General features: G+C 44.3%; 61 protein-coding genes and 2 riboswitches. Of the genes, 18 read left to right on the forward strand and 43 right to left on the reverse strand.

What is annotated here, in order from left to right:
- Positions 1–19 precede the first annotated feature (19 nt).
- Complete coding sequence (locus tag BBA02S_RS11530; RefSeq protein WP_041099612.1) at positions 20–859, reverse strand: TetR/AcrR family transcriptional regulator; 840 nt, start codon at positions 857–859, stop codon at positions 20–22.
- A 186-nt stretch (positions 860–1045) separates the two neighbouring features.
- Here BBA02S_RS11530 and BBA02S_RS11535 point away from each other — a divergent pair, with 186 nt between their 5' ends.
- Positions 1046–2551, forward strand: coding sequence for a DHA2 family efflux MFS transporter permease subunit (locus BBA02S_RS11535; RefSeq protein WP_041099610.1), 1506 nt, complete (start codon positions 1046–1048; stop codon positions 2549–2551).
- A 48-nt stretch (positions 2552–2599) separates the two neighbouring features.
- Here the strand turns inward: BBA02S_RS11535 and BBA02S_RS11540 are convergent, their stop codons facing one another.
- From BBA02S_RS11540 to BBA02S_RS11550, 3 genes are all read right to left on the reverse strand, one after another.
- Positions 2600–3367 carry an IclR family transcriptional regulator gene (locus BBA02S_RS11540; protein ID WP_041099608.1) on the reverse strand — a complete coding sequence of 256 codons (768 nt, stop codon included), beginning with the start codon at positions 3365–3367 and terminating at the stop codon, positions 2600–2602.
- A gap of 143 nt (positions 3368–3510) precedes the next feature.
- Positions 3511–5682: a malate synthase G gene (locus tag BBA02S_RS11545; RefSeq protein WP_041113069.1), complete on the reverse strand. Its 2172-nt coding sequence runs from the start codon at positions 5680–5682 to the stop codon at positions 3511–3513.
- Positions 5683–5983: 301 nt separating this feature from the next.
- The gene (locus BBA02S_RS11550) at positions 5984–7222 is read right to left on the reverse strand and encodes a helix-turn-helix domain-containing protein (RefSeq protein ID WP_052477221.1); all 1239 of its coding nucleotides are present in this window, start codon (positions 7220–7222) and stop codon (positions 5984–5986) included.
- Positions 7223–7357: 135 nt separating this feature from the next.
- Here BBA02S_RS11550 and BBA02S_RS11555 point away from each other — a divergent pair, with 135 nt between their 5' ends.
- On the forward strand, positions 7358–7732 hold the full coding sequence (locus tag BBA02S_RS11555) for a hypothetical protein (RefSeq protein WP_052477220.1): 375 nt from the start codon (positions 7358–7360) through the stop codon (positions 7730–7732).
- Positions 7729–9297 (forward strand): sodium/solute symporter, encoded by a 1569-nt coding sequence (locus BBA02S_RS11560; protein ID WP_041113068.1) that lies wholly within the window; start codon positions 7729–7731, stop codon positions 9295–9297. The genes BBA02S_RS11555 and BBA02S_RS11560 overlap by 4 nt, the downstream gene beginning before the upstream one ends.
- 90 nt (positions 9298–9387) lie before the next feature.
- On the opposite strand, the gene BBA02S_RS20685 is transcribed toward BBA02S_RS11560, so the two are convergent.
- Together BBA02S_RS20685 and BBA02S_RS11565 are read right to left on the reverse strand one after the other, a co-directional pair.
- Positions 9388–9555, reverse strand: a complete 168-nt coding sequence (locus BBA02S_RS20685; RefSeq protein WP_156136637.1) for a hypothetical protein — start codon at positions 9553–9555, stop codon at positions 9388–9390.
- A complete protein-coding gene (locus BBA02S_RS11565; RefSeq protein WP_041099602.1) occupies positions 9555–10322 on the reverse strand; it encodes a TraR/DksA C4-type zinc finger protein in 768 nt (255 codons plus the stop codon). Before BBA02S_RS11565 ends, BBA02S_RS20685 begins: the two co-directional genes overlap by 1 nt.
- A 151-nt stretch (positions 10323–10473) precedes the next feature.
- Here BBA02S_RS11565 and BBA02S_RS11570 point away from each other — a divergent pair, with 151 nt between their 5' ends.
- The gene (locus tag BBA02S_RS11570) at positions 10474–11208 is read left to right on the forward strand and encodes a YqjF family protein (protein WP_041099600.1); all 735 of its coding nucleotides are present in this window, start codon (positions 10474–10476) and stop codon (positions 11206–11208) included.
- A 40-nt stretch (positions 11209–11248) separates the two neighbouring features.
- Here BBA02S_RS11570 and BBA02S_RS11575 read toward each other — a convergent pair whose 3' ends face one another.
- The 10 genes from BBA02S_RS11575 to BBA02S_RS11620 all read right to left on the reverse strand — a co-directional run bounded on the left by BBA02S_RS11575 (position 11249) and on the right by BBA02S_RS11620 (position 21161).
- Complete coding sequence (locus BBA02S_RS11575; protein WP_041099598.1) at positions 11249–13066, reverse strand: PAS domain-containing sensor histidine kinase; 1818 nt, start codon at positions 13064–13066, stop codon at positions 11249–11251.
- Between the two features lie 234 nt (positions 13067–13300).
- On the reverse strand, positions 13301–13957 hold the full coding sequence (gene thiE, locus BBA02S_RS11580) for a thiamine phosphate synthase (protein ID WP_041113067.1): 657 nt from the start codon (positions 13955–13957) through the stop codon (positions 13301–13303).
- Positions 13941–14765, reverse strand: coding sequence for a bifunctional hydroxymethylpyrimidine kinase/phosphomethylpyrimidine kinase (gene thiD, locus BBA02S_RS11585; RefSeq protein WP_041099594.1), 825 nt, complete (start codon positions 14763–14765; stop codon positions 13941–13943). The genes thiE and thiD overlap by 17 nt, the downstream gene beginning before the upstream one ends.
- A 14-nt stretch (positions 14766–14779) precedes the next feature.
- Entirely contained in the window at positions 14780–15589 is an 810-nt protein-coding gene (thiM, locus tag BBA02S_RS11590; RefSeq protein ID WP_041099592.1) for a hydroxyethylthiazole kinase, read from the reverse strand.
- Between the two features lie 108 nt (positions 15590–15697).
- A complete protein-coding gene (locus tag BBA02S_RS11595; protein WP_041099589.1) occupies positions 15698–16504 on the reverse strand; it encodes a uroporphyrinogen-III synthase in 807 nt (268 codons plus the stop codon).
- Between the two features lie 93 nt (positions 16505–16597).
- Positions 16598–17596 (reverse strand): ABC transporter substrate-binding protein, encoded by a 999-nt coding sequence (locus BBA02S_RS11600; RefSeq protein WP_041113066.1) that lies wholly within the window; start codon positions 17594–17596, stop codon positions 16598–16600.
- A complete protein-coding gene (locus BBA02S_RS11605; RefSeq protein ID WP_041113065.1) occupies positions 17593–18345 on the reverse strand; it encodes an ABC transporter permease in 753 nt (250 codons plus the stop codon). Before BBA02S_RS11605 ends, BBA02S_RS11600 begins: the two co-directional genes overlap by 4 nt.
- Entirely contained in the window at positions 18342–19139 is a 798-nt protein-coding gene (locus tag BBA02S_RS11610; RefSeq protein ID WP_041113064.1) for an ABC transporter ATP-binding protein, read from the reverse strand. The genes BBA02S_RS11605 and BBA02S_RS11610 overlap by 4 nt, the downstream gene beginning before the upstream one ends.
- Entirely contained in the window at positions 19111–19785 is a 675-nt protein-coding gene (tenA, locus tag BBA02S_RS11615; RefSeq protein ID WP_041100293.1) for a thiaminase II, read from the reverse strand. The genes BBA02S_RS11610 and tenA overlap by 29 nt, the downstream gene beginning before the upstream one ends.
- 89 nt (positions 19786–19874) lie before the next feature.
- A complete protein-coding gene (locus BBA02S_RS11620; RefSeq protein ID WP_041113063.1) occupies positions 19875–21161 on the reverse strand; it encodes an acetylornithine deacetylase in 1287 nt (428 codons plus the stop codon).
- 143 nt (positions 21162–21304) lie between these two features.
- A riboswitch (TPP riboswitch) is annotated at positions 21305–21409 on the reverse strand.
- Between the two features lie 149 nt (positions 21410–21558).
- Between BBA02S_RS11620 and BBA02S_RS11625 the strand changes: the two genes are divergently transcribed.
- Positions 21559–21966, forward strand: coding sequence for a YuzC family spore coat inner layer protein (locus BBA02S_RS11625; RefSeq protein ID WP_052475257.1), 408 nt, complete (start codon positions 21559–21561; stop codon positions 21964–21966).
- Here the strand turns inward: BBA02S_RS11625 and thiW are convergent.
- The 6 genes from thiW to BBA02S_RS11655 form a co-directional block, all read right to left on the reverse strand.
- Positions 21960–22457: an energy coupling factor transporter S component ThiW gene (gene thiW / locus BBA02S_RS11630; RefSeq protein ID WP_041099579.1), complete on the reverse strand. Its 498-nt coding sequence runs from the start codon at positions 22455–22457 to the stop codon at positions 21960–21962. The two genes, BBA02S_RS11625 and thiW, sit on opposite strands and share 7 nt — an antisense overlap.
- A gap of 63 nt (positions 22458–22520) precedes the next feature.
- A riboswitch (TPP riboswitch) is annotated at positions 22521–22630 on the reverse strand.
- A gap of 160 nt (positions 22631–22790) precedes the next feature.
- On the reverse strand, positions 22791–23849 hold the full coding sequence (locus BBA02S_RS11635) for a superoxide dismutase (protein WP_082040156.1): 1059 nt from the start codon (positions 23847–23849) through the stop codon (positions 22791–22793).
- Positions 23827–24900 carry a YkvI family membrane protein gene (locus BBA02S_RS11640; protein ID WP_041113062.1) on the reverse strand — a complete coding sequence of 358 codons (1074 nt, stop codon included), beginning with the start codon at positions 24898–24900 and terminating at the stop codon, positions 23827–23829. Before BBA02S_RS11640 ends, BBA02S_RS11635 begins: the two co-directional genes overlap by 23 nt.
- A gap of 104 nt (positions 24901–25004) precedes the next feature.
- Positions 25005–26114, reverse strand: a complete 1110-nt coding sequence (gene menC, locus BBA02S_RS11645; protein ID WP_041113061.1) for an o-succinylbenzoate synthase — start codon at positions 26112–26114, stop codon at positions 25005–25007.
- Positions 26111–26941, reverse strand: a complete 831-nt coding sequence (locus BBA02S_RS11650) for a GNAT family N-acetyltransferase (RefSeq protein ID WP_231557131.1) — start codon at positions 26939–26941, stop codon at positions 26111–26113. The genes menC and BBA02S_RS11650 overlap by 4 nt, the downstream gene beginning before the upstream one ends.
- A gap of 140 nt (positions 26942–27081) precedes the next feature.
- Positions 27082–27927, reverse strand: coding sequence for a MurR/RpiR family transcriptional regulator (locus BBA02S_RS11655; RefSeq protein ID WP_041099573.1), 846 nt, complete (start codon positions 27925–27927; stop codon positions 27082–27084).
- 218 nt (positions 27928–28145) lie between these two features.
- On the opposite strand from BBA02S_RS11655, the gene BBA02S_RS11660 reads away from it, so the two are divergent.
- Positions 28146–28403 (forward strand): hypothetical protein, encoded by a 258-nt coding sequence (locus tag BBA02S_RS11660; RefSeq protein WP_041099571.1) that lies wholly within the window; start codon positions 28146–28148, stop codon positions 28401–28403.
- A gap of 52 nt (positions 28404–28455) precedes the next feature.
- Here the strand turns inward: BBA02S_RS11660 and BBA02S_RS11665 are convergent, their stop codons facing one another.
- Entirely contained in the window at positions 28456–29601 is a 1146-nt protein-coding gene (locus tag BBA02S_RS11665; RefSeq protein ID WP_041113060.1) for a saccharopine dehydrogenase family protein, read from the reverse strand.
- Between the two features lie 227 nt (positions 29602–29828).
- Positions 29829–30551 carry a DsbA family oxidoreductase gene (locus tag BBA02S_RS11670; RefSeq protein WP_041099567.1) on the reverse strand — a complete coding sequence of 241 codons (723 nt, stop codon included), beginning with the start codon at positions 30549–30551 and terminating at the stop codon, positions 29829–29831.
- Positions 30552–30730: 179 nt separating this feature from the next.
- Between BBA02S_RS11670 and BBA02S_RS11675 the strand changes: the two genes are divergently transcribed.
- A complete protein-coding gene (locus BBA02S_RS11675) occupies positions 30731–30868 on the forward strand; it encodes a zinc ribbon-containing protein (protein WP_041113059.1) in 138 nt (45 codons plus the stop codon).
- A gap of 127 nt (positions 30869–30995) precedes the next feature.
- Here the strand turns inward: BBA02S_RS11675 and megL are convergent, their stop codons facing one another.
- The 4 genes from megL to BBA02S_RS11695 all read right to left on the reverse strand — a co-directional run bounded on the left by megL (position 30996) and on the right by BBA02S_RS11695 (position 35314).
- Positions 30996–32216, reverse strand: coding sequence for a methionine gamma-lyase (megL, locus tag BBA02S_RS11680; RefSeq protein WP_041113058.1), 1221 nt, complete (start codon positions 32214–32216; stop codon positions 30996–30998).
- 230 nt (positions 32217–32446) lie between these two features.
- Positions 32447–33922 carry a nicotinate phosphoribosyltransferase gene (locus BBA02S_RS11685; protein WP_041099561.1) on the reverse strand — a complete coding sequence of 492 codons (1476 nt, stop codon included), beginning with the start codon at positions 33920–33922 and terminating at the stop codon, positions 32447–32449.
- Positions 33923–33943: 21 nt separating this feature from the next.
- Complete coding sequence (locus BBA02S_RS11690; protein ID WP_041099559.1) at positions 33944–34489, reverse strand: cysteine hydrolase family protein; 546 nt, start codon at positions 34487–34489, stop codon at positions 33944–33946.
- Positions 34490–34519: 30 nt separating this feature from the next.
- The gene (locus BBA02S_RS11695; RefSeq protein WP_223663035.1) at positions 34520–35314 is read right to left on the reverse strand and encodes an NUDIX domain-containing protein; all 795 of its coding nucleotides are present in this window, start codon (positions 35312–35314) and stop codon (positions 34520–34522) included.
- Between the two features lie 1186 nt (positions 35315–36500).
- On the opposite strand from BBA02S_RS11695, the gene BBA02S_RS11705 reads away from it, so the two are divergent.
- From BBA02S_RS11705 to speD, 6 genes are all read left to right on the forward strand, one after another.
- Positions 36501–36743, forward strand: a complete 243-nt coding sequence (locus BBA02S_RS11705) for a spore germination protein (protein WP_041099555.1) — start codon at positions 36501–36503, stop codon at positions 36741–36743.
- A gap of 193 nt (positions 36744–36936) precedes the next feature.
- A complete protein-coding gene (locus BBA02S_RS11710) occupies positions 36937–37179 on the forward strand; it encodes a spore germination protein (protein WP_041099553.1) in 243 nt (80 codons plus the stop codon).
- A gap of 21 nt (positions 37180–37200) precedes the next feature.
- Complete coding sequence (locus BBA02S_RS11715; RefSeq protein WP_041113057.1) at positions 37201–37686, forward strand: Hsp20/alpha crystallin family protein; 486 nt, start codon at positions 37201–37203, stop codon at positions 37684–37686.
- A gap of 55 nt (positions 37687–37741) precedes the next feature.
- Positions 37742–38179: an Hsp20/alpha crystallin family protein gene (locus BBA02S_RS11720; protein WP_041099550.1), complete on the forward strand. Its 438-nt coding sequence runs from the start codon at positions 37742–37744 to the stop codon at positions 38177–38179.
- A gap of 153 nt (positions 38180–38332) precedes the next feature.
- A complete protein-coding gene (locus BBA02S_RS11725; RefSeq protein WP_041099548.1) occupies positions 38333–38875 on the forward strand; it encodes a hypothetical protein in 543 nt (180 codons plus the stop codon).
- A 138-nt stretch (positions 38876–39013) separates the two neighbouring features.
- On the forward strand, positions 39014–39835 hold the full coding sequence (gene speD, locus BBA02S_RS11730) for an adenosylmethionine decarboxylase (RefSeq protein WP_041113056.1): 822 nt from the start codon (positions 39014–39016) through the stop codon (positions 39833–39835).
- Between the two features lie 83 nt (positions 39836–39918).
- Here speD and BBA02S_RS11735 read toward each other — a convergent pair whose 3' ends face one another.
- The 12 genes from BBA02S_RS11735 to BBA02S_RS11790 form a co-directional block, all read right to left on the reverse strand.
- On the reverse strand, positions 39919–40347 hold the full coding sequence (locus BBA02S_RS11735; RefSeq protein WP_041113055.1) for a MaoC/PaaZ C-terminal domain-containing protein: 429 nt from the start codon (positions 40345–40347) through the stop codon (positions 39919–39921).
- Positions 40335–40811: a MaoC family dehydratase N-terminal domain-containing protein gene (locus BBA02S_RS11740; RefSeq protein WP_231557130.1), complete on the reverse strand. Its 477-nt coding sequence runs from the start codon at positions 40809–40811 to the stop codon at positions 40335–40337. Before BBA02S_RS11740 ends, BBA02S_RS11735 begins: the two co-directional genes overlap by 13 nt.
- The gene (gene fabG, locus BBA02S_RS11745) at positions 40808–41572 is read right to left on the reverse strand and encodes a 3-oxoacyl-ACP reductase FabG (protein WP_041113054.1); all 765 of its coding nucleotides are present in this window, start codon (positions 41570–41572) and stop codon (positions 40808–40810) included. Before fabG ends, BBA02S_RS11740 begins: the two co-directional genes overlap by 4 nt.
- Entirely contained in the window at positions 41569–41985 is a 417-nt protein-coding gene (locus BBA02S_RS11750; RefSeq protein WP_052475256.1) for a PaaI family thioesterase, read from the reverse strand. The genes fabG and BBA02S_RS11750 overlap by 4 nt, the downstream gene beginning before the upstream one ends.
- A gap of 155 nt (positions 41986–42140) precedes the next feature.
- Positions 42141–42863, reverse strand: a complete 723-nt coding sequence (locus tag BBA02S_RS11755) for an amino acid ABC transporter ATP-binding protein (RefSeq protein WP_041099534.1) — start codon at positions 42861–42863, stop codon at positions 42141–42143.
- Positions 42860–43516: an amino acid ABC transporter permease gene (locus BBA02S_RS11760; protein WP_041100283.1), complete on the reverse strand. Its 657-nt coding sequence runs from the start codon at positions 43514–43516 to the stop codon at positions 42860–42862. The genes BBA02S_RS11755 and BBA02S_RS11760 overlap by 4 nt, the downstream gene beginning before the upstream one ends.
- 75 nt (positions 43517–43591) lie before the next feature.
- On the reverse strand, positions 43592–44419 hold the full coding sequence (locus BBA02S_RS11765; protein WP_041099532.1) for a basic amino acid ABC transporter substrate-binding protein: 828 nt from the start codon (positions 44417–44419) through the stop codon (positions 43592–43594).
- A gap of 448 nt (positions 44420–44867) precedes the next feature.
- Positions 44868–46595, reverse strand: coding sequence for a phosphoenolpyruvate--protein phosphotransferase (ptsP, locus tag BBA02S_RS11770; protein ID WP_041113053.1), 1728 nt, complete (start codon positions 46593–46595; stop codon positions 44868–44870).
- A complete protein-coding gene (locus BBA02S_RS11775) occupies positions 46592–46858 on the reverse strand; it encodes a phosphocarrier protein HPr (RefSeq protein WP_041099528.1) in 267 nt (88 codons plus the stop codon). The genes ptsP and BBA02S_RS11775 overlap by 4 nt, the downstream gene beginning before the upstream one ends.
- A 127-nt stretch (positions 46859–46985) precedes the next feature.
- On the reverse strand, positions 46986–47528 hold the full coding sequence (locus tag BBA02S_RS11780) for a helix-turn-helix domain-containing protein (RefSeq protein WP_041113052.1): 543 nt from the start codon (positions 47526–47528) through the stop codon (positions 46986–46988).
- 241 nt (positions 47529–47769) lie between these two features.
- On the reverse strand, positions 47770–48291 hold the full coding sequence (locus BBA02S_RS11785; protein ID WP_052475255.1) for a YhfC family glutamic-type intramembrane protease: 522 nt from the start codon (positions 48289–48291) through the stop codon (positions 47770–47772).
- 147 nt (positions 48292–48438) lie between these two features.
- On the reverse strand, positions 48439–49353 hold the full coding sequence (locus BBA02S_RS11790) for a cation diffusion facilitator family transporter (protein ID WP_041099524.1): 915 nt from the start codon (positions 49351–49353) through the stop codon (positions 48439–48441).
- Positions 49354–49552: 199 nt separating this feature from the next.
- Here BBA02S_RS11790 and BBA02S_RS11795 point away from each other — a divergent pair, with 199 nt between their 5' ends.
- Positions 49553–49753: a hypothetical protein gene (locus tag BBA02S_RS11795; protein ID WP_041113051.1), complete on the forward strand. Its 201-nt coding sequence runs from the start codon at positions 49553–49555 to the stop codon at positions 49751–49753.
- A gap of 39 nt (positions 49754–49792) precedes the next feature.
- On the opposite strand, the gene uvsE is transcribed toward BBA02S_RS11795, so the two are convergent.
- Positions 49793–50764, reverse strand: a complete 972-nt coding sequence (gene uvsE, locus BBA02S_RS11800) for a UV DNA damage repair endonuclease UvsE (RefSeq protein WP_041113050.1) — start codon at positions 50762–50764, stop codon at positions 49793–49795.
- Between the two features lie 121 nt (positions 50765–50885).
- On the opposite strand from uvsE, the gene BBA02S_RS11805 reads away from it, so the two are divergent.
- Together BBA02S_RS11805 and BBA02S_RS11810 are read left to right on the forward strand one after the other, a co-directional pair.
- Positions 50886–52067, forward strand: coding sequence for a DHH family phosphoesterase (locus BBA02S_RS11805; RefSeq protein ID WP_041113049.1), 1182 nt, complete (start codon positions 50886–50888; stop codon positions 52065–52067).
- Positions 52068–52163: 96 nt separating this feature from the next.
- On the forward strand, positions 52164–52538 hold the full coding sequence (locus tag BBA02S_RS11810) for a nucleotide excision repair endonuclease (protein ID WP_041099516.1): 375 nt from the start codon (positions 52164–52166) through the stop codon (positions 52536–52538).
- Between the two features lie 103 nt (positions 52539–52641).
- On the opposite strand, the gene BBA02S_RS11815 is transcribed toward BBA02S_RS11810, so the two are convergent.
- Positions 52642–53778, reverse strand: coding sequence for a M14 family zinc carboxypeptidase (locus BBA02S_RS11815; protein ID WP_052475253.1), 1137 nt, complete (start codon positions 53776–53778; stop codon positions 52642–52644).
- Positions 53779–54137: 359 nt separating this feature from the next.
- Here BBA02S_RS11815 and BBA02S_RS11820 point away from each other — a divergent pair, with 359 nt between their 5' ends.
- Entirely contained in the window at positions 54138–54338 is a 201-nt protein-coding gene (locus BBA02S_RS11820; protein ID WP_041099512.1) for a cold-shock protein, read from the forward strand.
- Positions 54339–54492: 154 nt separating this feature from the next.
- Here the strand turns inward: BBA02S_RS11820 and BBA02S_RS11825 are convergent, their stop codons facing one another.
- Complete coding sequence (locus BBA02S_RS11825; RefSeq protein WP_041113048.1) at positions 54493–55167, reverse strand: superoxide dismutase family protein; 675 nt, start codon at positions 55165–55167, stop codon at positions 54493–54495.
- Positions 55168–55641: 474 nt separating this feature from the next.
- Here BBA02S_RS11825 and BBA02S_RS11830 point away from each other — a divergent pair, with 474 nt between their 5' ends.
- Positions 55642–56031, forward strand: a complete 390-nt coding sequence (locus BBA02S_RS11830; protein ID WP_041113047.1) for a thiol-disulfide oxidoreductase DCC family protein — start codon at positions 55642–55644, stop codon at positions 56029–56031.
- The last annotated feature ends 36 nt before the right edge of the window (positions 56032–56067 follow it).

A 56067-nucleotide genomic window follows, 5' to 3' on the forward strand; every position in this document is an offset into this window, starting at 1 on the left:
AAAAAATCGCAGACAGAACTTATTCATGCAAGTAGTCGATCACTAGGTCGGCAAGATCCTCCCTGCCGTCTATTACTCCAAGCACCGCCTCAATAACAGCTGCACGCGGTTTAGTAACCTTTATTTCATTCTGCAAAAACCCCAGCAGCTCCTTTTGTTTCGGAGAAGCTCCTTGTTGCATGACATTGATTCTCTCCAATATGTTCTTTCTTTTATGCTCCTTCGAAAGGGCAATTTCAGGGAAACATTTGTCAAAGAACCATTCTCCTACGAGAATATCCTCGCTGCTTTGCACATCAGCTATCGTCCCATCCATTCGGCGCAGCCCATAAGCGATAATTTCCTTCAGTTCTATGGACTCACTTTTCGTCACCATAAATAAGTGGATCATTTGCTGAACACTCCCTAAAAAAATAAGGGAAAGATCCAAAGAATACGGTTTAACCTTCTTTCCATACAATTCAATGATCCGGCTTTGAATCCACTTTAATTCCTCCAAGTAGTGCCGCTTGACAAGCTGCTTCAGCTCCTCTTCTTCAGACGCAAACACCCCTTGAAATAAAATAAACAAGTTATTCCTTTTGTTCACTTCCATTGTAATAACAAGCTGATCGCTGAACCCTATGAGATCTGATGCCTGCCGGCCAGATAACACGGAAAGTCTCTGTTTTTTTGTTTCTGTTTTAATATCTTCAAGAATATTAATGAGCAATTCACTTTTAGAAGAGAAATAATTATAGAACGTTCCTTTAGATATATGGCTAGCATCTAAAATATCTTGAATGGAAGTAGCAGCATACCCTTTTTCTACAAAAAGAGCATGGGCAGCGACCATTACTTGGCGCTTGCGACTATTCATTTCATCACCTGAGCTTTACTATTTGTACTGCATGTACAATTTCATCGTAGCCTAGATTCTTTTAACAATCAACATTCCCGCTTTATTTTAAAATTTTTATTGATTTTTCTGTACCAGCGGTATATGATTAAAACCTATTATAACCGAAGTCCAAAAAATATACACACGGTATGAGGAGGTTTATTTATGAATACACAAGGCGCGATGGAAAAGCCGCCTTATGGCATGATTGCCCTTTTATTTGTCGGCGCCTTCGTCTCCATTTTAAACGAAACGCTGCTGAACGTAGCGCTTCCTTCTATTATGAAAGATTTTGATGCATCAGCCTCTGCTGTTCAATGGCTGACAACCGGTTATATGCTGGTAAATGGTATTCTTATTCCTGCCAGTGCTTTTTTTATCCAGAAGTTCACAAACCGGAAGTTGTTCATTTTAGCCATGAGTCTCTTCACTGCCGGCACATTATTGGCAGCTTTTTCTCCGTCCCTGGGAGTACTGCTCACGGCCCGGATGATTCAAGCATCAGGTTCTGCGATTATGATGCCGCTTTTAATGAATGTCATGCTTTTCAGTTTTCCGGTTGAACGCCGCGGGGCTGCTATGGGACTGTTTGGACTGGTGATGATTACCGCTCCGGCGATCGGTCCTACTTTATCCGGTTGGCTGATTGAACATTATTCTTGGCGCACATTATTTGATGTGGTTCTTCCCATCGCCGCCATTACACTAGTAGTGGCCATTTTGAAACTGAAGAATATTACGCCTCAAAGAAATATTAAACTCGATGTTTTGTCACTGATTTTATCCAGTGTCGGCTTTGGGGGACTATTGTATGGGTTCAGTTCGGCAGGAGAGAAAGGCTGGGACTCTGTCCATGTATACCTGCCTATCATTGCAGGTGTCATTGGGCTGTTGCTGTTCATCATCCGGCAGCTCCGCCTAGATGAGCCGCTTCTTGAGTTCCGAATTTACCGCTATCCAATGTTTGCCCTTTCTTCGGCTATTTCTGTTGTATTAGCTATGGCAATGTTTTCTGCTATGCTGTTAATGCCCATTTATGTACAGACACTCCGCGGCATCTCCCCGCTTCACTCCGGACTGCTTATGCTGCCGGGAGCGCTTGCGATGGGAGTCATGTCCCCAATTACCGGCAAGCTGTTTGATAAATTCGGCGCCCGGGTTTTAGCCGTCATTGGGCTTGCTATTACTATTTATACAACGCATCTGTTCAGTAACCTTACACTTGACACTTCCTACAGCTATTTAATGCTGCTTTATACCTTGCGGATGTTTGGAATGTCTATGGTCATGATGCCGGTTATGACTAACGGTTTAAATGAACTGCCGCAAAGCATGAATCCGCATGGAACTGCTATGAACAACACGTTGCAGCAGGTTTCTGGTGCAGTTGGATCTGCCTTTCTCGTGACCTTGATGCAAAACCGTACAGAATCAGAGGCTGAGAGATTGGCTGATGCAGCGATGAAAAGCATGCCGGCATCTACTCAGCCGGACCCTTCCCAAATAGCCGATATGAAAGCAGCTATTATGAATGAAGCTATGCTTCACGGGATTAATTTCTCTTTCTCTGTTTCTGTTTATATTGCCATCATCGCGCTCATTCTCTCGTTCTTTATGAAACGCACAAGTCCAGCCAAAGATTTAACGAAAGAACAGCCGCTTGATGTTTAAAAACGCAAAAAAAGCATTTGGGAAGCTTCCCAAATGCTTTTTTGCTGATCAGCCGCTATAACCAAGCCGTTTGGAAATAGCTTGTCCTGCCTGGATCATCCGCCCGCTTAATGAACGCAATCGTTCATCCGTCATTCGCAGCGTCGGGCCTGAAATGCTGACAGCTGCAGCTACCTTTCCTGTATGATCAAAAACCGGAGCAGCAATGCAGCGGATACCAGCCTCATTCTCCTCCAGGTCGAGAGCGTACCCATTTGCTTTTACTCTTGACAGCTCCTGTAAAAACACTTCTTTTTCTGCGATCGTATAGGGAGTATGGGCCGGCAATCCCTTTCTTTCAATAATCGTCAGCACGTCTGCCGCCGGTAAGTGAGAAAGGATCGCTTTGCCGACAGAAGTACAATGAACCGGCGCCCGCTTGCCGACCTTGGAGTGCATGCGCAATGCTTCATTGCCATCAAGCTTTTCAATATAAACAACTTCCCCCTGATCATACACAACGAGATGAACGACTTCATTTGTCTCTTCTTCAAGTTCCTGCAGTATCGGCTGCGCCTCTGCCCGGACGTCCAAAGAGTCAAGCAATTTAGAACTGATATCAAGAAACATATAGCCTAGCTTGTATTTCCCGGTGGTTTCATGCTGTTCAATATAGCCATATTGACTAAGAGTTGCTAGTATGCGAAAAACAGAGCTTTTATTAATATCCATTTGCTTTGAAATTTCTGTTACACCGAGTCCTTGCTTCGACTGGCCGACAAGTTCGATGATATCAAGCGCCCGTGCAACCGATTTTACGACATTATTTCTTTCCAATTGACAGGCCCCTTTCCATGCAGCTGTATTTTCTTATTCATTTTGTTTGCTCTAAAGCCCTCTTTCGCTAAAAAGGCTGGCCTGCAGTTGGCCAGCCTTTTTCTATTATCCTTTAAGATGCAAAAAGAAGAAATGAAAAAATCTTATTGAGTGACTCTATATTTTGCCTTTGCTTCAAGGCGTCGTTTGTGCAAAATAGGTTCTGTATATCCGTTTGGCTGCTCGTGTCCTTTAAATACAAGATCACAAGCAGCTTGGAAGGCTACGGATTCCTCATAATTTGCTGACATAGACCGATATCCCTCATCCCCGGCATTTTGTTCATCCACTACCTTCGCCATTCGCTTCATCGTCTCCATTACTTGCTCTTCTGTGCAAATGCCGTGGCGAAGCCAATTGGCAATGTGCTGGCTGGAGATGCGGAGAGTCGCCCGGTCTTCCATTAAACCAACGTCATGAATGTCCGGAACTTTAGAGCAGCCGACTCCTTGTTCCACCCAGCGGACTACATAACCGAGGATGCCTTGCGCATTATTATCAAGTTCCCGCTGGATTTCCTCCCGGCTCCACCTTGAATCCTTTGCCAGCGGAATTTGTAAAATATCATCTGTATAATCTTGCAAGCTTTGCTTTAATTCATCTTGAACTTGCTTCACATGAACTTGATGATAATGAAGGGCGTGAAGGACAGCTGCGGTCGGCGAAGGCACCCATGCCGTGTTTGCACCTGCTTTGACATGGCCAACTTTTTGTTCCAGCATAGCAGCCATCATATCTGGCATCGCCCACATGCCTTTCCCGATTTGGGCACGGCCCTGCAAGCCGGTTGCAAGCCCCGCAGCGACATTTGCTTTCTCATAAGCTGATAACCACACGGAAGATTTAATATCCCCCTTTGGAATCACCGCTCCCGCTTCCATGGATGTATGTATCTCATCTCCTGTTCGATCAAGAAAGCCCGTATTAATAAAGGCGATTCTTCCCTTTGATTCACGAATGCAATTTTTCAAGTTCAGCGAGGTGCGCCGTTCTTCATCCATCACGCCAATTTTCAATGTGTTCCGTTTTAGTTCCAGCAAATCCTCGATCCGGTCAAACAGCTCGCAGGCAAATGCCACTTCCTCTGACCCGTGCATTTTCGGCTTAACAATGTAAATAGAACCTTTACGAGAATTGGCCAGCTCGGAACTTCCATCAAGAGAGTGCTTAGCAATCGCACTTGTGACTACCCCGTCAAGAATGCCTTCAAATATCTCTTGGCCGTTTTCGTCAAACACGGCATTAATCGTCATTAAATGGCCGACATTGCGAACAAACATTAATGAGCGGCCCGGAAGCTTTAACGTGCGGCCATCTATTGACGTATACAGGCGATCCTCATTCATTCGGCGTGTGAGCGTTTTGCCATTCTTCACAAATGAACAGCTCAAGCTTCCCTTGATTAACCCTAGCCAATTACGGTACACAAGCACTTTGTCTTCCGCGTCAACAGCCGCCACGGAATCTTCGCAGTCCATAATGGTTGACAGAGCCGCTTCCATCAATATATCCTTGATCCCCGCTGCATCTGTTTGGCCGATTGGATCATTTTTATCTATTTGAATTTCAAAATGAAGACCGTTATTTTTTAATAATATAGCTGATGGCGCAGCGGCTTCGCCTTGGACGCCTTGCAGCTGCTGTTTATTTTTCAGCCTCGTTTGGCTGCCATCCATTAATGTAACGACTAATTCCCCATCTTGAACGACATAGCTGGCGCTTTCTGCATGAGAGCCCTGTGCCAGAGGAGCTGCTTCATCAAGAAAACGCCTTGCAAAAGCGATAACCTTTTCTCCCCTTACTGGGTTATAGCTGCCCTTCTTCTCGGCACCTTTTGTTTCCGGAATCGCATCTGTTCCATAAAGGGCATCATACAAGCTTCCCCACCGGGCATTGGCTGCATTGATCGCATACCTGGCATTGTTTACCGGGACAACGAGCTGAGGACCCGCTTGCAAAGCAATTTCTTCATCCACATTTTCAGTGGCTACTTTAAAGTCGTCAGATTCAGATTCAATATAGCCAATTTCCTTTAAAAAAGCTTTATATTGATCAAAGTCAAATGAATGCTCTTTATGCCAATCGTCGATTTTCTGCTGCATTTCGTCTCGCTTTTTTAATAAGTGGCGATTTTTCGGCGTTAATTCGGACACAATCGCACTAAACCCATTCCAGAATGCCTGATCATTGATTCCCGTTCCTGGAAGCACCTCGTTATTAATAAATTGAAACAATTGCTCATCCACTTGCAAAGACCCTGCTTTTACATAATTCATCCTTTCCCCGCCCCTTCGTTTCTTATTACGCAACAGTGTTTCTTAAATGTTCTAAAAAAAGATTAGCACAAAATTTAGAACATTTCAATTAATATCAGCGAATTGTTATATAACAATTTTAATCTGTTGTATTACAATTGCCTTTACATGTTCATTCAAAAGAAGCGGGCATAGTCTTATTTGTCATTCAAACGCCAAAAAGCCATCCATATTCCCCTATGGACGGCTTCCAACCAAATCTTATCGTGTTTATATTGTACCCTTTTCCCCATCTCTTTAAACTAAACGGACTAGTCGGTTTTCAAACGAAAACTATTTCCCTTGTCAGCCTAAACTCCCGCGGGGTAGTTCCAACGAATTTTTTGAACGTAGAACTGAAGTAATTTGGGGTATTAAAACCAGTAACTTCAGCAACTTCTTCTATTGTATAGTTGGTTTGTCTCAGAAGCCGAACACCATTTCTTAACCGGACGAATGTTACGTACTCTGAAAAATTATTTCCTGTTTCTTTTTTAAATAGCCGGATAAAGTGTGAGTAGCTTAAGTTCACATGCTTAGCTACATCCTTCGCAGTCATTTCTTCTCCAAAATGTGTATGAATAAATTCCGTGCTTTTTCTGATATTTGGCTCTTTAGAAATTTCTTCATAATAACGCAAGGAAACTTCATGAAAGGGCGGCAAGCTTCTGGCCAGCTCTGCTTCTTTAAACGAATAATGAAGCAGATGAGGATCGTTATAAAGAGAGCCGACTCCAATATAAATTTGAATACGGTGCTTCTTTAACAAATTATGGATAATACTTTCAAATATCCGTCTCCCTTCCTCCCAATCTTTTAAAGAGCAGACACTTTCCGGCTGCCTGAATAAAACGAGCATTGATTTTCGAAAAGGTACAAAATACAGACGGGGCACCTTGCCTTCGAAAGCGGTTTTGAAATAAGAGCTGATCAGCGGAGCAGAACGGTTTTCATCAGCGGGGTCACAATCTAAATGAGCAAATCCTTCCACATAGCAAACGGCGTTAGGAAAAGTATTTTCCTTAAAAACAGACAGAGCATCCATCATAATGTTTTCCGATTGAATCGTTTGATGGAGAAGCTGCCTTAAGACGTAATTTTCCAGCGGTTCATTCTTTGCTGTCTGATAGGAAGCAATTACTTTTTTTCCTTCTAATTGCAAGAGGACGGCCGGATTTTTTTGCATCATTCCTAACACATCGTCCACACTGCGAATAAAAGCTGATTTTTTTAAAGGGTTCAGCACAAGCGAATGAGCTTGCAGCTTCAGAGCCAACGGTGAGGTATGATGCCACTTTCGATCCAGAATTAATATATAAAAACACCTTTGGCGCTTCATTGAGCGGTAAACTCTCAGCCAATCGCTTAATTCGCTGATCTGGAAAACTTTAATATGAGCCTCTTCGTAATTACCGAAGCGGCTTCGAATGGCACACTGCTGTTCATATTTTTCTTGAAGCCATTTTTCCAGCAAAGGATAAGCTGCCGCATTCACATTTTCCAGGCAAACAATGTATTTCATTCATTCTCTCCTTTCCCCTTCCACATTCTAACATCCAGATATCACAAAAACAAGCAATTTTTTATAATATTCTGATAATATTTTGTAAGGGATTACATTCTTTTCCTTAGTATACTAAAGGCAAGGAGGGGATGCATGTTGAGCCAAGAATATGAAATGACCGACCAATCGAGGGGAACGGTGGATGCCGGAAGCCTGCCGCCGCTTGATAAGGAAACGCGCTATATCATGAAATCGGAATTACGGACAGGGCTTGGGCTTTCAAGTATTTACTACGCTTTTATTTTGTTTATTCCAATCATTAACTGGTATATGAAGGATTTCGCTTTTAGCCAGTTCTGGGGCGGCATGTCTGTCACATGGTTCCTAACCACTGTCGTGGGAATGGCGATGGCCTTTTTGATCGCTTATATTCATACAAAGCGCTATGAAAAAAGACTTGCCCGTTATGATGCTTTCTCGAGTCCCTCGGAAGAACAAGGAAATAGCAGAGGAGGAAATAGTGCATGATGGAAACGCTTTTGGAACCAAAATATATTTTCACGTTCCTCCTCATGGGAACGATCGTCTACATTACGTACTTATCAAAGAAAAATTCAAGTGCCAGCGATTTTTTTGTCGGCGGACGCTCATTTGGCTGGTTCACGAACGGTTCGGCCATAGCCGGTGATTATTTAAGCGCCGCTACCTTTCTCGGTCTTGCCGGTCTGACTTTTTCAATCGGCTATGACGGCGCCTTTTATACCTTCAGTTTTTCCATTGGTTTAACCTTGCTGGCCATTTTTGTTGCTGGACCGCTGAGACGGTTTGGCGCTTATACAGTTGCCGATTTTGTTGCTTATCGGTTCCACAGCAAACGGGCCCGGTTAGTAGCCGTTCTAGTTGTTCTGTCCATTTCCGGATTTTATGCCGCTCCCCAATTGCTCGGTGCTGCTCAAATTTTAAGCATGTTTTTCGGCACGTCCTATGAGTTTGGCATCATCTTCACTTGTGCGGTGATGATTTTGTATGTCGGCGTCGGCGGCATGAAAGGAACAACATTAAATCAGGCGCTTGAGCTGTGGATTCGCCTCGGCGCTTTTATTTTAATGGTTGGCGCAGCCATCTACGGCGGACTGCATTATGAAAAAATCCTTTCCGCTATTACAAGCTTTAGCGGTTCGGTGGCTAACACAGCCGCTTTTACTGAAGACGGAAAAGATATAGTAGCCAACGGGGAAAGCTGGGCTACTTCAGGCGTATTAACACCTAACTTTCTTCATACCGTTTCTCTGATTATTGGCTTATCACTCGGAACGATCGGGCTGCCTCATATTTTGCTTCGCTTTTATACTAATCCAAGCGCCAAAGCTGCCCGCAAGTCCGCCTTAATGGCTATTGGAATCGCGAGTGTGTTTTTCTTATTTGCTGTCTATTTGGGAGTTGTGGGCCGGGCTCTCTTTCTGGAAGGAAACTTAAATGCCGAAGTAATGAAAAATTTGGTAACTGGCGGGGACAATATGGTCGTTCCATCCATTGCTGAAGTGCTCGGCGGCAAATGGCTGCTCGGCCTTGTCATTGCAGGAGCATTCGCTGCGATTTTCTCCAATCTTTCGGGATTATTTATTGCCAGTTCAGGGGCACTGGCACACGACTTGTATGCTTCTTTCTCTAAAAAAGAGTTGTCGCAAAAACAGCGTGTTGCTGCCGGCAAAGTCGCTATTTTAATTCTTGGTATCCTGTACGGGCTGCTTGGCCTGTTGGTCAAAGAGGCTTCGATCGGCCATCTCGTTGCACTGGCCTTTACCGTAGCAGCCAGCACATTCACACCGATCTTTTTATTTGGCATTTGGTGGCGGGGGATGACAGAAAAAGGAGCCATTGCCGGACTTCTCGTCGGCTTGATTGTCTCCATGGTTATGATTTTCTTATCCCCCTTCCTTCCTGCAGCCCTACAGTTTAAGGTGCCGGGTATTGTCACCGTGCCGATTGGATTTTTGACTGTATACATTGTTTCCAAGCTTGACCGAAAAGTGCCGGCAGATGTGAATGATTTCATGAGAAAAGTTCATTCCAAGGAAAGCGAAGTCGCTTAATCCTTCGCCTTCTTGCTGCCAGCAGCAAAAAAACAACAGGACTGTCCATAAGCGTTGCCTTCCGCGCTTTTGGAACAGTCCCGTTGTTTTTTATTTTTTTCCGATTGTTCTTCCTGATGCCCCCGGTGATAGATCTGTATTTCCCTGTCCATTGGCATCCTGGTCATTCACTCCAGGGCTTTCCTTTGTACTTCCTACATACACCGGTTTATGCTTGGCCTGTTGCTTTCGGAATGCATCAAAGTTTAAATTAACCATTATTTGCGCTCCTCTCTTCTCTCTACGTAAGGATCGTGTTCAAATGCCGGCAAATCGCCAAAAGTAGTCATTATTTCTTCTTCGTCTAGTTCTTCCTCATATCTTTCATGCTGATCATTCGGGTAAACAGTGATGTTTCTTCCCTCTATATCCACGCCTACAAAGTTTTCATAATCTTCCACATAACCAATATTCTCTTCCGGCTCAGTATACATGTCATTGTAATGACCCGGTGGATTTATAAAATCAGATGGCGACTCAGACGTTCCCCATTGGGCAACCTCCTGCCATGCATCCTCTGCATCAAAAACCATTGACTCATCTGCGCTGTCATCAAAATCAAACTTTCCAAACGGCGGCATGAGCACCCCCTCTTCGATTGGGCGGTCATGTGAAATGATTTGGTTTTGCGAATGATCAATACAATAAGCGGTCGCAGGAATGGCTTCAAGGCGCTCAAACGGGATTTCTTTTCCGCAAATTTCACAATGGCCATATTCTCCCCGATCCATTGCCTCGAGTGCCCGCACAATTTCTTTTAATTGATTTTCTTCATGTTCATTGAGCGCGATGTCTTTTTCTCGTTCATATAATTCCGTGCCCTCATCAGCAGGATGGTTATCATAAGAGGACAGCTCTCCCATTGATTCATGGGAATGCGCCCTTTCCAATCCGAAATGATCGTTACTTTTGAGCCTTCCCTCCAGCTCTCCTTTTTCTCTTTCAAGCTGAAAACGCAGCTTAGATACCTGTTCAGCTGTCAGCATACTGCACCCCCTTCTCTAAACAATCGACTCATTATGTAGTATGAGTAAAAATGAATCACTTAATTCTCAAGCTGAAGAGAGACTGTGTTTAAATAAATCAAGCTCGGAAATAATAAACCAAATGACTGGTCCGATAAAGGAGGCGCCTTTTATGCATAGAGCCTTTTTACATTTGCAACATCGGCCGATTCCATTGCCTTCATCTTCCTGGTTAATGACACAGGTCTGGTCTAATGTATTGTTTATGCATTGGCCTATCCAGCCGGAAGCTTTAAAAGGGGTTTTTCCGCCTTCCTTGCAAATTGACTTATACGACCATACGGCATGGGTCGGGCTTGTCCCTTTTCAAGTTTCTAATATGCGCTTTCATGGATTGCCATCTATTCCGCTCTTTCGTTCCTTTCTTCAGCTCAATGTAAGGACTTATGTAACCCATCAAGGAATTCCAGGCGTTTACTTTTTCAGCTTGGATGTGAATCACCTGCCTTCTGTAGTCGGTGCCCGCCTTTTCTATTTACTGCCTTTTCGCCAATCAAAAATGGCAGCCACCCTAAATGATAGCTGCCGCTTTCAAAGTTCTTATTCTTTTGGGCAAGAAGAGGAGGAATTAGATGTTTGTTATACTCCTCTGTCCTCTCCATATTCAGCGGACAAAGGAACGTTTGATTACTGGGCAACTGAGCGCTACTGTATCTTTACCTCAAGGGGAAATAAATTATATCGGGGAGATATTCATCATACAAGGTGGTCCCTTCAAAAAGCGGACGCCACTTTTTTTCGCAATACAATGGCTCCTTTTCTTCCGGCCAACCATTGGAACGAACAGCCTATTGTTCATTTTTCAAAAGAAAAAAAAGCATTTTTTTGGCCTTTGCAAAAAATATAGCCCACAAAAACAGAAGCAACCCTTTCCTGTTTACCTTTCGCTATGAACAGGGCAAGAGAATTCGAACAGTCGTTCCTCCTCCTTCGCGGCTTGTAAAGTGAATCGTTCCTTGATGATTTTCAATAATTTTATAACACATCATCAGCCCGAGGCCCGTTCCTTTTTCTTTATTTGAATAAAACGGCTCTCCTAATCGCTCTAACCGTTCAGCTGACATACCGATTCCTTCATCTCTGACTTTAATCATCGCCAGGTTATCATCTGTTAATTTTGTCGTCAGGTAAATGTTCCCTCCCGAAGGCATCGCATCAATGGCATTTTTTATTAAGTTAATGATCACTTGCTTAATTTGCTTAGGCTCACAGCAAACAGCAGGGAGCGTCTCATCAAAATCGAGATGAAGAGCGGCTCCGTATAAAAGCGCTTCCGGTTTCATAAATTCTATTACATCCTGCAGCACTTCATTTATATTGCTGAGGGTTCTCTGAATCGCTTGATGAGGTTTAGCCAATATTAAAAACTCATTCATAATAAATTCAATTCGTTCCAACTCAGACAAAATAATATCTGTGTACTTATTGTTCGTTTCTTGAGCAAGCAGCTGCATGAATCCTTTGACAGATGTCAAAGGATTTCTGACCTCATGGGCAATCCCGGCCGCCAGCTGGCCGACCGCACTCAGCTTATCCCATTTTCGGATCATTAGTTCTTTTTTCTTCAACTCGGTAATATCACGGCTAATATTGATCCAGCGGTTCATAGTTCCTTCTTCATCCGCGATCGGCGTAATTTTCATATGTATCCAGCCTAGTTCCCGGCCGTTATCCTTTAATACCCGGTACTCAATCTCTTTTGCTTGAGCAGCAGGTTCAGAGAGAAACTTCACAAGCTTTGGCAAATCCTCCGGGTGGCAATTTTTAAGCACAAATTCAGGATCATGGTATAAATCTTCTATTTTTCTGTTAAAGAATTGCACGTAAGAGGGGCTAATGTAAAGAAATTTATTTAACTGTACATCAAACAAACTGATCATTTCCGTAATATTCTCCGTGATATCAAGGAGAAGGCGTTCTCGTTCAGCAATCAATTTGTTTTGCTTTTCAAGCAGATTTTTCGTTTCCAAACACTCCGTTAAATCCTTTATAAACACGGCACATAGATAAACATCGCCATCCTGCTCATAAGCAGGACAAATGGTCACCGCTACCGGGAAAGCGCCTCCATCTTTCTTTTTGCTGACCGACTGAAAAGTCACTTGCCTTCTCTGATCACATACTTCGTCCATTCGGCTCTGCCATTCACGGTGATTCTCTTCGGGTATCAGCAAAGCTGTTCGGCCAATGACCTCCTGTTTCTTCCAGCCAAACACTTGTTCAAATGCTGCATTTACTAAAAGCACTTTTCCGCGCAAGTCGACAATATACCCAGGGTCCTCTGTATGATGAGCGACAAAGTGCAGCCAGCCGTCTTCCTTCTGCTCCTCTTCCCCTTTTTCTTCAATCAGCTCAGCGATTACTTGTATTCTCCCATTCGCCGTTCTCTCTGCGTCTTGCCAAAGCAGTTGTCCCTCTCTTCCTTTGCCATTAGAAAAACCGCTTAAAAAAGGCGTAAACGAAGCGCTATCCTCGAAATATAGAAGCCGGTTTACTGCCTCCTCGCGATCTTCTTTATGAATGAAATGAAAAAGAGATGGTTTCGGACAATTTTCAAAGGAAAACGGCATAAGCCGTTTAAAAGCTTGATTAGCATACTGAATATTTCCCTGTTCATCTAACAACAGCAAAATATTTTTAGCCTTATCGGCAAACCATTTTGCCGTTTCATTCGCAGCCATTTGTTCTGTACACATTTCATCCATCACCGCTCCCCTTTTTCCTTTATTATGTAGGAGTTATTACTTAATATCAGCAAAAATTATTCGACAAAATCATACATTTTCCTTTTTGCTTCCTTATAAAAAATGCTTTGAACAAGAAGGAAAATTCTTTGTCCAAAGCATAAAGCAAACTTTTATTCAAGCGATCGGCCAGCATATTCTACATTGCCGCCGCGTCCGCTTCTAGAAGATCAATTAGGATCTCTATCTCTTTATTTAATTTTCTAAAATAGCTTTTTTCAACTGAGCAGCTGCTTCTCTCGGGGAAGCGGCCTGGCTGATGGCTGTAATAACAGATACGCCGTCTGCACCGCTTGATACAACCTGCGCAGCATTCTCCGCTTGAATGCCGCCAATTCCTACAATCGGGATAGATAGACCGGCAGACCGAATCTCTTCAATCAGCTTGGTTCCTTGTACCGGCTGGGCATCAGCTTTGGTGGCTGTCGGAAAAACCGGACCGATCCCTAAATAATCTGCCCCCTCGTCTATAGCCTTTATAGCTTCTTCCATCGTATGAACAGAAACACCAATGATCCTTCCTGGCAGCCGTTTACGGACATCTGACAGAGCGGCATCCTCTTGTCCAATATGGACGCCGTCAGCCTCCAGCTTGACCGCTAGTTCGATATCATCGTTTACAAGAAATGGAATGGCCTGACGGCGGCAAACGTCCTGCAATTCGGCAGCAAGCATCCATTTTTTCTCGCCCGTCAAAGCATTTGCTCCCTTTTCCCGGAATTGAAAAAGGGTTGCCCCGCCCTCAATAGCCTCTTCAAGAGTTTCCTTGGGATCCTTCCGGCAATTAGGGCTGCCCATGATAAAATAAACAGAAAGCCAGTCTTTTACTTGTTCCTTATTTATTAGCTGCATCAGTCAACTCCTCTTTTCTTTTAAATGCCCAGTGATTCGTTGGACCATGTCCCTTGCCGATGCTTAAATCCATCTCGATTGCTGCATGAACATATTCTACCGCTACTCCAACTGCCTGCTTCACAGGTCGGTCTTTTGCCAGCTCGGCCGTTATGGCCGCAGCAAAGGTACAGCCGGTGCCATGTGTATTTTTCGTAGAAAGACGGACGCTCTCAAAAAGAGAAAACTCTTCGCCATCATAAAGTAAATCAATCAGCTTTTCTCCATCATTGGCATGTCCGCCTTTAATTACTACATGCTGCGCTCCTAATTCATACAGCTTCTTTGCCGCCCGCTTACGGTCGTCGAGTGATTGAATCGTCATGTCTGCCAATACCTCGGCTTCAGGAATATTAGGTGTAATGACCATAGCCAGCGGCATCAACGATCGTTTCATTGCTCTGACCGCCTCCTCTTGAAGCAAGGAAGCTCCTCCTTTGGCAATCATTACAGGATCAATGACGACTTTCTTCCAGCCGAAGGTCTGAATGGTGTCTGCTACTGACTGAATAATCTCCCCGCTAAATAACATGCCGGTCTTCAAAGCGTCTGTTCCCATGTCCTCGCCGATCGCTGTTATCTGCTCCTTTACCGCGGCAGCTGTCATTGGATAAACGCCATGCACACCGAGCGTGTTTTGAACTGTTACCGCTGTTAACGCAGACATGCCGTACACGCCAAGCTCCTGGAATGTTTTTAAATCTGCTTGAATTCCAGCTCCGCCGCCGCTGTCAGAGCCTGCGATGGTTAACGCTTTTCTTACTGTCATGTTCTCCACCCCCGTTAATTGAACGTTTCTATGTTAGCAAAGGCTGAGATGCTCTCTGCCCCTACTTTAGCCAGCTGATTTAAAAATTCTACTTGAAAACTTCCCGGGCCTTCTTCTCCGCTGATTGTCATTGCGGCTTCTGCTGCGACCCCATAAACAGCTGCTGCGCTGGCAGCTGCCTTTCCCGCCTGTTGCTCCACCGCACAAAAAGCACCGATGACAGCACTGAATAAACAGCCGGTGCCCGTCACTTTCGTGAGCATCGGATGGCCGTTTCGAACGAGGAATAAGGAATCGGAACTGGCAATAACATCTGTTTCTCCGGTAATCACTGCTGTCGTTTTCCATTTTGCCGCTGCTTCCTTTGCAAGTTCGATTGGGCTTTCCATGCTTTCTCCGGCATCTACTCCTTTAATGTTCCCATGCTTTCCAGCCACGTTGGCTACTTCTGCTGCGTTTCCCCTTAATACGTCTACCTGAACCTCGCTCATGATCCGGGAGGCAGCCTCGGTCCGATAAGCAGTAGCTCCGGCTCCCACCGGGTCAAAAATAACCGGTACTCCGGCATCATTAGCTGCCTTTCCTGCTATGATCATCGCTGTCACCTTTTCTGCATCAAGCGTGCCGATATTGAGCACAAGCGCTCCGGCCATTCGCGCCATCTCGGCTACCTCTTCTTGCGCGTAAGCCATAACAGGAGAAGCACCGAGGGCTAACAGGCCGTTGGCTGTAAAATTAGTCACAACGTTGTTGGTAATATTATGAACGAGCGGACTCTGTTGTCTCACACGTGCAAGTAGTTGGCTAACTGTTTGATGATCCATCTTTCCACCTCTTCCTAGATCACTGAAGAAAGGGAGAAAAGCACGACATGTTAAAACGTGCGCTTTTTGTCCCTTCTTGACTCATTGCTGCTTTCCTTATTCCTGGCCTCAGCCCCGATCATAGCGCGACATCTCCATGATCAGCGCACCCATTCTTTCAAGCTCCGGAACAACCATCCGGCGGACTCCTTCTTCCGTAAGCGCTTCAGCGGTTACTTTTCCGACCGCTCCAGCTAGTGTTCCCTTGGAAAAAGCATCAAGAAGCTCTTTCACTTGCTCTTTCTGCCTGGCATATTGAAAGAGAGAACGCACCTGTATTGCGGTTGTAAAGCACACACCGTCCACTGCTTGGCCAATGATCTCATTCATTAATGTTTCTACAGCCTTCTCATCAGGCGCATGATGGCGATAAGGGAGTAAACATTGGACTTCTGCTTCGTTCTCGGTTAAAAACTTTATCAATGAAGGAGCATTTTCGCCGTGAAGCTGCACAGCTATCCGCTTTTTAGCAAAGCTTTCTTTTTCGAGCGCTCGGATCAAGCCGGCGATTGTCCCGTCATCGTCCACTGCAGCAGGAGTAATGCCTAATTTTTTTAAGGCAGCTACCGTCTTATATCCACGTGCCGCTACTTTCACCTGGTGAATGATTTGCTGAAATTCCTGCTTTGCCCCGAGCTGGTCAGCAGCAGCTGTTAATGCTTCCGTGCCAATCCCTGTCGTAAAAACCATCCAATCCGGCGGGGCAGCAATTAACTTCTTTAATTCAGATCCGACTTCCTCTGCAGCTAAAAAAACCGTTCCTTGCAATGGCCGAATAAGCGGCAGTCCGCCTTGTTTTTTTATAAGCACACTCATTTCTTCGGTTTTCCTTGAACCTGCAATTACAATTTTCTTTCCCTCAAGCCCTTTTCCCATGCTGTTTCCCCTTTCAAACCAATCTTTTTTCTTTATGCTACCAAAAAACCAATTAAACTTCTAGGTTTTATTCGATTTGAAAGGTTCGTTCATTCAATCGGCAATATTTATGAACATATCATCGATCTTAGGCTCTTTCTTAATCAGACCGGCTTTCTTCATCCATTGAGCCGTTTCTTCCCAAGGCTCTTTGGCTTGGCTGCCAAAGCCTTTTTCAGACTTCATCTTCGGCAGCAAAATATCAAGGCTTTGTTTTTCCACCTCTTCAATCAGCGGAAAATTCGCCTCGTCCTGTTTGCTCAATAAAATCTGCAGGGCTTCATCAGGATGCTTCTCGGTAAATTCAAAGCCCTTCTCTGCTGCCCGCCAAAATGCTTTGATATCCTTCTCCTGCTCTTCCCATGTTTGATCACTTGTAACGGCTACAAGCTCATAAAAATTGGGAACACCATATTTTGTCGGATCCAAGTTGCGGGTTTCGTGGCCTTCGTGCTTTAACAGCGGCACTTCATGATTAATATAGGCTCCGACCACCGCATCCGCTTTTTTCGTAACGACTGCAGAGTTCAACTCAAACCCTACATCCACCATTTTTACTTTTTCTGGATTCCCTTTGTCCTTTTCCATCATCGTTCGGACGATTGCCTCGTTAAGAGGGATGCCTGTAAAACCGACCGTTTTGCCTTCTAAATCTTTTGGTGTCCGGATCGGGCTATCTTTTAAAAACATGACACGATTCAATGGAGATCGGACAAGCGCGCCAACAGCTTTGACACTGACCCCTTGATCGGTGCGCGCCATAATTACATCAGGCTGATAAGAAATTCCCAGTGTCACTTTCCCTGCAGCAGCCAGTTTAATTGGATCAGTCGGGTCTGCCGGGAACTGGATATCAACATCAACCCCTTCTTCATCGAAATAGCCTTTTTCTTCAGCCACATATAAAAAGCTATGAACCGCGTTTGGATACCAGTCGAGCATGACGGTTACTTTTTCTTTGTTTTGTCCTTCATCCGGCTTTTCCTCGCCCGCCCCGTTAGAATTACAGCCGGCGAGCAGAAGAACTAGCATGAGCATGAACCATTTTTTCATGATGTTTTCCTCCACTTTAATGACTTATTTTCCATTAACTTTACCAATATAAATAGCACAATGCCGATAGCCGCTAGAAGAATGATAGGGGCAAAAACAGCAGCACCGTCAAATTGCGTCATCATTCTTCTGCTGAAGTAGCCGAGCCCTGCCTGCGCTCCCAGCCACTCTCCGATCGCAGCGCCAATCACACTTAGCGTAACGGCTACCTTCAAACCCGAATAAAAATGCGGCAAGGCGGCGGGAAGAAGCAGCTTGAAGAAAATCTCTTTCTTCCCGGCTCCCATCGTCATCATCAGCTCCCTCAAATCTTTGCTTGCGGACTGCAGGCCGTCATATGTATTCACTGTAATAGGAAAGAATGTAATTAACACCGTCACGACTACCTTGCTCCAAATTGAATATCCAAACCAAAGAACAAAAATCGGCGCTAACGCAATAATTGGGATCATTTGGGAAGAAATGATTAACGGATACAGTGCTTTTTCTGCAGCTGAACTGATGCTCATCCAAACGGCGATCCCTGCCCCCACAACCACCGAAATCGCCAACCCAATCATAATGACTGCCAATGTACTCGGCAGATGTTCGGCAAACAAAGGCTCTCTCAATTCCCACAGCTTGCTGAGAATGCCAGTCGGCGGCGGCAGGATAAACACCATATTGACTGCGCGCGCTGCCATTTCCCAAATCAGAAAGAACAGGAAGACTAATAAGACTGCCGGTCCAAGCCCCTCAGTTTTTTTCATGTGATCACCTTTCCTCTCAGTTGTTCGATTAGATCGTTTTTTAAACTGATGATGGCAGGCTCGTTCAAGTCGTTTAATCTCCTAGGACGCCCGAGCGGCACATTGACTTCTTGAAGGGAACGGACGGGCCGTTCTGTGAATATAAAAATACGGTCAGCCAAGAAAAGCGCCTCGCTGACATCATGCGTCACTAATACAATAGTTGCTTTTCGTTTTTCCCACTGGTTCATTAACCATTCCTGCATGGAAAGCCGTGTAATGGCATCCAGTGCACTAAAAGGCTCATCAAGCAAAAGAACATTGGACCCGCTTAACGATGTCCGCAAAAAAGAAACCCGCTGTTTCATTCCTCCTGACAGCTCATGCGGAAAGCGATGTTCCATTCCCCGAAGCCCAAATTCCTCAAGCAAAGGCAGAATCTGCTTATGCGCTTCCTCTTTCCGAACCCCTTTCAATTCAAGAGGAAGCGCTGCATTTTCGATAACGGTCCGCCACGGCATCAGCAAATCCTGCTGCGGCATATAACCGACCTTGCCCAGCCGGCACTTCTGCACCTCTCCATTGATAAAAATCCGCCCCTCATCCGGATTTTCAAGCCCGCTTATTAAACGGAACAAGGTGCTTTTTCCTGAGCCGCTCGGACCAATAATAGCGATAAACTCGCGATCATACATATCGATATTAATGTTCTGCAATACCGGGACAGAGCGCCCTTGTTTTTTATCATGATAGGAAAAAGCAACATTTTCGAATTGGAGAACTTTTTTATTTCTCTCCCGGCCACATTTGCTCATGATATGCCATCTCCCAGAACATGTATTCATAACGGGTTGTATTCAGAAAAATTTCCTCCAGCCTCGCCAGCTCTTTTTCACTTTTTCCAGCGGCCTGCTCATCTAAAAGATCGATGCACCAAGTTGCCAGCTCGCCAAATTCTTTAGAAGAATACATTTTAATCCAGTCGCCGTACAGTTCATGTGCACTCGCTCCCGGAATTTCATTTAGCTCCTTGCCAATTTCCCAATAGCTCCAAGCACAAGGAAGAAGGGCCGCCAGGAGTTCAGCAAGCGTTCCGTTCTGGCTGGCGTGAAGCATATAATGCGTGTAAGCAAGTGTGATCGGGGACGGTTTTGCCTGTTCAAGTTCTTCCTCTGAAATCCCAAAACGGGCTGCATATTGACGATGAAGAGACATTTCAAAGTTGAGCGTCTCATTTAATAACGCAGCAAATTTCCCCATCGTTTCCACATCAGTGGCTTTCACCGCCCCAAGAGCAAATACTTTCGAGTAATCAATTAAATACAAATAATCCTGCACCATGTAAAAACGGAATTTCCGCTGCTCAAGCGTTCCTTCTCCCATTTCTCTGACAAAAGGATGATGATGGTTTTGCCGCCAAATCGGCTGAATTTTCTCATGAAGCCTTTCACTAAATTTCATGTGTGTCTTGCTTGCTTTCATTTGTTATCCACTCCTTAAAAGATAGGTACTTTTTGTTTTGTGCCGCTTGCGGGATTCTGCTGTGTTCTTCATAGGGACTCATGCTTGGGCTGATGGCACCACTGATGAATAAACGCTAAAATGACCTTTGTATAATCCACAAGCTGCTTAATTGCCAACTTCTCATTGACAGAGTGAGCATTCTCCAAGTCCCCCGGACCATAAATAACGGTGGGAATCCCGGCATCTGCCAGCCAGCCGCCATCCGTAACAGTCGGCGATACATCAACAACCGGCGGCTTGTTTAAAACAGCTGCATGCGATTGCATCAAGGTCTTGACAGCCTCATGGCCGGCATCCACTTCAAAGGACGGAAAGATTTCTCCCTTGTCTTCAATCATGGAGGCGCCTCCCCATTCAAACGTTGGAGGATTGTGCCGCATCCATATATCTCCTTTGGCAATACTTTGGATATGTTCTTCTACTTCTTTGGCTACCTGTTCATAGGTTTCATCCGGATAATAATGAACCGTAATCCAAAGCCGGCACTCATCTGCTATAAATGCTGCATGCCTTCCTCCTTCAATTACAGCCGGGTTAATCGTATTAGTCCCGGGCAAAAATCCTGGATAGCTTTTAGTCACTGCCCAGTGACGCTCTAATTCCTGCAAGCCCTCGATGATCTTCATCATCTTTTCAATTGCGCTGGCTCCAAATAACTTTCCGCCGGCATGAATCATCTTTCTTCTAGTGGCATCATGATAGGTTTGACTGCTTTTCAGCGTAATCCATCCTGTAATGACTCCGCCTTGTCCTTGTATATGTAAATCACTCGTATCCACTACCACGGCAAAGTCCGCTGTGTATCCTTTTCTGCAGCACTCCAATGTGCCTGCTTCTCCAACCTCTTCACCGATCACGGATTGAAAAAGTACATCCCCCGGCAGCAAAACACCAGCTTCATGAAGGAGCTGCAAAGCAAACAACGCACCAGCCAACCCTCCTTTCATATCAGCCGCTCCTCGTCCGATTACATGCCCATTTCTGACAGCAGGCTGAAACGGATCTGCTTCCCACTCTTCATCCTCATGCACTTCCGCTACATCAATATGTCCATTAATAATAAGACTCTGATAATTTTCAGGGGAAGCGCCTTTTCTTTTGCCTACCACATTCGGGTCGTTTGGATAGACCTCCCACATATCAACAGAAAAGTCCAGTTTTCTTAAAAACTCTGCTATAAATGTCTGCGCTTCCTTCGTATTCCGCGCAGGAGGGGCAGGCGTTTGAAAAGAGATCAGTTTTTTTAATAAGTCAATCAGCTCCTCCTGCCGCTGTTCTGCTTCATGTAAAAGCACATCCAGTGTTTTACTCATCACGCTTCTCCCCTTCCTTAAATGGCGGACTCTCTCATTCCAGCCTCTCTCACCGCTGTCCATAAAAAAACCGCTTCCCATTAAGAGAAGCGGTTGTATAAATGGTATCTAACTGCTGTAAAATAAAAAGAACAGCTGTTTAATAGCATGATACGACCTCTTCCCTACGCTGGCATTATCCAGGTCAGGTAATAAGGGTTAAGGCCATCTGCCTCTCTCAGCTTTTGCAAGCACCCCCAAGGACTCATTATTCAATTAAGCTCTATGACTAGTTGTAGCATATCTTTAAATAGCATTCAACTCAATTCAGAATTTTTAAATAAATATCTTTCATCATTTATTTTTCAGCTAGCCGTATATTGATAAAAAGCGATCTTTTCGAAAGGAGGGCTGCTGTTTGTATCATCCTTATCCGTTCACTCATTTTTACGCCATTCCGCTCAGCGGCTTCGTCCGGTATCCATTCCTTCCGCCGTCTGGTTTAACCCGCTCCCCGTTCACAAGAGCATATCCTCCAGTAGATCCCACTTTATTTAAGCAATCAGCCCAATCCATGAAATCACTTGTACAGGAAATTAATCTGCTCATGAACCGATTAACGGATAACAGCGATTTTGCTTTGCGATTAATGAGCGCTGCACAAGCAGCTAACAAAAAAGAAGCCGAACGGCTCATACGGTCAGCCGGTGTACGGGAAAAACTCTATCTTTCCTTTAACCCGGATGTCCTCCGGATTGAACTGCGCGCGGCTGCAGCCAATGTGGAATGCTGCAAACTGTCCATTGCCCTTCGATGGAATCATTGACCAAACCGGTATTTCCAAGCCTTTAATTTTACGAGACGCCTTACAAGCAAAAAGCCGAGAAATGAACCCGACAGGCTGCTGACAAGGAAAGCCGGCAAAAAGAAAAAGGCGCCCGCTGCTGTTCCCATCAGCAATTTGGCATAAGGAACAGCAAATAAAGGAGCAATAACTCCTGAACCGGCTACTTCTCCGATCGAAGCAGCCCATGTCCGGCTTGTTTTCCGATAAATATAGCCGGCAAGAAATGCACCAATCATGCCGCCTGGAAAAGCCAGCAGCGAACCGGTCCCCATCAGGTTTCTTAGCAGGCCTGTAACAAAAGCAATAATCACCGCCGGCCCCGGTCCAAGCAATACACCGGCCACCACGTTAACCGCATGCTGGACAGGATAAGCCTTCGCCACGCCAGCGGGGAACCAGACTAGCGAAGAGCCAAAGGTGGCAATCGCTGTAAACAGAGCCATATAAGCCATTCTTTGCAGTTGATTCACCGATATTCCTCCAATACAAAAAAGCCGCATCCCCATCTGGATACAGCTGCTGTAAGTAAAATAGTAATCAATGCTCTACTTTCCTACGCTGGTATCAACCAGATCAGGTTCAAAGAGTTGAAAAGCCCCCATGCTTTTCTCTCAGCCTGTAACAGGCACCTCTAGTAGCTTCTTATTCAATTCTCTCTATATTATAGGATGAAATCGTTAAAATAGAAAGAGGCAACGGCAGGATTCTCTCTATTTTGAAAATCTTTCCGGATAAACTCCTGCTGTTTGTGCCCGCAAAGGCAAGATGATAAGCCTTTTGGCGTCTTTGAATAAGCTGTTTTTTCACCGCGCTTGTGCCTTCCTCATTCGTCTTTCGACCTCTTCCCAGCACACAATGTGCCACCAATTATCAATATAATCTGCCCGTTTGTTTTGATATTTTAAATAATAGGCATGCTCCCACACATCAAGCACAAGCAAAGGAACAACATCCCATTGGCTCAAATTCTGATGCTTTTCAGCTTGCAGTATTTCCATCCGCTGCGCTTGCGGTGCCCATACGAGAATGGCCCAGCCTCCGCCCTCTACGTTTTGAGCCGCTTGGGAAAATTGTTTTTTAAACTCTTCAAAACTGCCAAACGACCGGGATATTTCACGGTTTAATGGCCCCGGCGGTCTTCCTCCGCCATGCGGGCACATCACTTTCCAAAAGATCGAATGCAAATAATGACCCGCTCCATGAAAAGCAAGCTCTCTTTCCCAGTGTTTGACGAGTTCAAACTGATTATTTCGCCGCGCCTGTTGCAGCTCTAATTCTGCTTTATTCAAACCGTCTACATAGCTCTTATGATGACGGTCATGATGAAGCCGCATTGTGCTTTCATCAATATAAGGCTCTAATGCATTGTAGCCATAAGGAAGAGGCGGAAGCTTATGGCCTCCGATCGGGACTTGCTCCGCTCTTTCCGGCTGTTTTTCCGTCTCGGCAGCCAACATCCTATCATAGAACTGGCACCATTCTTTGTTAAGCTCTTGAATCTCAAGGTATATGGCATCTGCTTCTTCTATTGTCACTGTCGATAAGCGCTCATCAATCTCCCCGACCTGCTTTTTCCACTTCTCAACCTGCTTTAAATCAATCGATTCATGCTGCAGGGCACACAAGGCTTCACACCATTTTTTTGCCTCTTTTAAATAAAATTGATATTTTTCCACTGCCGCTCCTCCTTTTTTAGCCGTCATTTCAACATATGCATTCTGCTCAGCGGCGTTCTTCCTTGCCCGCTCCTCTCCCTCAACCGATGAATTTGGCTGAACGCCGCACAATAAAAAACTGCCCGGCAGCCATGATGCCAATGGTTGCCGGGCAGCCTCTATATCAGCTGGAGATGTGTATTTCATGCTTGATTGCTTGTTTAAATTTAAACCAAACGAAAATAATACTAACCATTAAAATTAATCCGAGATAGCCAACGAGCGGGTACAGTGTTCCTACCAGTTTGACAAAACCAACAAAGCTCGCCAAAAACGCGGCCGCTGCGGAAATAATGACTACTGGAGTAAATGACTTGCCGCCGGACGGCACGACCCTTGCCGCAAAAGCATAAATCATTCCAACAGACGTGTTGTAAATCATTGCCAACAATACAATGGACATAAGATAACCGGCAATAGGCGAAATTTCATTAGCTATGTGAACAATCGGCATATCGGCTTCTTGAATGGCTCCAAAGTCTAAAAGCATGATGACGTTAATTAAAAGAATCAACAATCCAAGACCCAGCCCTCCAAAAAGACCTCCGATCCCGGCTGTTTTTTCGTTTTTCTCTGCCCCGCCAATTAAGGCTAAAATGGCTGCTCCAGCCGCAATATTATAAGAAACATATAATACCGCTCCTGTCATCCAATGAGAAGCTGCTGTCTGCCCGCTTTTTCCTAATTGCATAATCTCTGAAAAATCGCCTTTATACTGAAGAATGGAATAAATAAAAACGATAAAAATCATAATAAAAAGAAAAGGTGTGATCAAACTGATCACCGATATGATTTTCTGCAGGTTGAAACATAGGGTGACAGCTGTTACCCCCGCCATAATCAGGCTGCCGTATAAAGCGCCAATGCCAAATTGCTGTTCAAAAATCGCCCCGCTGCCAGCAATCATCACCGCTGCTACTCCGAACAGGAAAAATGTAATCAGTGCATCTACGAACAATCCGATCCATTTCCCACAAATCAAGTAAATCACATTTTTGTGTGAGCCTGCCCCAATACGGGAACCAATCTGCAGCAGCTGCATGCCCAAAAAGGCAAATAACACTGTAGCTATACATGTACCGACCACGCTGATCCAGCCAAAACTCGTAAAAAACTGTAAGATCTCCTGCCCGGAAGCAAATCCCGCCCCTACAATGACTCCAATATATGCTCCTGCAATTTTAAATGCTTTAGTCATACGATCACCCTCTTATGTTTGAATATTCTGAACTCTATGCATATAACTCAGAGAACCTGGAAAATCCAGATTTTCTCTGAGCTGCCTGCTGCTTGAAAGCCTTATTATAAGGAGTATGTTTTTTCCTTTAGCATAAATTTCTTTACTGCTTCAAGGTCAATATCATATCCGATTCCTGGTTTCTCAGGCACTTGGATTACACCATCCTTGACGATTACCTCCGGTGTAATAATATCTTGCTCCCAATACCGCGAGGAAGCGGCCGTATCACCAGGAAGCGTAAAATTGTTTAATGTGGTCAGTGCCACGTTATGGGCTCTGCCTACGCCTGCTTCAAGCATCCCCCCGCACCAGACAGGCACGCCTTGTTCCTTGCATAAGTCATGAATCCGCTTCGATTCTGTCAATCCGCCGACACGGCCAATTTTAATGTTAATGATTTGGCAGCTGCCGAGCTGCAAAGCTTTTCTGGCATCTTCATAAGAATGAATGCTTTCATCCAAACAAATCGGAGTTGTTAACTCTTTTTGAATGACTGCATGGTCGACAATGTCATCCGATGCAAGCGGCTGCTCAATCATCAGCAGCTGAAACTCATCCAGCTTTTTCAATTGCGGAAGATCTTCCAGACGATAGGCGGAATTTGCATCAGCCATTAATTGAATATCTGGGAAGGAGCGGCGGATTTCCCTGATGACATCGACATCCCAGCCTGGCTTGATTTTCACTTTAATCCGCTTATATCCTTCATCCACATGCTGTTTGATGATAGTTAGCAAGTCAGCAACTGTTTTTTGAATGCCGATGCTGATTCCCACGTCAATCGTTGTATTCTCCCCTCCAAGAGCCTCGTAAAGCGGCATCCCTTTTCTTTTGGCATACAGATCCCATACAGCCCCTTCAATGGCTGACTTAGCCATATTATTTTTTCTGATCGGCTCAAATATGGCTGAAATGTCATCCGGATGGGAGATCTTTTGACCTTTCAATAAAGGAATCAGAAAATCTTCCATCATATGCCAGTTGGTCTTTAACGTTTCTTCATTATAAGATGGTGAAACAAAAGCCACTGATTCTCCCCAGCCGGAAGTTCCTTCTTCATCTTTCACCTCGATTAAAATAAATTCTTTATCTTGGACCGTTCCAAAGCTAGTGGTAAACGGAAACTTCATTTTCATTTGTAAATGGCGCAGTGTAATTTCTTTTAGCTTCATTTTTTCTCTTCCCTTCTCGTTGTCAACCGAAAATCTTTAACAAACAAATAATAGTTCACCGGCTCTTGCGGACGCTGGATCAGCTTAACAGCAGTGTATCCGCCGGCAAACAGCTGCACAAAGATCTCCCGTATATCCAGCCGCCATTTCAAAGCTAAGTCAAATGAATGACGCTTAATCTCTTGAAATTTCCGCGGAACGGGCACAAGCAGTGCTTCTTCAGCCAGGTACTCCGGATGAAGAAGGGATATTTTCGGACACCCTTCCTCTGTGCTTCCGTATTCTGCAAACACTTTCGCCTGCTCCTCTGAGAATACGAAATCGCTGTTCACATAATCACTTTGAATCCACCAATCTACCTTCAATCGATCGGTCGGCAGTCCGGCATTCAGCCCGTCATTCATTTTACCGTAGCAATTGACTTCATATGTAGAACAAACCGCTTTTAATTTCGTTAAATTCAAATAAGCATTCACGCCCTCAAGCGGATCAAACGTCCAGGTGACCTGCTCATAGCCAAGACGGGCCGCTTCCCGCTTTTGCGCATATTTCAATGCTTCCCCGATTCCCCGTTTTTGATAATCCGGATGAATCCCCAGCATGTGGGAACACAAATAAGAAGAACCGTCTGAAAATCCAGCAAAGCCGTAGCTGAAACCAATTAAACTTTCTTCCTGAAAAGCACCAAGCAGCAGCCCTCCATTTTTATGGGCAGTCAATGTTTGATGGAGCGGAATCGGTGCCATATCCCACGTATCCTTCTCCAACTGCTGCATTTTTTCAAAGTCTGCCCGGTCATTAAATGGCCGAATATGATAATTTCCCAAGTTGAATTCACCTCTTCATTTACTCAAAAGTTTATATGATTCGTCTCTGCCAAGTTTTCAATCCTGGCTTATCCCTAGATCCCAATTATGGAATTTTCTGACTTTTATCGTTACATGCTTGCAGCTTTCGCTCAACCTGTTTAAAAATAAAATAAATGGTCGGCATTCACTTGCTCATATTTTTCCTGCCGGTTGCCCGCCTCTTCCGAGTATTGAACATACAATCCAGCCATCATAGCATTGAGCAGGGAAAAAAGCGGAGGGAAAACATCCAATGTTGAGTTTTCCTGGCTCCCTACACCAAGAACTAAATCGCTGAATTCCGCCACGGGGGCTGATGCCGAATCAGTCAAGCTAATAACAAAGACTCCCCGTTTCTTCGCCATTTCCGCGATGTGAACCGTTTCTTTTACATATCGGTGAAAGGTAATTCCGATAAAAACCGACTCTTGATCCATGTTTTGCAAAATCGTGACCAGATCATCCAGCCCCGGCTGAATTAACTTTACATGGTCCCTTACAAGTCCCAAGGTAAATGCGAACCACTGGGCAGGGGCAAACGATGTTCTCATTCCGGTTAAAAAAACATTTTTGGCGTTCATGATTTTATTCACTGCCAGCTGAATCTCTTCCTCGGAAATTGTATCGATCACTCTTTGAATGTTTTCTTTGTCTTTTTGCATCACTTGAGCAAAAAAGTGCGGCTGCTGGGCCATCTCCATTTTAGAAGAATAGTAACGGCTTAAGCTGCTTTGATGCTGAATCAGATACTCACGAATAATAGACTGCAAATGAGCATATCCTTTCAGCCCAAGTGAATAGCAGAAGCGGATCACTGTTGTTTCGCTAACGGAAGTTTGTTTGCCCACTTCGCTTGCAGGCAGCAAAGCGACTTTTTCAGGAAAATGAAGAACATATTTTCCTACTTTTTGCTGGCTTTTAGATAAAGAAGAACATTTCTCTTTTATTAAATCGAGTATTTCCATGTTTACTTCTCCTTAAATTGAAGTATAAACACCATTTCCTTATAATATGAAGCTGAAACTTCATAATAGAATATAAAATATCATAACTTCTAGGGATTCACAACCTTTTTTCTGACTATTCCGTAAAAAGAACGCTATCGAAATTTAAAAAAGAAGCATATTTTTTGGCACTAAGGGAAAAAGAAAAACAATTAGTCTAGCAAGAAAGGAGAGATTCTATGCCTTCCAAATGGACCAAGCTTGCCGCCGGCCCGCTTCTTGCCGCTATGATGCTTGGAGCATGCAGCGGAAACGATGAACCGGACGAAAAAGAAAAGCCGGTCATGGACGAGCCGACAGATAAAATAGAGGAGGATGAAGATAACCAAGGCGGCTCTACTGAAAAAAATGCCGAAAACGATGGCAATCCTGAAGAAGGAGACAAGGAAGAAGATCCGGGTATTGATAAAGAAGATACGCAAATGGACGGAAATTAATGAAAAGGCTCTGCACATGTGTTAGCGTGCAGAGCTTTTTTGCCGAATCTACTTACAAAACTTCAGTAATAATGACTCCCCGTTTGGCCATTTCCTTAATGTATTCATCGCCCGGGACGATTTGTTCGGGAGGATAAACGCCGGTCTTGGTAATGCTCCCGCTCCCAATCATTTGGGCAACCACAGAAATAGTATTCGCCGTCGCCCGCGCCATGGCTGTTACGTTATTGGTTTGATCTTTATGCGTAATCATTTCATATGTTCTGCCGGCTTTGCTTCCTTCCTTTACTCCTTTCGTTTCTACTCTTAACAGCACGACATCCTCTTTATCTTTTAAATCAACAATTGGATCGAGCGTTTTCAACAGCACATCCCTCGGCTTCACCTGCATGCCGTTTACCTCAACAGTATAATCGGCACGGGTTAAATTTAAATCCACAAGCAATTTGAATTTCTCAGCATGCCCCGGGTAACGGACGGTTTTATATTCCAGACACTCCAGCTCAGGATAGGAATAAGAAAGTGTTGATGTTCCTCCTGCGGTGTGAAAAGCTTCCAGCGGCCCAAACTTTTCAAAATGGATAGGCTCCACCTCTGACAAAGATGGAATCTCTCTTTTTTGGCCATTCCTGATAATGAAGGATGGATCAGTATAATGATCAAAGACGCCTTCCATGGAGAATACATGGTTGTATTCAAGCGGCGGCTCCGGCCGCAACGGGATTCCACCTACATACAGCTTGATCGATTCCGCTTTGTCCAACTGACTGGCCCCGTAACCCGCTAAAATATTTATCATCCCGGGAGCCACGCCCAGATCAGGAATCAGTGTTACACCGGCTTCTTTTGCTTCGTCGGTCATTTCCAGCACTCGTTCAGTTGCCTGGCCAATATGCCCTCCGAGATCGACGGAATGTACACCAGCTGCAATCGCTGCCTTTGCTACCGCCACATTAAACGAATAGAATAAAGCATTTATAACTACATCATGCTCTTTCATTAAACTGATGAGCTGCTCTTCGTTTGAGGCATCCACAAACGCTGCCTGCAATTTCGGAGATTGAAGGATTTCACATGTCCGCTTTGCCTTTTCCACATCATAATCAGCCAATGTAGTTTTGGCCACTCCTTGACAATTCACCAAGTCCCTTGCCGCTTCTTTTCCCATTAGTCCAGATCCTAATACTAAGACGCGCATGTTTGGTCCCTCCCTGTTTGTTTCCTTTGTACATAACAGTATATGAGCCAAAACCGATTTCTTGATCTGAAACATTTGAAATAGCCTGCTATAGGTATACTTGCAACAGGCAGGCCGCCTCAACAGAAAAAGTGAAGGACTGCAAAAAAAGAGCATAGCCGCCCCTTCAGGCGGACATCTGCTCTTCTCTGTTCGTTGTATGATTCATTTGATTGGGAGCTGCTTCTTCATTTATCAGAAACTTCGCAGCTTTCATCTGTACAGGCTGCGCCATTGCTTGCCTCTTCAGACAGGTCCTTTAACACAGGCTTCCCGTTTTCCTCTTCCCATACCTGCTGCAGGGCGGATTTGAATACATCCACCGGCTGCGCTCCGGAAACAGCATATTTATTGTTCAACACAAAAAACGGAACACCTTGCACACCAAGCTGACGCGCTTCCGCTTCATCCGCGCGCACGTCCTCTGTCAGGCGGCTTCCTTGCAAAAATGAAAGCGCCTCTTTCTCATCCAGCCCGACGGCAGCGGCTATGTTAGCTAATACTTGAGCATCACTAAGGATAAGCGAATCCGTGAAATAGGCCTTTAACAGCTGTTCAGTGATCTCCGCTCCTTTCCCTTTTTCCGCAGCAAACTTGGCAAGGCGGTGGGCATCAAGCGTGTTGACCGGCTTCATCTGTTCAAAGTTGAACGTCAGGCCGGCTTCCTTGGCCTGTTCAGCGATTGAAGCATTGGTCGCTTTTGCCTGTTCAACGCTCATTCCATATTTTTTAGCCAGCATTTCATGAATGCTTTCTGAAGCTTCCTTTGGCGCATCAGGGGCTAGTTCATAGCTTTTGAAACGAATAGTCACTTGCTCTTTAAACGAAACGCCGGCTAATGCTTCTTCCAACCGCCGCTTTCCGATATAACAGAACGGACAAACAAAATCTGACCAAATCACAATCTCCATGTTTTTCTCCTTTTAAAAAAGTTTTTCTTTCTTTATCATACCGGACCATATGAGCAATAGAAAGCAGAAACGCTTGGCCTGCCGCCTCTCTGTATAAGCCCCTTTCATAAGCAAGCTTTGTTTCTTTCTTCAAGTTCCGGGTATACACAAAGCAACCTATGATTGAGGAGGTGCTTTTCATGCCGCATACAGGAGAAACTCTAGGAAAAGGCGATTATCAATGTAAGCAATGCGGACAGGTTATCACGCTGGATGAAGATAAGGACCGGCTCCCTCCTTGTCCAGAATGTCATGAAACAGAATATAAAAGCGCGTAAATAAAAAAGCAGACTAGAAAACGGCTTTCTTCGCTTGTCCCGCATCTCACTTCCCGGGGAGGAAGTGAGATACTTCAGCTAAGAAACTAAGAAACTGGAAACATCCCGAAGAGGCTTGAACAAAGCTTTATTGATGATGGGACTGAACCGGGGTCTCCGCTTCTTCCAGCTGATCCAGCGCCTGCTGCAAGTCCTCCCAAATATCCTGTTTCGCTTCCAGACCGACAGACAGGCGGATCAATTCATCGGAAATGCCCATCTGCTTTCTCGTTTGCTCAGGAATGCCCGAATGGGTCATTGTAGCCGGATGCTGAATGAGTGTTTCTGCATCGCCCAGGCTGACGGCAATTTTGATAAACGACAAATCATTGAGCAGCTTTTGCGCTTGCTGCTTGCTTCCATGAATTTCAAAAGAAATCAGTCCCCCTCCCTTTCTCATTTGTTTTTCCATAATTGCGAAATCCTTGCCTGCTTGATCGCCTGGATAGAAGACACATTTCACTGCCGGATGTTTTTTTAATTGTTCTACAATGTATTCCGCATTTTCACAGTGGCGGTCCATACGCACCGGCAATGTTTTCATTCCTCTTAATAACAGCCAGGCATCAAAAGGGGAAATGACCCCGCCGACATCTTTTAAAGTAGTCATGGCGATAGTATGCATCATTTCTTTCGTTCCGGCTGCCAGTCCGGCAATCACATCTCCATGTCCGCCGATATACTTTGTGGCGCTGTGCAAAACAATATCACAGCCGGCCTGCAGCGGCTGCTGAAGATACGGCGAGGAAAAGGTGTTGTCCACAACGACTGGAATGCCATGTTTTTTGGCAACCCTTGCTACTAACTCAAGGTCGATTAATTTCATTGTCGGATTGATTGGAGTTTCTACATAAATACAAGTCGTCTCCGGACGAATCAGCTGTTCCATTTGTTCTGCTGTTTCCATTGCACAAAAATCATGGGTAATTTGATATTTCTCATTCAGCAACTCAAGGAAACCGAACGTGCATCCATAAACACCCTGCGAACATAAAATATGGTCTCCACCCTTTGTCAAAGCAACTAGTACAGCTGATACAGCAGCCATTCCCGAAGCGAATGCAAGACCGGCCTCGGCTCCTTCAAGCTCGGCAATCCTTTCTTGTAAAGCATTGACGGTCGGGTTGCCCAGCCGTGAGTAAATAAAGCCCTCTTCTTCTCCTGCAAAGCGCTTCTCCCCCTGTTCAGCGCTATCAAAGGTAAAAGTGGAAGTTTGAAAAATAGGAGTAGCGAGGCTGCCTAAATGCTGTTTTGCATCATAGCCCGCATGAATTACTGCTGTTTCCATGTTTTTGAACTTTTCTGTCATCTCTTTTCGCTCCCTTAATAAAATCACAAACTTTTCATCATTCTCGTTCCTTATTATTTTATAATAAATTCAGAAAATTGACAGCGCTTTCCACTTAATAAAAAATTCAGCGGCTTACTATCCCGCTTTTACGCGATTTTTTTCATCCCATTCAGCAAAAATTAACAAAGGGCCAGCACTTATACCATGCGGCCCTTCTATATCATATCAAAATAAGAGAACCGCCATGTTTATCTATGATCACGGTTCATCGCTCTGACCTTTTCCCTGACTTCCTCAATGTTTCTCATCTTGTTATCCCAGCAAGCTTGGCTTAAATCAACAGGATATTCCTCCGGATTCAGCGAACGTTTATGCTCCTTCCACAGCAATTGAAGATTTTCTTTCGCAAAGGTTCTGATTTCTTCAATATCCGGCTGCACATAAACTAACCGGCCCTCCTGGAAAATACATTCATGCAGCTCCCGCGCTTCAAAATTAGTCACAAACTTGCTAATGAATGTGTGGATCGGATGGAACATTTTCAGCCGCTCTTCCGCTGACGGATTTTCATCTTCCATTGCTAAGTAATCGCCTTCTGACTTGCCATTTTGCTTATTAATAATCCGATACAAGCGTTTTAATCCAGGCGTTGTTACTTTTTCAGGATTTCCGGAAATTTTAATCGTGTCCTCCATCGTGCCTTCTTCATTTTCAATCGATACAAGCTTATAAACCGCTCCTAAAGCAGCCTGATCAAAAGCCGTAATTAATTTTGTGCCGATTCCCCAGCCGTCGATTTTTGCGCCTTCTGCCTTTAAGTTCATAATTGTATATTCATCTAGATCATTGGAAGCAATGATCTTCGTATCATGAAAACCGGCGTCATCCAGCATTTTTCTCGCTTTTTTTGATAAATAAGCTAAATCGCCGCTATCCAGGCGGATGCCTGCGAAATTGATCCGGTCTCCAAGCTCCTTCGCGACTTTAATGGCTGTCGGCACGCCTGATTTAAGCGTATCGTACGTATCCACAAGAAAAACACAATCCTTGTGGCGCTCAGCATATTTATGAAAAGCCGTATACTCATCTTTATAGGTTTGAACGAGCGAATGCGCATGCGTCCCGGAAACCGGAATGCCGAACAGCTTGCCTGCCCGTACGTTGCTCGTTCCATCAAAACCGCCAATGTAGGCTGCTCTTGTTCCCCAAATAGCCGCGTCCAGCTCATGCGCCCGCCGGCTTCCAAATTCCATCGCTGCTTCTTTACCGACTACTTGCTTGATACGGGAAGCTTTTGTGGCAATTAATGTCTGATAATTAACGATGTTCAGCAAGGCGGTTTCAATAATTTGCGCTTCTGCAAGGGGCGCTTCCAGCCTCAGAATCGGCTCATTGCCGAATACCATCTCGCCTTCGCGCATCGCCTTCAGCGTACCCGTAAACGTCATTTCTTTTAAATAAGCCAAAAAGTCTTCCGCATAGCCCAATTCATCACGCAAATAACAGATGTCGCTTTCTGAAAACCTGAAGTTCTGAAGGTATTCTATAATTCGTTCTAGACCAGCAAAAATCGCATAGCCATTACCGAATGGGAGTTTTCTAAAGTACAGCTCAAATACGGCTTTTTTGTTGTGAATACCGTCATTCCAATAAGTTTCAGCCATATTAATTTGATATAAATCCGTATGCAAAGCCATTCCGTCATCTTCAAAACGCTTATTCATCTTTACTCTTTCCCTCCACAATTAAATCACTTTGGCTGCTAAACAATCTTGAAAATGACGCAATGCCCACTCATGGCCCGTCTGATTGAAGCTCGCAACCGCATCACGGTGAATAGTAATTGAATAACCTTTATTAAACGCATCCATTGCTGTATGCAGCACACAAATATCGGTGCACACACCAACTAAATGAATCTCAGTGATTCCCCGTTCCCGAAGCCGAATATCCAGGTCTGTCCCTGCAAAAGCGGAATAACGGGTTTTATCCATATAGTAAAGCTGTTTGTTTTCCTTGTGCTGCTGATAAACCTCCTCCAGCCGCCCATAGAGCGCTCGCCCTTCTGTGCCGGCAATGTTGTGAGGCGGGAACAGCTGCGTCTCCGGATGATAGGGGTCCCCTTTTGTATGTATATCAATGGCCAGCACAACCAAATCGCCGTCCGCCAAAAACTTTTCTGTCAGTGAAGCAATCGACTCCTCAATCTCTACCGCCGGCTGGCCGACCGGCAGCGCCCCATTTACAAAATCAATCGTGTAATCAACGTTGATCAATGCTTTTTTGCCCATATTTCTCCATGCCCCCTTATGTGATATTCTTCACTTATAAATGCTCTTGACTGGATTATATTCATTAAAACGATAAAGCGTTGTTTTAAATTTAGAGTTTCTTTGGGTCGTTTTCGGGCGGCCATCCTCATTTAGCACTTTTTCAAGAAAAGGGAACTTCGGTGCCTTTCGCCAAAAAAACGGTTCAGACTTCACTACTTCCTCGACCAAGTCCCCTGACACGCATAAAATCATATGCCGCAGTTCAGATAAGGTAAATTCTTCTGGCAAAAACTCTTTAGCAAGGGTTGTCTGCAGCATCTCCAGCTGAATTTTCTCCAATGCCTCTTTGATAATGAATTGATGGTCAAAAGCAAGCGGCAGCTGAAGTGCTTCTTGAACCGGAAATAAGCGCACATCGATGGCATCATCGCCAGCTTTTCTGCCCTCTAATAGATGTTCCGGCACCGCCGCATAATAAGCATTAGAAATCATCCAGCCCCGGGGATCACGCCCTTCCTTGTCATAGACAGCATAGTGCTTTAAATAAATTCCGCTTAGGCCGGTTTCTTCTTTCAGCTCTCGCATCGCTGCCTCAAGGGCTGTTTCATCTGGTGATACAAATCCCCCCGGCAGCGCCCATTTGCCGCCTTCAATATTCGGCTTCCCTTCGCTGTTTTGCAAAGCTCTCTTAATTAAAAGAAGATGAAGAGAGCAAGAAAACTCTGCTTTTTCGTCTGGTTTAATGGTGAAAATGACAATATCGCTTGTATATCCATCCGGAGTGCGATACTGTCTACTATCATACTCCTTTAACGCCTCGCTGTGGGAAATAAATTTATCCACTTGCTTTTTTCCCCCTAAATAATAATTTTAAAATTAATGATTAATCAATCGTTAATCAAAATATACATGAAATAAAATTGAATAACAAGCTTTCTTTTTCCAAAAATCTGTTATTCAATCTTTTGTTGGCTATACTTTTTAAATTTTCTCACAAATTGTACGATTTTACAGGCATTTGACGAATGCTTAAACAGAATGAATAAACCGCTGTTAAAAAAAGACAAAAAAAATGAGGCTCTTCTGCCCCTGATATTGCTGTTTATTTTATGCACCCTTTTGGATTCTCGGCCGTTGGCTGATAGCTTTTAAGATTGATATTTTGTCTTGGACAGTTAACATTCTCCAACTTTTTACTTTTATTTTCATGCTGAATCCCACCTTTATATGATGTTAAAAATATTTTATCATCTGGTATTCATTGCCTGATTTTCTGCTCATTTGCTGTTCAATCCTCTTACTCTATAATTACCGTTTTTTAAGAAAAATAAAACAAAATTCGTTCCACAAAAAATGACTAAAATCCGCAAAAAACTTGTTTTCAGCAGCTGTTGTGAGCATAGCCAAAAACTATTTTTCCTTCATTATTTCCCCAAGAGAAAAAATATTCAGTAAAAGGTTTATTGACCGACAAGATGGGTACATAATAACTACAAGGCGGAACTGCCGAAAGAAGGAACGGGTAAACAGGCGTTTACAAGTGACTTCCAAGGATGAAAGGCACAGCCTTGGCGGAAAATTTGCTTTACTGACGAAAGGCGCGCTCGTCCGGAACCGATTGATTTAGGTTTCACCTGCTAGTGTTGAATCAGTAAGTATAGTTTTTTGCAAAAGTGCAATTGAGGACAGGCTGGAGAACATCCACTGAAGAGGATAGTAACTAACTGTTTATGACTCCCTTCCCTAAGTGGACAAAGAGCCGATGTAGATACAAACCATTCTGGCAGCAAGTCTTCTCGTCAGAAGAACGAACATTAAAACGATTAAGCAATTGAATAAAATTTTCCGCGTGCGCCTCCCTCTTGCAGGGACGAAAAAAGCATGTTTCCCTATGAAACATGCTTTTTTTGTTGATGGTTTATTTCTGACTTTCTCCCCGTCCTCCATACTGCTTCACCCCTGACGGCTATCATACTCTCCCTTTTTCATGCATAAACTAAGTAAAATTAAAAAAATAGGAGGAGTTGTTATGCCCTCTATTATCAACATTTACAGCTTAAAAATTAACAACGTTTCTAACAATGGCTCAATCAATATTGGAGACGCCCTTCATAACGCCCACACAGCCAATACAAAATCCCAAGGAACGAATTCTTCCTTTGGCGATATTTCCCCAACCGAATCCACTATGGAAAACGTCTTTTTCGATCCTGATTTGAACGATATGGGCGATATTGCAAACCCGGCTAACGTCAATTCCTCACAGATGTAGAGAAGCTTCACTTTTATGCCTGATTGACAAATATAGCCTAAAAGAGCGAAGTTTGTCGAGAATTCGAAGACTGTGGATAACAAAAAAGAGAATTTCTCGCAATTATTTGGGACACCTATCCTTTCTTTCATTCATGTTCCTCTTTTCTTCGCTTCTCATATAGTATTAGTAGACCGTCAAAGGAGGAAACTTGATGCCTTTTGTTATCAATATTTTTAACATCAAAACAAACGGAGTCACTCAAAATGGAAATATCGATGTTGGCGGCGTTGTCCATAACAGTCATACCGCTAATACGAAGTTCGTCGGCGGCAATATATCCTTAGGCGACTTTTCACCTTCTTCTTCCTGTATGGGCAATGGAATGATCGACGGTGATATCAGTGATCAAGATCAGATCGCCAATCCTTCCATGCCTGTCAGCAATCAGTTTTAAGCCAAAGAAAGGAGCACGGTTATGTTTCCTTTTCAATCCCCCTTTCCCTTAATGAATGATTGGCAAAAATGGATGAAGCATGTAAATGAGCAGGAAGTTGAAAAATATGTACAAAATATCTTGTCTTCTTCTTTGCCTTCAACGTGGCAAACAAATGGGGAACCAGTGGATTTCTTGAGAAAACAAGCGGCGGATGATACACCCTCTTCTTCTCCGGAAGAAACTTTTTCTTTGCAGGAAACCGTCTTCGAAACTCATGAAGCCGTTTATGTGCGAGTTCCTGTTTCCAACCCTGGTATTTTTAATGAATTAAAAATTTTTCATACATCCAATCAGCTCATCCTAGAAGGCTTGCCTGCGCCTGATTCCAAAAGGGTCATTGTTCTCCCGGCTATCGTCAAAAGAAAAGGAGCCGCTGCCCAACACAAGGACGGAGTTTTACAAATCATGATTCCAAAGGAAATTGACTTTCAATATACAGAAATAGACGTCCGGCACTTAGACTAATCCGGCCGTCTCATTGACTGCTTTTCCCCAATGAAACTGAAGGAGGGAGGCTGCTGTGGACTTTGATAAATTTAAACAATGGATGGAATTTGCCCAGAACTATCAAACCGGGGAATTTTGGAACTCCGTCTTTGATGCGTCAAAGGGCGAATTAATGACCAAGGAACCTGCCCACTCTAAACAAAAGTTTCCGCTGGTTGATATGCTCATGGACGAATCGAGAGTCGTGCTAATTATCGAACTGCCGGGCTTAACAAAGGAAGAGGTTCACCTGCTAGTATCCGGAAACATGCTTACCATTCAAGGAACAACCTCTCTTCCCTTTGACATGAAGCCGGTTTTGAAGGAGCGGTATCAAGGAGAATTTAAAAGAACTATCCAGCTTCCTGAGCCTGTGGAAAGCAAAAACATTTCTGCCAGATTTCATAATGGCTTGCTTTTTTTAAGCTATTTTCGCATCAAATTAAAGGAAGAGCCGATTTCTATCGATTAGCTTTATGCTCGCATGAACGATGAATTCTTTAACTGCAGGCTCTATTTATCAGTGGTGCCGGCTTCTGCCGAAGTGAATTCCTGCATTCACGGGCTGAGCATCAGCATAATCTTTTAGAGTCGCCTTATTATACAAAAAGCGTGGGGATTAAATGTGACAACTATCTCTAATGAACTTGCAATCGTGCTTAACAAGCTTAATGACCAAATTTATCATGTCACAAACGAGCTGAATAAGCTCCAAAAGCGAGTAAATGACCCTGTCATTGTTTCCCACTCCCTGCCCAAAAGCTTGGAACAACTGATTGCTGCAAAAACGGAAGAATACTTGGCGGAACAAAATCGTTTATTGAACGAGCAGTTGAAGCAGTCACAGAAACAGCTGGCTGTCTTAGAAAACCAAACAGTCCCCCGCTTACAAAAGAAAATCGAAGAGCTGGAAAAGCAAGTTTCTCATCTTCAAACGGTTTCTGCTGCCCAGCCTCTTGTTTTTCAAGAGTTTTCAATTGAACGAGTGTACTTAGATAAATACGAGCAAACAACTAATTTAGGCCAATTAGGGATTCGAGAGTTAACCGGAAAGCTGCATATCGGCGCTGTTCATGCAGCCGATCCAGCCGATGGGCCATCCGAGAAGCAAGAACCAAAGGACGGGCAATCACAAGAAGAACCAGAAAAGCCAGAGGATGGAGACTGATCTGTTTTCTAGGCAAGACTGCCAAGAAAGACTGTTTGATTTACCGGAAACAGGGTAATTTAATCATGATGAAAAGCCATTCCACTGCTGATGGAATCTATAGAAGATCGACTATCAACAAGTAAGGAGTTTACATTTATGTCTCTCACACCTGAGCAGCGTATTGAGCTGCACGGCTTTAATAATTTAACCAAAACGTTAAGCTTTAATATGTATGATATTTGCTATGCGACGACCGAGGAAGAGCGGGATTCCTATATTGAATATATTGATGAACAATACAATGCGGAGCGTTTAACTAATATCTTGAAGACAGTAGCCAAAATGATTGGCGCTCATGTGCTAAATATCGCCAAGCAAGATTACGTTCCCCAAGGAGCGAGCGTGACATTGCTCGTCTCAGAAGGACCCGTCGTTGAGGTGCCGGCTGAATCGCTGGAAGAATCCCCAGGCCCGCTGCCTACCTCTGTTACTATGCACTTAGATAAAAGCCATATTACCGTTCATACCTATCCAGAATTTCATCCGCATGAAGGCATTAGCACGTTTCGGGCGGATATTGATGTTTCTACCTGCGGCGAGATTTCTCCGCTGAAAGCTCTAAACTATTTAATCCATTCCTTTGATACCGATATGATGACGATCGACTATCGGGTGCGCGGCTTCACGCGGGATAAAAACGGTCATAAGCTCTTCATTGACCACGATATCAATTCGATTCAAAATTATATTCCCGACGAAGTGAAACAGCAGTACGACATGATTGATGTAAACGTGTACCAGCAAAATATTTTCCATACAAAATGCAAACTAAGAGAGTTTGATTTGGACAACTATTTATTTGGCCACTCGCCAGATGAGCTTTCTCCGCAGGAAGTTCAAGAAATCACAGAGAAATTAAAAATGGAAATGGACGAAATTTTTTATGGACAAAATATCCGGCAGTCCAGTCAGCCTTGAGAACGACGGCGCTGAGCATAACCCCCAGAAGGATAATGCTTTTCTGGGGGTTCTTTGATTCATTCACATGGCCATCCATTGCCCTATAGGCAGCTCACCTCCTCCTGCCGTTCATATAAACGAAAAACAATGCGTCCTTTGATGACTTCTTTTTGGGCTTGATTAACGGCAGCAGCATCAAAGTAAAGTTTATTTGAATGCTTTTTCGTCAGTTGAGCTTTCAAGGTTAAGCGCTCATGAAGCTGGACCATCTCTTTAAAACGGACAGAGTAATCCTCGATGAATCCCTCTTCATAGTAAGGAGTGAAGAGCTTAGCCAGATTTCCCATTGTCCACATGCCATGGGCAATAACCCCCGGCAAACCAGCTTTCTCCGCTTCTTGATCAACCGTATGAATGGGGTTAAAGTCCCCAGAAGCACCCGCATATTGAATAAGATCCAGCCTAGTCACAGGAGCAAGCTTTATGTCTTGCAGCTGTTCGCCAACTGAATAATGAGCTAGTTTGGCCAAGTGAGCATCTCCTTTCTCACCGCTTCATTGAGGATAATAATTTGTTTAGATGAAAAAATCAGCTGCCCTGAAGCCTCTTCTCCATAGTTGAGTACAAACAAAAAGCCCAGCTTCTCCTGGCTTCCTTCTTTTTCTACATAGTTTTTCACTTTCATCCAGCAGTATAACTCTTCTCCAACCAGCAGAGGCCGCTCATAATGGAAGGTTTGTTCCCCATGGATCAGCCCCTTTTGCGGCAGATGTAAGCCGTCAATGACTCCATAATCAAAGGTGATTGGAAAGGTGGGAGGCGCCAAATTCTCTCGATGCCTCGACCTCTTCCCTGCTTCTTCATCTATATAAATAGGATGCAAATCGTTAATGGCGGCTGCGAACTTCTTGACAGCTCCTCTTTCCACACAGTTTTTTACTTTTGTTGACTCCTTGCCGATGCTATGAAACAACTTATCTCCTCCTCTCGTCAACTTTTTGGGCCTCCCGCCACATAGAGCACTTGGCCATTAATGAAAGAAGAACGCTCATCCGCAAAAAAAGCGGCCGCTTGAGCAATATCTGCCGGCTTGCCCGTTCTGCCGGCCGGAATTTGACCGGCACTGGCTGCCGCTAATTCCGCAAATGGAACACCTACTCTTTCAGCCGTCGCTTTCGTCATATCTGTCTCAATAAATCCCGGGGCAATGGCATTGACTGTAATCCCAAATTTCCCGAGTTCCATTGCCAGTGTTTTCGTCAATCCTTGAATTCCTGCTTTGGCCGTTGCATAATTTGCTTGTCCCCGGTTGCCAAGTGCGGAAGTAGAAGAAATATTAATCATTCTGCCGTACTGCTGCTTCACCATATATTGCTGAGCCGCACGGCAGGCGTAAAACGCCCCTTTTAAATGAACGTCCATCACCGTCTGCCAATCATCATCTGTCATTTTAAATAATAAATTATCTCTCAATACACCGGCGTTATTTACGAGAATATCAAGTGCGCCGAATTGTGCATTCACTTCTTGCATCGCTTGCTCAATTTCTTCCCGCTCTGTCACGCTGGCAACTTTTGCGTAAATGGAACCTCCCTTTTCTGCAAGCTCTCTTTCCGCTTCCCTAAGCGCTTGTTCGTTCACATCTACGATAGCGACATGAGCACCTTCTTCGGCAAAGCGCTTGGCAATTTCTTTGCCGATTCCCCGGCTGCCGCCGGTTACAAAAGCTGTTCTTCCTCTCAATATCCCTGTCATCTTTCCGCCTCCTCATCAGCAGACCGGAGCAGCTTAAATGTTCCGGTTCCTTTAGCTACAAGCTTCCCTTGTTCATCCTTAATTGTTCCTTCCACAAACGCTGTCTTATGTCCTCTCGAAAGGATTTCAGCTGTGGCAATTACTGCTCCAGCCGTTACCGGCGCCGTATAATGGACAGTTGAACTGGCCGTCACACATCGTGTTTTGGTTACTGAGCGTAAATGCATGCTCTGAACAAAATCTAAAACAGAGGCATAGACACCGCCATGCAACGTACCATTTGTGTTAAGCAAATCCGCTCTCATACTCAGCTTAATTTGCACATTTCCTTCTTCAAAACACAAAACCTCTAAACCTAGATGATGAAGGAAAGGACACTTTTCAAATTCTTTTACGATTTCTTCAAGTTGCAACCTGCATTCCCCTTTCTGTGACATTCAGCACAATCAATAGATGCCCTCTCTACTAATTAAGCTTTGCCTGACTCTTTTCCTTCCTGTCACCCCGCTTTTTTGGCAAGCAGCATCCAAAAAGCAACGAAAAAAGCATCCCGGCAAGACCGGGATGCTTACAATACCTTACTTAAAAAAGCTTTTGTGCGCTCGTGCTGCGGATTAGAAAACAGCTCGACCGGCTCATTTTCTTCAACAATGTACCCGTTGTCCATAAAAATAACGCGATCGCCGACTTCCCTTGCAAAGCCCATCTCATGCGTCACTACAATCATCGTCATTCCGTCTTTAGCTAGCTGCTTCATCACTTCCAGCACCTCGCCAACCATTTCCGGATCGAGGGCTGATGTTGGTTCGTCGAATAACATGACTTTCGGCTCCATTGCCAAGGCCCGTGCGATGGCTACTCTCTGCTTTTGGCCTCCCGATAACGAATCAGGATAAGCTTTTGCCTTATCAGCCAGCCCCACCTTTTTTAAAAGAGCAAGCGCTTTTTCTTCGGCTTCAGCCCTCTTCATTCCTTTTACATGGACAGGAGCAAGTGTCACATTGTCCAGAATCGTTTTGTGCGGAAATAAGTTAAAATGCTGGAAGACCATGCCGACATCTTTGCGAATGTCGTTAATATTTGTTTTCTTATCGGTCAAGTCTTTGCCGGTTACATACACATGGCCTCCAGTCACAGACTCCAGCAAATTGAGACAGCGGATAAAAGTCGATTTTCCGGAACCAGATGGTCCGATGACAACAACGACTTCCTGCGGCTTGACATCAAGCGAAATATCCTTGAGGACCTCGTTATCACCGAACGACTTTTTAAGGTTTTTGGTGGAGATCATTGTGTATTCATTCTCCTTTCAATGTAATTCATTAAATAAGTCAGTGACAACGTTAGAATAAGATAAATAATTGCAACAGTAATATACGGTTCCCATACTCGGATATACTCACCTTGAGCAGCACGTCCCCAATACATTAGTTCTGGAGCGGCAATGATGGCAGCAAGCGATGAATCTTTTAATAAAACGATAAATTCATTGCCAAGCGGCGGAATCATTCGCTTAACTGCTTGCGGCAGGATGACGAGCTTCATCGCCTGCACATGGCTCATGCCAAGTGAACGGGCGGCTTCCATCTGTCCTTTGTCAATCGATTGAATTCCAGCCCGGAAAATTTCTGCAATATAAGCGGAAGCATTTAAAGAAAGCGCAATAATAGCGGATACGATTGGATTTGACGGCGACATGAACAGCGGAACCAGCCCGAAATGAATTAATAAAATCTGCACGAGCAGCGGCGTTCCCCTGAAAAAGTTCACATACCAGACAAAGGGCAGCTTCACCAGCTTGTTCGTGGACATCTTTCCTAAGCCGATCAGCAGCCCAAGAATAAGGCCGATCAAAATGCCTGCCAGTGAAAGCCCTAGCGTCAAAAGCGTTCCTTGAAGAAAAAATGGCATATATTCTGCGATGATATCTGGGCGAAAGTTCAATTTATTCTCTCCTTTCTGGGACAAAAACGACTGTCCTGAGGCTAAAGCCTGCAGCGGACAGCCGCCTTTCATTCCTTATTTTTTAGCTGCTTCTTTTAATGAATCCAAATCTGGCTCTTTTCCAAACCACTTCTTGTAAATCTCTGCGTACTTGCCATTGTCATATAGTTCATTCAGCGCCTGGTCAAAGTCTTTCTTATATTCGCTGCCTTTCGGGAAGACAATGCCGTAATACTCCGGCTTAAACTCTTTGTCATCGCCCACTGTTTTAATGCCGCTTTTTGGATTGTTCTTTACATATTCGAGAGCAACAGCAATGTCTGTTACTGCTGTTTCAACGTCACCGCTTTGCAGCGCTTGGAACATAAGTGCAGCTGTTTCATATTTAGAGATAGATGAAGAATTCTTCCCGACTACTCCCTCTGCAGCAAATTGTCCGGTTGTTCCGTTTTGAACACCGATTTTCTTGCCCTTCAAATCTTGGGCGCTTTGAATGTTCGCTCCTTCTTTAAAAGCGATCATGCTTGTTGATTCAAAGTAAGGCACAGAGAAATCATAAGATTTTTTCCGCTTATCATTGATTGTCACACCGGCCATGCCAATATCGAGCTGCTTGCTTTGCAATCCAGCGAACATCGCATCCCATCCGGTGTTTTCAATGTTTACTGTATAGCCGGCTTCCTCTGCGGCCGCATTTAAAAGATCGACGTCAAAGCCGCTTACCTTGCCTTTATCCATGAATTCAAATGGGGCAAAAGTAGCTTCCGTGCCGACCTGCAGCACCTTTTTATCCTCTGCTTTTTCTTTGCCGGCTGACTCCTCTTGTCCCCCGCCGCATGCCGCTAATAGAAGAGCGCATCCAGCTGCTACGGACAAAAAAGATTTTTTAATAGACAGATTCATGTTGTTGACCCCCTGATTGATTTTTTTGCTCTATTATTCTCTCGTTATCTAGTAAAATAATAGCGTTTGCAAAGATAATTTTCAATCTATTTTTATACTTTTATTCATTCTGTTAATTATATTAACACATTTAAACTTATTTTCATTCATTTTTTTAAGTGAGATAATGGTAATAAAAACCTATCAATACTAGAGTTTCCATGCATTTCCACCACCACATCTCATTTTGCATAATCATACATTAATATACATAATTTTCAGCATAATCTAACTATTATTCGCCTTTTGAAGTGCTTGTCCTGCCTTTCCGCCTCTGCCAAACATCCTGTTAATCTCAAAGATAAATCAACAAAAAAGCTGACAAAAGGTCCAGCCTTTTGTCAGCTTTAAAGGGTTGGCTACAAATCCTTCCCCGTCTTATTTTAAAGCCTAAATCCGATCGTAAACGTTAGCCAAGTTTGATTGGAAAGTGCTTGCTTATAAACTGTTTGACTTGTTCCGCTGTTTCCATTTGCAGCATCTGATCCATACTTTGGCCGATTTCTTTTTTTGACAGCTGAGAAATAAGTTTTCTCGCCGGCAAAACAGCAGAGGCATTCATGCTGAACTCATCCAATCCCATTCCAAGCAAAACGGGAATAGCAGCTTCCATTCCAGCCATTTCCCCGCACATGGCTGCCCGCTTTCCTTCTTTATGAGCTGCGTCAATCACTGTTTTCAGTAAACGGAGAACCGCTGGATGAAAGGGCTCATACAAATAAGCGACCTGCTTATTCATCCGGTCTGCTGCTAATGTGTATTGAATCAAATCATTGGTGCCGATGGAAAAGAAATCAATTTCCTTTGCGAATACATCTGCCATCACAGCAGATGAAGGAACTTCAATCATCATACCGACTTCGATTTTGTCAGCAACTGCAATCCCTGCTTTCACCAAGTTCTCTTTTTCCTCCAGCAGCAGCTGCTTCGCCTGCCGCAGCTCTTGAAGAGCAGCAATCATCGGAAAAGTGATTTTTAAATTTCCGCAGGTGCTTGCCCGGAGAAGCGCACGCAGCTGGGTACGAAATAAATCTGGTCTTTTCAAGCACAGACGAATAGCCCGAAATCCCAGAAACGGATTTGCTTCTTTCGGGAGATTTAAATACGGCAGCTGTTTGTCTCCGCCAATATCCAATGTTCGGATAACAACCGGCTTTCCTTTCATCCGTTCAAGAACATTTTTATAGGCAGCGAACTGCTCGTCCTCCGTCGGCAGCTGCCGGCGGCCCATATAAAGAAATTCCGTGCGAAATAGCCCGATTCCTTCTCCCCCATTTTGGAGAACATTATCCGCATCTGAAGGCGCACTGATATTGGCAACCAGCCGAACTGCACAGCCATCTGCAGAAACTGTCGGCAGCTGAGCAAACTTAGCAAGCCCGGCTTGATATTCTTCATAAGCAGCTTTTTTCTTCTCATACTTTTTCACGACAGCCTGTTCAGGATTCATAATAACGATTCCCTCCTGGCCATCTATGATAAGAAGTGTGCCATCCCCGATCCTATCCAGCGACGTCTGTGTGCCGGCTACCGCCGGAATTTCCATAGAGCGTGCCATAATGGCTGAATGTGAAGTAAACCCGCCTCCGTTTGTAATAATTCCTTTGACAAACTTCCGGTTCAACTGGGCGGTATTAGACGGGGTTAAATCCTCTGCTACAATAATGACTTCTTCACGGATGACGCTTAAATCAGGGACCTGGACTCCCAGCAAATGTCCAAGCACCCGTTTGGCTACATCCCGTACATCTGCTGAACGCTCTCTCATATATTCATTATCCAAAGATTCCAGTGCAGAAATAAATGTATCTGCTGCTTCTTTCAAGGCAAATTCAGCACTCATTCCTTGATGGAGAATGTTGTCTTTTACCCTGTCCATTAATTCCGGATCCTGTAAAACGAGCAAGTGAGCAGCAAAAACAGCGGCTTGGTCTTCTCCGAGCTCCCTCGCCGCTTGCTCCTTCACCTTTTCCAGATCTCGCCTCGATTTCTCTACGGCGCACTCAAAGCGCCGGACTTCCGCTTCTTTATCGGCCGGTGTTCTCCTTGCTACAGCCAGATCCGGCTCCTTTAAACGAAAGGCTCTGGCAATGGCAATTCCCGCAGATACACCGTGCCCTGTTAACCATCCGCTCATTTAGCCAGCTTTTCTTTTTTTAATACTTCGGTGATGGTTTGAATGGCTTCTGCTTCATCTTCCCCGGATGCCGAGATATTAATTTCCGCACCTTCCGGAATGCCGAGAGACATCACTCCCAGGATAGACTTCAAGTTGACCTTTTTCCCTTTAAACTCAAGATTGACATCCGCGGAAAATTTACTAACAGTCTGTACCAAAATGCTTGCCGGACGAGCATGGATTCCTGCTTCATCTATAATCGTAAACGATCTTTCCATCATTCCATCAATCTCCTTTCACCTGTTATGTACATTAAATCATATCACTTTTTTTTACTTTGCCAAAACAATTAATGCCTGCCTGGCAGCCGAAATAATGCCAAGTGGCAGCAAACCGGTCCGGCACCCTTCACTCTTTCTCTGGATGTTCGGCAGTAATAACTGTTGACATCGTTCTTTTTACCCGTCCCGGAGCTGGCTCATTCTGAATCAGCTTCATCATTTCCTGCCCCATCGTCCTGATAAAGCTCTGAAACTCTTCGTCTGTTGCATAAAATACAGCCTGCCGGTAACCAGCGCCATCCTTTAGGAAATCAACCGATTCTTGGCTCACATAGCTTTCAAAATCAGCCAGTACGATCGCCATGAATTTGGTAAAGTAGCTGATGTGCTCTTCCTTGCTTAAATTTAAAAACTCCTCTGATGCCGCCTGCCCTGATATCTCTGGAAGCGCATATACCTTCTCTACTGTGCCCCGAACTTGGTTTTCTTCCACAATCATAATCAGCTCTGCCTCCAGCAATTTTTTCAAATGCCTGTAAAGAGAAGCCTGCGGCACATCCGAAAGCTTTTCGCTCATTTGCTGAACCGTCAGCTTCCGTCCGCTAATGAGCGTCTGCACAATCTTCATGCGGACTGGGTGGAGCAGCACCTCTCCTTTTGATTCCTTCACTATTCTTCACTCCTTTCTCCGGTGAAACGTACGTTTAACCGCTGAATAATGTACAGCGATACTAAGGCAAAAGCGGCGATCCATAAGCTTTGAATGACGCCCGCCTGATACAGCGCCGCAAAAAAAATCAATCAAGCCGTGCAAGGCAATCGCCTATAAAACATATTTAAATGTGCCGCTTTTCACGCCAAACAGCACCATCACAGAAAACATAATTTGCATAACCATGGCTCCGGCACGCTCAAGTCCGGCAAAAGCCCGTTTCCATTATCTGCGTTTTCAACTGGCTGATTTGCTTCGGCGGCAGTACGCTCAGATTGGTTTCAAAGGTGCCGTTATCGATCATCATTGCATAGATAAATGCAGTGACTGCTCTAAATGCACCGACTAATACAGCCTCAACCCCTCCATGGCCGATACCAAGTGACACGCCATCGCCAAACTGCCGGCTGCGCTTTAATAATAACAAAAAAATGAGATAACGGCCTAATTCCTCAAATAGAGCAGCAGCAAGCCCGCCGTATAGGGCATAGAAAAGAGGATGATCCGTCATTTTCAATGAAGGGCCTGCCGGATCAATCATAAAGGCATGCAGCGCCCCCTCCAGCACTTGTGCAAACAAGATAAACACGGCAGCTCCCGTCCAAAATGCCTTCCAAGAAAAAACCCCCTTTCTCCGGCAATCTATAATTAAAACAACCGGCAGCAGAAGGGAGATACAAAACTGAAAGCCGATTCCCGCCAGCGAAGCAGAGGCAATCATATTCTTCACTATTTTTATTATCATTTTTAATAATGATAATAAAAATAGTATATGTAAAAGTCAAGCACCCACTGCCAAGCGTGCCATCTTATCGGGGACGACTGGCGCAGCTAGATCATTTAAAAGGCTCTCCGCGGAGAGCCTCCTTTAGTTACAATGATCTCCCGTACACGGCTGATCCGCAAAATCGATTTGAATGGTCGTATGCTCAATATGAAATTCATCATGCAGCTTTTTCTGAATGCTTGTAAGCAGTTGTTTCCCTTCTGTTTCCGGACGAATAACTACGTGACAGCTTAATGCCGGAAAATCAGATGTAATGGCCCACACATGCAAATCATGCACATCCTCTACACCAGGCATGCCAAGCAATGCTTCTTTCACTTTTGAAACACTGATATTCTCCGGTGCCCCCTCCATTAATATATGAAAAGAAGCCTTTGTCACCCGAATGCCGCTGATAATAATTAACACAGCAACGATGACGCTCGCAATCGGATCAGCCAAATTCCATTCGAAGAACAGAATCATAAGCGCGGCAGCAATCGCACCTACTGAGCCAAGCAAATCACCAAGCACATGCAGAAAAGCACTCCGCACGTTTAGATTTTCCTCTTTGTCTCCTTTCATTAAAATATAGGCAGCGGCAATATTAACAAGCAAGCCAATGACCGATACCGTCAGCATCCCCATGCTCATGACTTCAGGAGGAGCCATAATCCGCCTGTAAGCTTCAACAAAGATGTAAATAGAAATCACAAGCAGGGTCAAACCGTTAATAAAAGCGGCTAAAATCTCAAATCGCTTATAACCAAATGTTTTTGAAAGCGTGGCTTCCTTCTCCCCGAATTTTAAAGCAAAATAACTGAGACCAAGCGCAGCCGCATCGCTTAACATATGTCCCGCGTCAGACAGCAGGGCCAGACTGTTTGTAATTATTCCCCCAACTACTTCGACAATCATATACGTCGCGATAAGAATAAACGACAGCTTGAGTGCCTGTTTGTTGCTTGAATGATGATGATGCCCGTGGCTGTGGCCATGGCTATGTGAGTGTCCCATTATCTCCTCTCCTTTATATGAATATATGCTCATATATTTATATTATTTCAGACACCGTTCTTTTGTTCAACCCTTTTTCAAAAATATTCTAACACTGTTATAAAAAGCATTTTGCTTTTGCACCTCCCGCTGGCTGCTCTCCCCGTATGATTCCGGATGTAAAGCGCTTTTTTGGGAACAATAGTGGTCAAAAAGGAGAGTGATTTGTTTGAAAGAAGAAGATCAGCAAACTTCAGAAGGTTTAAACCAGCTATTGGACATCATTAACGCAAAAGGTGACGAAGGTGAATTAAAACGAATCGTCAACAAGGGACACGAAGACAGCTTCGTATGCAGCGATGAATTGTTTTATAAAGATTTGCGGGCTATTGCAGATGATACCGCGCGTGATGATCAGTAAGAACAGGGGCGGACACCAAAAAGCTGTCCGGCCCTGTTCTTATTTCACAAAAAAGCTGGCTCCATCCCGCACTTTTATCCCCTCCTCGCTTTGTACGCCCTGCATTAAGGCAAATAAAGCATCATCCTTTCGCTTAGCTTCAATCATTATATCTATTTGGGAAACACTTCCCTTCACCGCTCTCAGAAAGACCAGCAGCTCTTCTGGGTCAATAAAATCTGCATGTGATTTAAATGCCGTTTCAGACTTCGGACTGGATATATGCATTTTCATCGGAACATTGGCATTCGCCCATGTTTGGACCGCTCTTGGCCAATCGGCTTCCCAGCTTGCTCCTTCTTCATGGTTTGCGCGGTGATGATGATAATCGAAAACTAGAGGAATGCCTATTTTTTCACAAAGATACAAAGTATCTTTTAAAGTGAAAGTGGTGTCATCGTTTTCGAGCATGATCATTCGCTGCAATGCTGGCGGAATAAGCCCCCAATTATGGATAAATTGTTCTAGCGCCTGCTCTTTATCTTTATAGCCGCCTCCTACATGAAGAACGCAGCGATGCTCAGGACTGATTCCCATTCCTTTCAATAGCTTCCTATGAAGGATGAGCGTCTTTAACGCCATTTGAAAAACGGCGGTGTTGCTTGTATTTAAAACGACAAAATGCTCCGGGTGAAAGTCGATACGCATAGCCGGCTGCTCTGCCAAATAGGCGCGGATAGCAGCCAGCGGTTCTTGTAACGGGGTCATGAAATCCCAATCCGGCAACTCCGGATGATTAGCCAACGGGATTAATTTCGAGCTTAGCCGAAAAAACTGGATATCATGGGCGGCATTGTGGCGGAGGAGGCGCAAGCAGTTTCCTACATTCGCAGCCGCAATTCTTTCCAGTTTTCTGATGGCCGCTTCTCGATCCTTGATTTTCATAAATTGCGCATAAGTCATGGTTTGAGAAGGTGAACCATTTTTTATATTCATGCTCATGGCAGCGTAGCCCAGGCGAACCAATGTCATCTTCCCCACCTCGTTACTGATTATTTTTTCTTCGCTTTTTCGTAAGCTGAGCTGAATAGCGCATTTTTATACTTTAAATCCTTTTCTTTGGGGAACATACTAATATGGTGAGGTGAAAATCATGTATAAATTATTAACACACAATGACTTGGACGGCGTCGGCTGCGGTATTCTCGCTAAGCTCGCTTTTGGCAAGCAAGTCCAGGTCCGCTATAACTCCGTAGCCGGCCTTGATTATGAAGTGGCATGGTTTTTAGAAAATCAAGACAAGAAAACCGCTTTATTCATTACCGATCTGTCTGTCAATAAGGACAATCAAGAAAAGCTCAACGCTTTTCATCAGGACGGAGGGAAGGTGAAGCTGATTGACCATCATAAAACAGCGCTTCATTTTAATGAATACGAATGGGGCCATGTCGTCATTGAAGATGAGGATGGAAAGTTGACTTCTGCCACTTCATTGCTTTACGGCTATTTGCTGCAGCACGAACTCATTGAACCGTCCAATGCACTCGCTGAATTCGTCGAGCTCGTCCGGCAGTATGATACATGGGAATGGGAAAAAAATGATAACCAGGAAGCCCGCCGGCTGAATGCCCTCTTTTTCCTCGTATCAATAGAAGAGTTTGAAGACAGAATGATCAGCCGCCTCCGCTATCACCAGCATTTCTTTTTCGACGAGCTGGAAGAGAAGATATTGGATATGGAAGATGACAAAATCGCCCGGTATATTCACCGGAAGCGGCGCGAATTGGTACAGGCCGACATTGGCGAACATATGGCTGGAGTCGTTTATGCTGAGTCCTATCATTCGGAGCTGGGGAATGAACTTGGAAAAGAAAACCCCCATCTCGACTACATTGCTATTTTAAATATTGGCGGAAAACGGCTCGGCTTTCGTACCATTCATGATCATATCGATGTATCAGAGGTTGCTGCCCGTTATGGCGGCGGCGGTCATGCCAAAGCGGCCGGCGCTTCTATGACGGAAGAGGCTTACACACAGTTTGTCACCGATACCTTTCATCTGCTGCCGCTGCGGGAGGACGCTCGCAGAAACCGCTATAATGTGAAAGAATCATCGTTTGGCTCTCTTTATGAAAGCAGGCCAGGAGAGACCTTTCTCCTCTATGAGACAGCTGAAAACAACTGGGCCATCAAACGCAATGGCGCCATTTTGCCGGAAACATTTCCAAGCTTTCAAACAGGAGAAAATTTCCTGAAACGAACGTTTGAAGCATCTCTTGCCAGAGACGATGTGTTTGTTCATTATTTGCAGAAACTGGCGCAAAAGGAACACTAAATCTTTTTGCAGAAAAAATGGCGGAATTACCGAAAGAACTCTAGCTTTTCCTGTCATTTATGGTACGCTTTAAATGAAGAATAGGAGCGATTGCAAATGATAAAAATTGAACTGCCACAACCAGATCTTACTATTGTGAAAAAGAATACCGAAGGAGATAGAAGCGAAGCCGCTATAGCCAGGGAATATGGCTTTATTGACTATCATAAGATTGCCCGTGACAAGGGCGGCATTTATATGTACTACGATGCACAGGATGAATTAATGTTCGTTGGCAAAGCGCGCAAATTGAGAATGCGGGTCCGCAAAAGCTTTGAAGACGCTGCTTCTCCAATCAAGCTGCATCGCGATGATGTTTACAAGATTGAGGTCTGTTATGTGGAAGATCCGATGGAACGGGAAATTTACGAAACATATATCATTAACACACTCAAATCCAAGTACAATATCGACAAAGCCTTCTTCAGATAAAACGCTGCACATGAAAAAAGGCGGGCAAATTCGATTTTTATCCAGTTTGTCTGCAGCTTAAAGCAAGCACAGTATCCCGTGCTTGCTTTTTTCATTCATTGAATTAATAACCAGCCGGTACAATCCCTGAGTCTGTTTGATAGCCGGCAAGAGGATAAGCCGGAATATCTCCCCAGCGGTCAGGGTTAACCTGGGCGATCTTTCCGGACGAAATGCCTTCAAGCAATGCTTTCAGCCCAAGATAATTTTGCTTCGTTAAATAACCGTTTGATTTTTGCCCAAGACCGCCTTCTCTCGTATTTCCTTTTGTTTCAAAGAAAATAGCCGGATTGCTGTGGTGCGTTGGATTGAGATTGTTATAATTCAAGCCTAGCATCATCGCCGAAACGACTCCGCCCTTAATGTCAATTTCATATCTTTTATCGCCATCTCCCACTTGATAACGGTCAATGTGCGTGTAGCCGTACTGTTTTAATGCATCATACACATATACTTGCATTTGGCGGGTCACGTCGTTGTAATCTTTAACGTTAGGCAGCGTCGGACCATCCGGGGCGAGTGACACACCGAGTGACATAGACGTCGATTCATTGGTGCCGTATACAGTCTTAAAGCCTTGATGGTGAAGGTCAACCGCATAATCTGGTTTTACGTCAGCCCAATACTTATAAAAAGCCAGCGATTCCTTCGCTTTAAATCCAGCCGTTGCCCAGTCGCGGTTTAAATCAACTGTTAACGGCTTGCCGCTGTCGTTCCGCTTAGGCTCTCCATTGTCATACAGCATAGTTGTCCTCGTATTCATCATACTGCCATCCGGGTTGTACATAGGAACGGCATAGATTGTCAGATTGTTGAGCATAGCCTTGATATCCTTGCCGCCGCTGCTGCCAAAGGTTTTCAGCAAATCCAGCACCGCGCGTGTCGTTAATTTCTCATCCCCATGAATTTGTGCCTGTATCCATACCTTGACCGGCCCCGTTCCCACTTTGGCCGCATAAAAGCTTCTTCCCTGCTCACTTTTTCCATATTCATCTAGTGTGAATACCTCTACTTTTCCTTGGCTTGTCTGCTCAATGTCTTTGAGCGCTTTAATCATATCCTCATATGTAACCAAACTGCTTAGATTCATCTCTCCATTAGTCGAAGGACCTCCAGGTACAGTTCCAGCCGCTGCAGCAGATGAAACTCCCGCCGAAAACAATAAAGTACACCCTAGGATCAGTGAAACCGCTTTTCTCAAAACATTCCCCTCCAATCATTTTTTGGACATGCTTTCATTATATTTGATAGAATATTCTAATAAATCAGCCAAATAGCCGATTTCTCCTGATTTTTTCTTTTCCAAATATAGATCTAAAGCTTCACAAAGGAGACAATAAATTGTTTTTCGACAGTTTTTATGCTAAATTTCCTTTTGTTTGGCGAACAGTGTCGGGAAGTTGTTCTCTCCTTTTCTTGCCTTGCTTTACAGCTTCTGTTATCTTTAAAGAGAATTATTTTTGTTCGAAGAAAAAAGATAAACGAAAGTCTTTTTGTCTAATGGATTTGAGCAAGGATAGTACTACACGTGCGAACTGCACACGAGGAGGATATATACAAATGGAACAAGGTAAAGTGAAATGGTTTAACGCAGAAAAAGGGTTTGGATTCATCGAGCGTGAAGGCGGAGACGATGTATTCGTTCACTTCTCAGCTATCCAAGGCGAAGGCTACAAATCTTTAGACGAAGGACAAACAGTTACTTTCGAAACAGAACAAGGACAACGCGGTCTGCAAGCAACTAACGTTCAAAAAGCATAATTTCATATAGGCTAATGAAAAACGGCCAAAAAAGCAGCTCACTTCAATTTTTATTGGACGTGCAGCTGCTTTTTTATTTTTGCGGCTGGTTAAACAGACCGATGTTATCTATAAAAGCGCCTGTCCAAGTCTGGACAGGCGCTTTTGTTTTTTCCTATTGGGCACTGATTACTCCACATGCAATGCGGGAGCCCGCATCACCAGCCGGCTGGGATTTTCCGTCATCCTCTTTTTCATGGATCACCAGGACAGATCCATCTTCGTCAAGCAAGGAATGAGCTTCCCCGCTATTGAGTGTAACATGCTCTGCAACCATTTCCGCCTTCACTTTGCCATCCTTTCCTACAGTAAGGTTTGGCAAATCGCCGGCATGAGGTCCTTTTTCATGATTCATCCCGTGGCTCGCTTTTCCCGGGTTAAAATGTCCGCCGGCTGATTCAAAGCCGGGTGCGGCACACTTCCCAGTTTCATGAAGATGAAACCCATGTTCACCCGGAGGCAAATCTGACGCTTCTACCTGGATCGATACCCCTTTGTCGGTCTGTTTCAGCTGGGCGATCCCTACCTTTTTCCCCTCGCTGTTTTTCAAGTCAATGGTTTTCGCATCATTATCTTCTCCGTCACCAGCCATCGGAGAATCTGGAGATTCCGGTGCCTGCTTTTCTGTTGAAGTTTCGTTGCTCGGTTCTTTTTCAGGAGCAGCCGAGCCACTTTCAGTAGCGGCCTCATTCTCTTTTTGTTCATCTGCCGCTTTATCTTTTCCGCCGCCACATGCACCAATCACCAATGCGACAGCCAACAGAAAAGCAAAAAGCCCTAATTTTTTCATCATCATCCTCCCTTTCCAAAATTATGTATACACCTTCACTTTAGACAGATAAAAACTGATTTAAACACCTTTCGATCATTTTCCTCCGTTCGTCCTAGCAGAAGAACAAGAAGGATACTCCTTCTAAAACAAAGAAAAAAACAGGTGAAAGAAGGTTATTTCGGCTCTGATAAGGTAAAGTAAAATGAAGGGATGGATGATGAAAGAAACATAGGATTTAACCGAGTTCATCAATCTGACCAAGACTACTCATTATGGGTCTCCCAGGAAGCAAAATAATCCTTCCGGCCTGTCACTCGGAGATGAAAACACGGGAGGGTCTGATAGAGAAGCGTCCGCCCAGATAAAAGACTCGAGAAAATCGCAGCTATACAACAAGGGGGCTCCGAATACACAAAAAAGAACAATGAGCGTTTCATGGCAACCTAAAAAGGTTAAAGGAAAAAGAGAACTGAAAACAAGGAGGATATGATGATGCATCCAGTTATTTTATTTGACGGCGAATGTAATTTTTGTGATTCAAGCGTCCAGTTTATTATAAAGAATGATCCTCAAGGGCTCTTTCACTTTGCCTCTTTGCAAAGCGATACTGGACAAGAGTTGTTAAATAAACACAACGTTCCTTCTGATATAGACAGCATGATATTAATCGAAGGGGACAAAGTGTATTATAAGTCAGCGGCTGCCCTGCGCATTTGCAGGCATTTAAGAGGGGCATGGAAGCTATTATACGCCTTTATTATCGTTCCTCGTCCGATTCGGAATGCGGCATACGATTTTATCGCTAAAAACCGCTATAAGTGGTTCGGAAAAAAAGAAAGCTGTATGCTCCCTTCACCAAGCGTCCGAGCACGGTTTATCTAATGAGAAAAGGACTGATCCTAACAGGTCATGAAACAT

The sequence above is a fragment of the Bacillus badius NBRC 15713 genome (genome assembly GCF_001591605.1).
In the GTDB taxonomy this organism is placed as follows: domain Bacteria; phylum Bacillota; class Bacilli; order Bacillales; family Domibacillaceae; genus Pseudobacillus; species Pseudobacillus badius.

Excerpts from the sequence above, each read along its gene's own strand:
- BBA02S_RS11670 (WP_041099567.1), bottom strand. The coding sequence starts at position 30,551 with ATGGAGATTGTGATTTGGTCAGATTTTGTTTGTCCGTTCTGTTATATC.
- BBA02S_RS11640 (WP_041113062.1), bottom strand. The coding sequence starts at position 24,900 with ATGACTAAAGCATTTAAAATTGCAGGAGCATATATTGGAGTCATTGTA.
- BBA02S_RS11790 (WP_041099524.1), bottom strand. The coding sequence starts at position 49,353 with ATGGGACACTCACATAGCCATGGCCACAGCCACGGGCATCATCATCAT.
- BBA02S_RS11775 (WP_041099528.1), bottom strand. The coding sequence starts at position 46,858 with ATGATGGAAAGATCGTTTACGATTATAGATGAAGCAGGAATCCATGCT.
- fabG (WP_041113054.1), bottom strand. The coding sequence starts at position 41,572 with ATGACAGGGATATTGAGAGGAAGAACAGCTTTTGTAACCGGCGGCAGC.
- BBA02S_RS11665 (WP_041113060.1), bottom strand. The coding sequence starts at position 29,601 with ATGCGCGTCTTAGTATTAGGATCTGGACTAATGGGAAAAGAAGCGGCA.
- BBA02S_RS11685 (WP_041099561.1), bottom strand. The coding sequence starts at position 33,922 with ATGAATAAGCGTTTTGAAGATGACGGAATGGCTTTGCATACGGATTTA.
- BBA02S_RS11550 (WP_052477221.1), bottom strand. The coding sequence starts at position 7,222 with ATGAAATACATTGTTTGCCTGGAAAATGTGAATGCGGCAGCTTATCCT.
- BBA02S_RS11690 (WP_041099559.1), bottom strand. The coding sequence starts at position 34,489 with ATGGGCAAAAAAGCATTGATCAACGTTGATTACACGATTGATTTTGTA.
- BBA02S_RS11805 (WP_041113049.1), top strand. The coding sequence starts at position 50,886 with ATGTATAAATTATTAACACACAATGACTTGGACGGCGTCGGCTGCGGT.
- BBA02S_RS11710 (WP_041099553.1), top strand. The coding sequence starts at position 36,937 with ATGCCTTTTGTTATCAATATTTTTAACATCAAAACAAACGGAGTCACT.
- BBA02S_RS11755 (WP_041099534.1), bottom strand. The coding sequence starts at position 42,863 with ATGATCTCCACCAAAAACCTTAAAAAGTCGTTCGGTGATAACGAGGTC.
- thiM (WP_041099592.1), bottom strand. The coding sequence starts at position 15,589 with ATGGATCATCAAACAGTTAGCCAACTACTTGCACGTGTGAGACAACAG.
- BBA02S_RS11565 (WP_041099602.1), bottom strand. The coding sequence starts at position 10,322 with ATGCTGACAGCTGAACAGGTATCTAAGCTGCGTTTTCAGCTTGAAAGA.
- BBA02S_RS11570 (WP_041099600.1), top strand. The coding sequence starts at position 10,474 with ATGCATAGAGCCTTTTTACATTTGCAACATCGGCCGATTCCATTGCCT.
- BBA02S_RS11635 (WP_082040156.1), bottom strand. The coding sequence starts at position 23,849 with ATGAAATACACATCTCCAGCTGATATAGAGGCTGCCCGGCAACCATTG.
- BBA02S_RS20685 (WP_156136637.1), bottom strand. The coding sequence starts at position 9,555 with ATGGTTAATTTAAACTTTGATGCATTCCGAAAGCAACAGGCCAAGCAT.
- BBA02S_RS11810 (WP_041099516.1), top strand. The coding sequence starts at position 52,164 with ATGATAAAAATTGAACTGCCACAACCAGATCTTACTATTGTGAAAAAG.
- BBA02S_RS11545 (WP_041113069.1), bottom strand. The coding sequence starts at position 5,682 with ATGAATTATGTAAAAGCAGGGTCTTTGCAAGTGGATGAGCAATTGTTT.
- megL (WP_041113058.1), bottom strand. The coding sequence starts at position 32,216 with ATGACAGAAAAGTTCAAAAACATGGAAACAGCAGTAATTCATGCGGGC.
- BBA02S_RS11655 (WP_041099573.1), bottom strand. The coding sequence starts at position 27,927 with ATGGAAATACTCGATTTAATAAAAGAGAAATGTTCTTCTTTATCTAAA.
- BBA02S_RS11605 (WP_041113065.1), bottom strand. The coding sequence starts at position 18,345 with ATGAAAAAAACTGAGGGGCTTGGACCGGCAGTCTTATTAGTCTTCCTG.
- speD (WP_041113056.1), top strand. The coding sequence starts at position 39,014 with ATGTCTCTCACACCTGAGCAGCGTATTGAGCTGCACGGCTTTAATAAT.
- BBA02S_RS11830 (WP_041113047.1), top strand. The coding sequence starts at position 55,642 with ATGCATCCAGTTATTTTATTTGACGGCGAATGTAATTTTTGTGATTCA.
- BBA02S_RS11660 (WP_041099571.1), top strand. The coding sequence starts at position 28,146 with ATGCCTTCCAAATGGACCAAGCTTGCCGCCGGCCCGCTTCTTGCCGCT.
- BBA02S_RS11560 (WP_041113068.1), top strand. The coding sequence starts at position 7,729 with ATGATGGAAACGCTTTTGGAACCAAAATATATTTTCACGTTCCTCCTC.
- BBA02S_RS11610 (WP_041113064.1), bottom strand. The coding sequence starts at position 19,139 with ATGAGCAAATGTGGCCGGGAGAGAAATAAAAAAGTTCTCCAATTCGAA.
- BBA02S_RS11530 (WP_041099612.1), bottom strand. The coding sequence starts at position 859 with ATGAATAGTCGCAAGCGCCAAGTAATGGTCGCTGCCCATGCTCTTTTT.
- BBA02S_RS11715 (WP_041113057.1), top strand. The coding sequence starts at position 37,201 with ATGTTTCCTTTTCAATCCCCCTTTCCCTTAATGAATGATTGGCAAAAA.
- ptsP (WP_041113053.1), bottom strand. The coding sequence starts at position 46,595 with ATGAGCGGATGGTTAACAGGGCACGGTGTATCTGCGGGAATTGCCATT.
- thiD (WP_041099594.1), bottom strand. The coding sequence starts at position 14,765 with ATGACAGTAAGAAAAGCGTTAACCATCGCAGGCTCTGACAGCGGCGGC.
- uvsE (WP_041113050.1), bottom strand. The coding sequence starts at position 50,764 with ATGACATTGGTTCGCCTGGGCTACGCTGCCATGAGCATGAATATAAAA.
- BBA02S_RS11595 (WP_041099589.1), bottom strand. The coding sequence starts at position 16,504 with ATGGGAAAAGGGCTTGAGGGAAAGAAAATTGTAATTGCAGGTTCAAGG.
- menC (WP_041113061.1), bottom strand. The coding sequence starts at position 26,114 with ATGAAGCTAAAAGAAATTACACTGCGCCATTTACAAATGAAAATGAAG.
- tenA (WP_041100293.1), bottom strand. The coding sequence starts at position 19,785 with ATGAAATTTAGTGAAAGGCTTCATGAGAAAATTCAGCCGATTTGGCGG.
- BBA02S_RS11820 (WP_041099512.1), top strand. The coding sequence starts at position 54,138 with ATGGAACAAGGTAAAGTGAAATGGTTTAACGCAGAAAAAGGGTTTGGA.
- thiE (WP_041113067.1), bottom strand. The coding sequence starts at position 13,957 with ATGCAGCTAATAAATAAGGAACAAGTAAAAGACTGGCTTTCTGTTTAT.
- BBA02S_RS11600 (WP_041113066.1), bottom strand. The coding sequence starts at position 17,596 with ATGAAAAAATGGTTCATGCTCATGCTAGTTCTTCTGCTCGCCGGCTGT.
- BBA02S_RS11675 (WP_041113059.1), top strand. The coding sequence starts at position 30,731 with ATGCCGCATACAGGAGAAACTCTAGGAAAAGGCGATTATCAATGTAAG.
- BBA02S_RS11825 (WP_041113048.1), bottom strand. The coding sequence starts at position 55,167 with ATGAAAAAATTAGGGCTTTTTGCTTTTCTGTTGGCTGTCGCATTGGTG.
- BBA02S_RS11555 (WP_052477220.1), top strand. The coding sequence starts at position 7,358 with ATGTTGAGCCAAGAATATGAAATGACCGACCAATCGAGGGGAACGGTG.
- BBA02S_RS11785 (WP_052475255.1), bottom strand. The coding sequence starts at position 48,291 with ATGATTGCCTCTGCTTCGCTGGCGGGAATCGGCTTTCAGTTTTGTATC.
- BBA02S_RS11705 (WP_041099555.1), top strand. The coding sequence starts at position 36,501 with ATGCCCTCTATTATCAACATTTACAGCTTAAAAATTAACAACGTTTCT.
- BBA02S_RS11765 (WP_041099532.1), bottom strand. The coding sequence starts at position 44,419 with ATGAATCTGTCTATTAAAAAATCTTTTTTGTCCGTAGCAGCTGGATGC.
- BBA02S_RS11620 (WP_041113063.1), bottom strand. The coding sequence starts at position 21,161 with ATGAGTAAAACACTGGATGTGCTTTTACATGAAGCAGAACAGCGGCAG.
- BBA02S_RS11575 (WP_041099598.1), bottom strand. The coding sequence starts at position 13,066 with ATGGATGAAATGTGTACAGAACAAATGGCTGCGAATGAAACGGCAAAA.
- BBA02S_RS11535 (WP_041099610.1), top strand. The coding sequence starts at position 1,046 with ATGAATACACAAGGCGCGATGGAAAAGCCGCCTTATGGCATGATTGCC.